The organism is Rhodanobacter soli (assembly GCF_039523495.1).
Classification (GTDB): Bacteria; Pseudomonadota; Gammaproteobacteria; order Xanthomonadales; family Rhodanobacteraceae; genus Rhodanobacter; species Rhodanobacter soli.
Genome location: NZ_BAAAFK010000001.1, coordinates 514764 through 569050 on the forward strand (window position 1 = coordinate 514764; position 54287 = coordinate 569050).

Annotated in this window: 41 protein-coding genes (1 of these 41 only partly in view); 17 read left to right on the plus strand and 24 right to left on the minus strand. The window is 68.1% G+C overall.

Features of this window, described 5'->3' with window-relative positions; all coding sequences use genetic code 11:
• Together ABD024_RS02215 and ABD024_RS02220 are read left to right on the plus strand one after the other, a co-directional pair.
• Nucleotides 1–673, plus strand: the 3' portion of a protein-coding gene (locus ABD024_RS02215; RefSeq protein ID WP_343849168.1) for an NAD(P)H-dependent glycerol-3-phosphate dehydrogenase. Its footprint begins 353 nt before the window's first position; 673 of the gene's 1026 nt are visible here — the last part of the coding sequence; the start codon falls outside the window, past its left edge; the stop codon is at nucleotides 671–673.
• Nucleotides 674–785: 112 nt separating this feature from the next.
• Nucleotides 786–3803, plus strand: coding sequence for a DEAD/DEAH box helicase (locus ABD024_RS02220; protein ID WP_343854430.1), 3018 nt, complete (start codon nucleotides 786–788; stop codon nucleotides 3801–3803).
• Nucleotides 3804–3865: 62 nt separating this feature from the next.
• On the opposite strand, the gene ABD024_RS02225 is transcribed toward ABD024_RS02220, so the two are convergent.
• From ABD024_RS02225 to glk, 6 genes are all read right to left on the minus strand, one after another.
• Nucleotides 3866–5260 carry a DUF3999 family protein gene (locus ABD024_RS02225; protein WP_343849170.1) on the minus strand — a complete coding sequence of 465 codons (1395 nt, stop codon included), beginning with the start codon at nucleotides 5258–5260 and terminating at the stop codon, nucleotides 3866–3868.
• Nucleotides 5250–7988, minus strand: a complete 2739-nt coding sequence (locus tag ABD024_RS02230) for a DUF2339 domain-containing protein (protein ID WP_343849172.1) — start codon at nucleotides 7986–7988, stop codon at nucleotides 5250–5252. The genes ABD024_RS02225 and ABD024_RS02230 overlap by 11 nt, the downstream gene beginning before the upstream one ends.
• Before the next feature lie 119 nt (nucleotides 7989–8107).
• Nucleotides 8108–8425: a hypothetical protein gene (locus ABD024_RS02235; protein WP_343849174.1), complete on the minus strand. Its 318-nt coding sequence runs from the start codon at nucleotides 8423–8425 to the stop codon at nucleotides 8108–8110.
• A 106-nt stretch (nucleotides 8426–8531) separates the two neighbouring features.
• The gene (locus ABD024_RS02240) at nucleotides 8532–9215 is read right to left on the minus strand and encodes an HAD family hydrolase (RefSeq protein WP_343849176.1); all 684 of its coding nucleotides are present in this window, start codon (nucleotides 9213–9215) and stop codon (nucleotides 8532–8534) included.
• A 22-nt stretch (nucleotides 9216–9237) separates the two neighbouring features.
• Nucleotides 9238–10476, minus strand: coding sequence for a hypothetical protein (locus tag ABD024_RS02245; protein ID WP_343849178.1), 1239 nt, complete (start codon nucleotides 10474–10476; stop codon nucleotides 9238–9240).
• Nucleotides 10477–10533: 57 nt separating this feature from the next.
• On the minus strand, nucleotides 10534–11550 hold the full coding sequence (gene glk, locus ABD024_RS02250) for a glucokinase (RefSeq protein ID WP_343849180.1): 1017 nt from the start codon (nucleotides 11548–11550) through the stop codon (nucleotides 10534–10536).
• Between the two features lie 114 nt (nucleotides 11551–11664).
• On the opposite strand from glk, the gene hemB reads away from it, so the two are divergent.
• From hemB to pyrC, 3 genes are all read left to right on the plus strand, one after another.
• Nucleotides 11665–12657 carry a porphobilinogen synthase gene (gene hemB, locus ABD024_RS02255; RefSeq protein ID WP_343849183.1) on the plus strand — a complete coding sequence of 331 codons (993 nt, stop codon included), beginning with the start codon at nucleotides 11665–11667 and terminating at the stop codon, nucleotides 12655–12657.
• Between the two features lie 67 nt (nucleotides 12658–12724).
• Nucleotides 12725–13141 (plus strand): DUF4279 domain-containing protein, encoded by a 417-nt coding sequence (locus ABD024_RS02260; protein ID WP_343849185.1) that lies wholly within the window; start codon nucleotides 12725–12727, stop codon nucleotides 13139–13141.
• A 267-nt stretch (nucleotides 13142–13408) separates the two neighbouring features.
• A complete protein-coding gene (gene pyrC / locus ABD024_RS02265) occupies nucleotides 13409–14461 on the plus strand; it encodes a dihydroorotase (RefSeq protein WP_343849187.1) in 1053 nt (350 codons plus the stop codon).
• A 6-nt stretch (nucleotides 14462–14467) separates the two neighbouring features.
• Here pyrC and ABD024_RS02270 read toward each other — a convergent pair whose 3' ends face one another.
• The 5 genes from ABD024_RS02270 to trxA form a co-directional block, all read right to left on the minus strand.
• Nucleotides 14468–15835, minus strand: coding sequence for a glutamate--cysteine ligase (locus ABD024_RS02270; RefSeq protein ID WP_343849189.1), 1368 nt, complete (start codon nucleotides 15833–15835; stop codon nucleotides 14468–14470).
• Between the two features lie 148 nt (nucleotides 15836–15983).
• Complete coding sequence (locus ABD024_RS02275) at nucleotides 15984–16922, minus strand: ankyrin repeat domain-containing protein (protein WP_343849191.1); 939 nt, start codon at nucleotides 16920–16922, stop codon at nucleotides 15984–15986.
• Between the two features lie 408 nt (nucleotides 16923–17330).
• Nucleotides 17331–18386: an acyltransferase family protein gene (locus tag ABD024_RS02280; protein ID WP_343849193.1), complete on the minus strand. Its 1056-nt coding sequence runs from the start codon at nucleotides 18384–18386 to the stop codon at nucleotides 17331–17333.
• 126 nt (nucleotides 18387–18512) lie between these two features.
• The gene (rho, locus tag ABD024_RS02285) at nucleotides 18513–20378 is read right to left on the minus strand and encodes a transcription termination factor Rho (protein WP_425543113.1); all 1866 of its coding nucleotides are present in this window, start codon (nucleotides 20376–20378) and stop codon (nucleotides 18513–18515) included.
• 187 nt (nucleotides 20379–20565) lie between these two features.
• Complete coding sequence (trxA, locus tag ABD024_RS02290; RefSeq protein WP_343849195.1) at nucleotides 20566–20892, minus strand: thioredoxin TrxA; 327 nt, start codon at nucleotides 20890–20892, stop codon at nucleotides 20566–20568.
• Nucleotides 20893–21273: 381 nt separating this feature from the next.
• On the opposite strand from trxA, the gene ABD024_RS02295 reads away from it, so the two are divergent.
• The 6 genes from ABD024_RS02295 to rpoH all read left to right on the plus strand — a co-directional run bounded on the left by ABD024_RS02295 (nucleotide 21274) and on the right by rpoH (nucleotide 27513).
• The gene (locus ABD024_RS02295; protein WP_343849197.1) at nucleotides 21274–23019 is read left to right on the plus strand and encodes a DEAD/DEAH box helicase; all 1746 of its coding nucleotides are present in this window, start codon (nucleotides 21274–21276) and stop codon (nucleotides 23017–23019) included.
• A gap of 111 nt (nucleotides 23020–23130) precedes the next feature.
• The gene (ftsE, locus tag ABD024_RS02300) at nucleotides 23131–23808 is read left to right on the plus strand and encodes a cell division ATP-binding protein FtsE (RefSeq protein WP_056388132.1); all 678 of its coding nucleotides are present in this window, start codon (nucleotides 23131–23133) and stop codon (nucleotides 23806–23808) included.
• Nucleotides 23805–24785, plus strand: coding sequence for a permease-like cell division protein FtsX (ftsX, locus tag ABD024_RS02305; RefSeq protein WP_343849200.1), 981 nt, complete (start codon nucleotides 23805–23807; stop codon nucleotides 24783–24785). The genes ftsE and ftsX overlap by 4 nt, the downstream gene beginning before the upstream one ends.
• 140 nt (nucleotides 24786–24925) lie before the next feature.
• A complete protein-coding gene (locus ABD024_RS02310; protein ID WP_343849202.1) occupies nucleotides 24926–25768 on the plus strand; it encodes a response regulator in 843 nt (280 codons plus the stop codon).
• Nucleotides 25765–26487, plus strand: coding sequence for a uracil-DNA glycosylase (ung, locus tag ABD024_RS02315; protein ID WP_343849204.1), 723 nt, complete (start codon nucleotides 25765–25767; stop codon nucleotides 26485–26487). Before ABD024_RS02310 ends, ung begins: the two co-directional genes overlap by 4 nt.
• A 159-nt stretch (nucleotides 26488–26646) precedes the next feature.
• Complete coding sequence (gene rpoH, locus ABD024_RS02320; RefSeq protein ID WP_343849206.1) at nucleotides 26647–27513, plus strand: RNA polymerase sigma factor RpoH; 867 nt, start codon at nucleotides 26647–26649, stop codon at nucleotides 27511–27513.
• 84 nt (nucleotides 27514–27597) lie between these two features.
• Here rpoH and ABD024_RS02325 read toward each other — a convergent pair whose 3' ends face one another.
• Nucleotides 27598–29001, minus strand: coding sequence for a S41 family peptidase (locus ABD024_RS02325; RefSeq protein ID WP_343849208.1), 1404 nt, complete (start codon nucleotides 28999–29001; stop codon nucleotides 27598–27600).
• A gap of 132 nt (nucleotides 29002–29133) precedes the next feature.
• Nucleotides 29134–30351, minus strand: coding sequence for a murein hydrolase activator EnvC family protein (locus ABD024_RS02330; RefSeq protein WP_343849210.1), 1218 nt, complete (start codon nucleotides 30349–30351; stop codon nucleotides 29134–29136).
• Nucleotides 30352–30657: 306 nt separating this feature from the next.
• On the opposite strand from ABD024_RS02330, the gene ABD024_RS02335 reads away from it, so the two are divergent.
• The 5 genes from ABD024_RS02335 (at nucleotide 30658) to ligB (ending at nucleotide 42167) form a co-directional block, all read left to right on the plus strand.
• Entirely contained in the window at nucleotides 30658–33456 is a 2799-nt protein-coding gene (locus tag ABD024_RS02335) for a TonB-dependent receptor (RefSeq protein WP_343849212.1), read from the plus strand.
• Between the two features lie 249 nt (nucleotides 33457–33705).
• Nucleotides 33706–38160, plus strand: coding sequence for a glutamate synthase large subunit (gene gltB / locus ABD024_RS02340; RefSeq protein WP_343849214.1), 4455 nt, complete (start codon nucleotides 33706–33708; stop codon nucleotides 38158–38160).
• Nucleotides 38157–39596 carry a glutamate synthase subunit beta gene (locus ABD024_RS02345; protein WP_343849216.1) on the plus strand — a complete coding sequence of 480 codons (1440 nt, stop codon included), beginning with the start codon at nucleotides 38157–38159 and terminating at the stop codon, nucleotides 39594–39596. Before gltB ends, ABD024_RS02345 begins: the two co-directional genes overlap by 4 nt.
• A gap of 9 nt (nucleotides 39597–39605) precedes the next feature.
• Nucleotides 39606–40382 carry an NRDE family protein gene (locus ABD024_RS02350; RefSeq protein ID WP_343849218.1) on the plus strand — a complete coding sequence of 259 codons (777 nt, stop codon included), beginning with the start codon at nucleotides 39606–39608 and terminating at the stop codon, nucleotides 40380–40382.
• A gap of 93 nt (nucleotides 40383–40475) precedes the next feature.
• Complete coding sequence (ligB, locus tag ABD024_RS02355) at nucleotides 40476–42167, plus strand: NAD-dependent DNA ligase LigB (RefSeq protein WP_343849220.1); 1692 nt, start codon at nucleotides 40476–40478, stop codon at nucleotides 42165–42167.
• Between the two features lie 3 nt (nucleotides 42168–42170).
• On the opposite strand, the gene ABD024_RS02360 is transcribed toward ligB, so the two are convergent.
• The 6 genes from ABD024_RS02360 to dinG all read right to left on the minus strand — a co-directional run bounded on the left by ABD024_RS02360 (nucleotide 42171) and on the right by dinG (nucleotide 46810).
• Nucleotides 42171–42572 carry a YchJ family protein gene (locus tag ABD024_RS02360; protein WP_343849222.1) on the minus strand — a complete coding sequence of 134 codons (402 nt, stop codon included), beginning with the start codon at nucleotides 42570–42572 and terminating at the stop codon, nucleotides 42171–42173.
• A gap of 56 nt (nucleotides 42573–42628) precedes the next feature.
• The gene (locus ABD024_RS02365; protein ID WP_343849224.1) at nucleotides 42629–43225 is read right to left on the minus strand and encodes a DUF938 domain-containing protein; all 597 of its coding nucleotides are present in this window, start codon (nucleotides 43223–43225) and stop codon (nucleotides 42629–42631) included.
• A 13-nt stretch (nucleotides 43226–43238) separates the two neighbouring features.
• The gene (locus ABD024_RS02370; protein ID WP_056388106.1) at nucleotides 43239–43436 is read right to left on the minus strand and encodes a hypothetical protein; all 198 of its coding nucleotides are present in this window, start codon (nucleotides 43434–43436) and stop codon (nucleotides 43239–43241) included.
• A 78-nt stretch (nucleotides 43437–43514) separates the two neighbouring features.
• The gene (locus tag ABD024_RS02375; protein WP_343849226.1) at nucleotides 43515–44093 is read right to left on the minus strand and encodes an NnrU family protein; all 579 of its coding nucleotides are present in this window, start codon (nucleotides 44091–44093) and stop codon (nucleotides 43515–43517) included.
• Between the two features lie 54 nt (nucleotides 44094–44147).
• Nucleotides 44148–44708 (minus strand): HutD/Ves family protein, encoded by a 561-nt coding sequence (locus ABD024_RS02380; protein WP_343849228.1) that lies wholly within the window; start codon nucleotides 44706–44708, stop codon nucleotides 44148–44150.
• Nucleotides 44705–46810 (minus strand): ATP-dependent DNA helicase DinG, encoded by a 2106-nt coding sequence (gene dinG / locus ABD024_RS02385; protein WP_343849230.1) that lies wholly within the window; start codon nucleotides 46808–46810, stop codon nucleotides 44705–44707. Before dinG ends, ABD024_RS02380 begins: the two co-directional genes overlap by 4 nt.
• 227 nt (nucleotides 46811–47037) lie before the next feature.
• Here dinG and ABD024_RS02390 point away from each other — a divergent pair, with 227 nt between their 5' ends.
• On the plus strand, nucleotides 47038–49992 hold the full coding sequence (locus ABD024_RS02390; protein WP_343849232.1) for an EAL domain-containing protein: 2955 nt from the start codon (nucleotides 47038–47040) through the stop codon (nucleotides 49990–49992).
• 7 nt (nucleotides 49993–49999) lie between these two features.
• Here ABD024_RS02390 and ABD024_RS02395 read toward each other — a convergent pair whose 3' ends face one another.
• The 5 genes from ABD024_RS02395 to ABD024_RS02415 form a co-directional block, all read right to left on the minus strand.
• The gene (locus ABD024_RS02395) at nucleotides 50000–50662 is read right to left on the minus strand and encodes a DsbA family oxidoreductase (protein WP_343849234.1); all 663 of its coding nucleotides are present in this window, start codon (nucleotides 50660–50662) and stop codon (nucleotides 50000–50002) included.
• 92 nt (nucleotides 50663–50754) lie between these two features.
• Complete coding sequence (locus ABD024_RS02400) at nucleotides 50755–52386, minus strand: NAD(P)/FAD-dependent oxidoreductase (protein ID WP_343849236.1); 1632 nt, start codon at nucleotides 52384–52386, stop codon at nucleotides 50755–50757.
• A gap of 168 nt (nucleotides 52387–52554) precedes the next feature.
• Nucleotides 52555–52776, minus strand: a complete 222-nt coding sequence (locus ABD024_RS02405) for a hypothetical protein (protein WP_343849238.1) — start codon at nucleotides 52774–52776, stop codon at nucleotides 52555–52557.
• A 142-nt stretch (nucleotides 52777–52918) separates the two neighbouring features.
• Nucleotides 52919–53425: a DUF1993 domain-containing protein gene (locus tag ABD024_RS02410; RefSeq protein WP_343849240.1), complete on the minus strand. Its 507-nt coding sequence runs from the start codon at nucleotides 53423–53425 to the stop codon at nucleotides 52919–52921.
• Nucleotides 53422–54287 (minus strand): MFS transporter (locus ABD024_RS02415; protein ID WP_343849242.1); only part of this gene is annotated, 866 nt, incomplete at its 5' end. The genes ABD024_RS02415 and ABD024_RS02410, both read right to left, overlap by 4 nt.

Below are 54287 nucleotides of genomic sequence, written 5' to 3' on the forward strand. Positions count from 1 at the left end.
CCTGCACGAACTGGTGGCCGAACGGCTGCCCGGTCGTCCCGCGGCAGTGGTCACCGGCCCGTCGTTCGCCAGGGAGGTCGCCGCCGGCCTGCCCAGCGCGGTCACCGTACACTCGGACGACGCGGCATTCGCGCAGCAGCTGGCCACGCTGCTGCACGCGCCGAACCTGCGCGCGTATTCCGGCGGCGACGTGCTCGGCGCCGAACTCGGTGGCGCGATGAAGAACGTGCTGGCGGTCGCCACCGGCATCGCCGACGGCATGCAGCTGGGCCTGAACGCCCGCGCCGGCCTGATCACCCGCGGCATGAACGAGATGCTGCGCCTGGGCGTGGCGCTGGGCGCGCGGCCGGAAACGCTGATCGGCCTGTCCGGCCTCGGCGACCTGGTGCTCACCTGCACCGGCGATCTCTCGCGCAACCGTCGGCTTGGCCTCGCGCTGGGCCAGGGTGTGGCGATCGACGAGGCGGTGCGCCGGATCGGCCAGGTGGTGGAAAGCATCCTCACCGCCGATGAGGTGGCACGGCTGGCCGACAAGCATGGCTTGGACCTGCCGATCAGCGCCGGCGTGCGCGCCGTGCTGCACGGCGAGGTCACCCCCGCGGAAGGGCTCAAGGCACTGATGGCGCGCGAGCAGCGGCCGGAATACCCGCAAGGCCTGTTCGGTACCGCCTGAGCCATTCGTTGCGCCGCCGGGTCGTTGCGGCCCGGCGGCGCTTTCGACGGTCGCATCCTGCCCCTGCGCTGCTAAGCTCAATGTTTTGGTCGCCGCAACGGACCGCATGCGCATGCAGCAACCGGACGAAAAGCAGCAAGCCGCCACCGCGCCCTCCGGCGAGGATGAAGCCCTGCCGCAGGCATGGCGGCGGCTGCTGGCTGCGCCGAAGCCGGTCGTGGCCGACGACCACGGCGTGCTCGGTTTCTTTCTGGAAGTGATGCCGGAAGAAGGCGCTGCGTTCGCCCGGCTGGATGTGGCGCCGGTATTGCTGGCGGTGGCCGAGCATGGCCGCTACGCGCGGCCGGTGCCGCTGGACAGCCGGCATCTGGCGCAGTCGCCGCTGCAGCCGCACGAACAGCGCTTGGCCGCGACCATGCTGGGATTGCCGCAGAGCGTGCGCAAGGGCCGCAGCTATGCGCGTCTCGGTGGCCACGTCGGCGATACCCTGTTGGCCGAGATCCTGGACACCGCGCCGTGCTTCCTCGGTGGCCTGGCCGGCCTGCGGCTGTCGCGCGGCAAGTCGCACCAGCTCAACTGGCACTGGCAGATGGAGCCGGACGGCAGCCAGCGCCTGCTGCCGGTGCTGCCGAACAACCAGCGCCTGCTGCGCATCGACGGGCTGTGGTATCTCGATGCCGAGCGCGCCACCGTGGGCCGTTTCGACGCCGCGACCGAGGAAACCCGCTGGCTGGAACTGCCGCCGCTGAAACACGAACACGGCCGCCGCCTGCGCAACCGCCTGGCCGGCAGCCGGCTGGCCACGCGGGTGCCGTTACCGATGGTGTTCGGCGAGGTGCGCCGCTCGGAACTGGCGCCGAAGCCGGTGCTGACCCTGCACGCGCTGACCCGACACGCCCGGCTGGCCGCCGGCACGCCGCCGCTCGGCTACGCCCGGCTGGCCTTCGACTACGCCGGCGAACGCCTGCCCGGCCGTGGCGGCGAGCCGCTGGTGCGCCGCGTGCGCAACGGCCAGCTGGTCGAGATCATCCGCCGCCGCGCCGAGGAACTCAGCGCGATGGAGCAGCTCGAACGCGCCGGACTCACCCCCGGCGTGGATACCGAAGGCCTGCCGTGGGACGTGGCTGAAACCCTGCCCGACGATGCCTGGCTGTTCCCGGGCACCGGCTACGCCGGTGCGCTGGAGGTCAACACGCCGGCGCGCTGGCTGGCGTTGCGGCCCAAGCTCGAGGTGGAAAATTTCCAGGTCGAGTACGCGCCGAGCTTCCCGTTCGAAGTGCTGGAAGGCCCGGTGCGCTGGTACGGCCAGGCGGTGGAGGACTCCGACGATCACGCCTTCGATCTGGAAATCGGCATCGAGCTGGATGGCCAGCGGCACAACCTGCTGCCCGCCGTGGCGCAGGCGCTGGCCGAGCATCAGTTGAACCTCAGCCCGGCGCCGAACGAGCCGGAAGACGCAGTGTGGTACGCGCCGGTCGACGCGCGCCGGCGCGTGCCGGTGCGGTTGAAGGAACTGCGCGGGCTGCTGGCGCCGCTGGCCGAGTATCTGGAGAAGCCCCGCCAGAAGCTGCATCTGCCGCGGGTACAGGCCGGCCGTCTGGAGGAGTTGGTTGCGGCCATGCCCGGCGGCAGCAGGTTGGAAGCGGCCGAGCCGCTGCTCGGTTTTGCCGCACGCCTGCGCGATGCCGCCGCGCGCGCCAGCGATGCCGTGCCCGACGGACTCACGGTGGAACTGCGGCCGTACCAGCGCGAGGGTCTGCGCTGGTTGAACGCGCTGGCCGAAGCCGGTGTCGGCGGCGTGCTCGCCGACGACATGGGCCTGGGCAAGACGCTGCAACTGATCACTCACCTGATGTCGCTGAAACAGGGTGGCGCGCTGACCCAGCCGGCGCTGATCGTGGTGCCGACCAGCCTGATTCCGAACTGGCAGTCCGAGATCGCGCGCTTCGCGCCGATGCTGCACGTACTGACCCTGCACGGGCCGCAGCGCGCCGAGGAATTCGCCCAGCTCGGCGCGCAGGACATCGTGCTGACCAGCTACGCGCTGCTGCCGCGCGACGTGGTCGCGCTGCGCAAGCAGCCGTTCGCGCTGATCGTGCTGGACGAGGCGCAGCAGGTGAAGAACCCGCGCACGCAGGCACGCCGTGCGCTGCTCAGCCTGCGCACGCCGCGCTACGTCTGCCTCACCGGCACGCCGCTGGAAAACCACTTGGGTGAACTGTGGTCGCAGATCGACCTGGCGGTGCCCGGCCTGCTCGGCGACGAGGGCGCGTTCCGCCGCTACTACCGCGTGCCGATCGAGAAACAGCACGACGAGGAATGCCAGCAGCGGCTGAACCTGCGCCTGGCGCCGTTCATCCTGCGCCGGACCAAGGCGCAGGTGGCGAAGGAATTGCCGCCGAAGACCGAGATCACCCGTCGGGTGGTGCTGGAAGGCCGTCAACGCGAACTCTACGAAGGCCTGCGCCTATCGCTGACCGAGGAGCTGCGCGAAGTGATCGCCGAGCGCGGCATCGCGCATTCCGGCATCGTGGTGCTGGACGCCTTGCTGAAATTGCGCCAAGTCTGCTGCGACCCGCGGCTGGTGAAACTCGAAGCCGCGCGCGGCGTGCACGAGTCGGCCAAGTTCGAGTTGCTGATGGACATGCTGCCGGCGTTGCTCGACGAGGGGCGCAAGGTGCTGCTGTTCTCGCAGTTCACCGGCATGCTGAAACTGATCGCGGCCGAGCTGGATCGCCGGCGCATCCGCTATGTCACCCTGACCGGCGACACGCGCGACCGCGCCGAGCCGGTGCAGCGTTTCCAGAACGGCGAGGTGCCGCTGTTCCTGCTCTCGCTGAAAGCCGGCGGCGTGGGCCTGAACCTCACCGCGGCCGACACCGTGATTCACTACGACCCGTGGTGGAACCCCGCCGCCGAGGCGCAGGCTTCCGACCGCGCGCACCGCATCGGCCAGGACAAGCCGGTGTTCGTGTTCCGCCTGATCACCTCGGGCACGGTGGAAGAGCGCATCGAGGAGCTGAAGGAGCGCAAGGCCGAACTGGCCGCCGCCGTGCTCGAAGGCGGCGGCAGCCGCGAGAAGCTCAGCTTCGATCAGGTCGATCTCGACTCGCTGCTGGCGCCGGCCTGATTTCCCCGGGCTGATTCATGGCGGAGGGATCGCGCGCGGATGCGCGCCGTCGCGGTCGGTGATCAGTGCGTATCGTCCTCGCGCCGTGACTGTCGCAGCAAGCTCCAGGCCATGCCGGCCACAGCCAGCGCGCCGCCGATCAACACCAGCCACAGCAGCAGGCGGGTCCAGTCGAACGGTGTCTTTGGCGCGAGCAGGGCCGCCGCACCACCGGCGTCGCTGACCACGCCCAGCGTGGCCAGCGGCGGTTGCCAGTCGGCGCCGGCATCGCGCGGACGCAGTCGCTCCAGCGCGGCCTCCAGTGGATAGTCGCCGCGCCGTGCGGCATGGCTGCCGACGAGCAGGCTGTACGGGCCGCTGCCTTCGGCCAGGAACACGAACACATCCGGTCGCCATGCCACCTGCAGCGACGGCGGCTGCGACAACGGCGTGTCGGTGTGCAGGCGCAGATGCTGCACACGCGTCGTCGCGAATGCGGTGGCCGGGTCTTCACCCGCGCCGGTGCCGATGCGCACCGCGGTGATCGTGGCCAGCATCCGCCCGTTGCCCTCGTCGTGGTCGCGCAGGCTGAATTGCGCCACCGTGTTGTCGCCGCCGAGCACGACCCGCACCGCCTCCACCGGCAAGGCCGCGGGCAGGGCGTAGTCGTAATCGACGCCGCTGCTGGTGACGGGCGCCACCGGCGCGGCCGCCAAGGTCAGCCAGTGGCGTGTGGCCATGCGTTCGGCGAGCGGGTCGGCATAGCTGCCGCGAAGTTCCACCTGCGGCGTCTGCGCGCTGTCCCATGGCGCGACATCGTGCTGGCGAAGGCTCAGCCGGTAGTAGCGCGCCGGGGTGTCGCCGCGCAGCGCGATCGTGTGCTGTTCCACCGCGTCGCCGCCGCGTTTCACGCTGACGGTTTCGGTGTCCTGACTGCGCTCGCTCCATGCCTGCAGATCGTTGCTGGCCTGTACCGAGAGATGGAAGCGCGAGTCGACCGGCAGGGCGGCCGGGTCGATCTCGATGCGATCCAGGCTCACCCGGCGCTGGGCGTCGACCAGCCATTGGCCTGGCCGGGTCGGTGCCGCTGGCATGTCCGGCTGCTCGATCACGATGTCGCCGTTGCTGTTGCGTTGCACGCGCACGCCGGTGCCGTTATCTGCACTGCCGGGCGGCAGCGGCAGCAGGGTTGCGCGCAGCGCAAACGGATGCGACCGCGGCGGCGCGACGGGCAGGGGTGCAAACGGCACCTCCTGCCCCTGCGCGTTGACCACCACCAGGTCGCGCAGATTGGCTGTGGGCGTGGACGCGGCGTACACCGCCGGCGTCAGCTCGATCCGCCAGGCCGCGCTGCTGCCCGCGGTATCCAGCGTGTAGCGATAGGCGTAGTCGGTTGGCGTGCCGGCGCCGGCGGTGAGCGGCAGCAGCAGGCACAGCAGCCATGCGCGCCGCTTCGGCAACAAGGCATCAAGGCGCATCGGCGGCCTCCCCGGTCGACATCAATGGCCGGCGCGGTGGCGCCGGTGCCAGATAGCCGATGACCGTGCACAGCAGGCCGTAGGCAATGAACGAGGCAATCCCGAACAGGTTGCCCAGATGACTGCGATCGACCAGCAGCAACTTGGCCAGCACCACGCCCATGGTCACCGCGCCGGCCAGCCAGACCAGCCGCTGGCCGCGCCGCGAACCCCATACCCAGGCCAGCAGGCCGAACACGCTCCAGACCACGGTGAGCGACATCTGCGCCAGGCTCGAATCGAACAGGGCATCGTTCCACGGCACGTGACCGAGCTGGTGCACGGCGCGCAACGTGGCACTGGTGACCACGGCCATGCCGAGAACGCCCAGCACCATCGGCCGGCCCCGGCGCAGTGCTGCCGCCATCGTGCCGTCGCCCAGCCAGCGGGCGACCAGCAAGGTGATGAGGATCAGCAGCAACTCCAGTGGATTGAGCAGCGGCAGGTACGTCATCGGCGCGCTGTCACCGGCCATGAACAACCCGGCCAGCCAGTACAGGCCCAGCAGGAACAGCACCGAGCCGAGCAAGGGCGGGCGCAGCTTCGGCAGCAGTTCGAGCAGCGGTGGCGCGAGCCAGTGCGGCCGGGCCAACGCCAGCACCGCCAGCGCGCATAGCGGCAGCAGGACCAGCAGCAGCATCCAGGCGCCAGATATCCCCGGTGTGCCCTGCAGCAGCACCTTGATCGTGGCGCTGGCTACCAGGGTCCAGCGCCACAGCCAGCCGAGCTGGGTCAGCATGGCCGGCCGCGGCCAGCCGCGCAGGCACTGCAGCGTGCGCCAGCCCAGCGCTGCCGCGGCCAGGGTCGCCAGCAGGTTCCAGCCCCACAACGGTGGCTGCCCATCCAGCAGCTGCCGCAGCACCAGCGGCAGGATCGCGGCGAGCAGGAGCGGCGCCGTCCACGCCACCACGGTACCCAGCTCGAAGCGCGGTCGTCGCCGTGCCGCTTCGGCGGCGGCCCAACCGGTAAGCGCGAGCAGGCCCATCGCCGCCGCGGCTTCGCCCGACGTGCCGACGTGGCGGTCGATTTCGCTCCAGCTGGCGCCGAGCCACCAGCACAGTCCCCACCCGTACAGCAGCACCGCGGTCCAGCGCTGCAGCATCGCGTCCGTGCCCAGCCGCGCGTAGAACGACGCGCTGGCGAACGCCGCGGCCACCAGGATCAGGGCGCCGATGAAGTCACGATCGAGCCACGCCGTGGCGAGCATCGGCGCGCTGTCGCTGCGTCCGATCACCAACGCCAGCGCCGCTGCCAGTTGCAAGGCCACGCCGCTCCAGCGCGCCAGCCGGCGCTGCTGGCGCAAGCCGAGCCAGATCAGGCCGGCGCCTTCCAGCGCAAAGACGCTGCCGGTCAGGCTGGCGCTCAGTGCCAGCGGCACCGCCAGGGTGGCGAACGCGATCGCCAGCACGGCCCAGGCATCACGCAGGATCCCGAAGTTGTTGCGCCCGCGAATGCTCCACGCCACCGCCACGTAAATGACTGCCGCCGCCAGCGCGGAAAACGCCAGCGGCTGGCCACGCCATTGCAGCAGGGCCGCCTGCAGCAACAGGCTGATCAGCGGATTGCCGAACAGCAGGCAACCGTCGACCAGCTTGCGTTGATCCGGCGCGGCGCGGTGCAGGTACAGCAGCGGGATCGCCAGGTAGAACAGGAAATTCAGGATCAGAAACGGTTCGGTGCTGGCGAACAGTTCGGGCCGGTACTGCAGCACGCCCCAGGCGCTGCCGATGCCGAACGTGGCCACGAAACCGAGCAGGTTGAGCACCCGCCACGAACGCTTCCACGCGATGCCGAGAATGGCCAAGTTGAGCACGGCGTAATAACTGAACAGCGCGACGTGGCTGCCATGGCCGGTCGAGGTGAGGATCGGTGCGAGGAAACCGGCGAGCAGGCCGAGCACCGCCAGCGCGAGCGCTTCCTGCAACACCGCCAGCAAGCCGACGCCGGCCACCAGCACCACCAGCAGCACGAACGCCGCCGCTGGCGGCAGCAACGCGTACAGGCGGAACGCGGCAAACACGGTGATCAGCAACACGCCGATCGCGCCGCCCTGCAGCGACAGCGCAAACACCCGCCGCTCCTCACGCTGACGCCAGCCCACCAGCAGCGCGATGATCGCCGCCAGCGCCACCAGGCTCAGGCGCAGGCCGATCGGCACGCGCAGCATCCCGGCGTCCGAGGCGTATTTCAACAAGGCCGCCACGCCGGCGAACAACACCAGCATGCCGATCTTCACCGGCACGTTGCCCTCGGTGAACCAGCTCTTGATACGCGCTATCGCCACCGTCGCCAAGTCCGGCTGCGCGGGTTTGTCCGGACGCGCTGGCGTGGCGGCGCGTGGCCGCGGTGCGGCGCTGGGGATGGGCTGCGTCAGTGGTGGCGGTACGGCTGGCGCCGGCGCGTCGGAATACGCGGCGTCGTAGCGGGTTTCCTGCAGCGTCGCTACCGGCGCGGTGGCCGGTGGTGGTTCGGAAGGCCGCGCCGGCGTCGCGACGCGTTGCGCCAGCACCCGATCGAGCCGCACGCGGGTCTTGTCCAGTTCGCTGCGCAGATTTTTCTGGCGCGCCCAGAGCAGGCCCAGCAGCACGCCGGTCAGCATGCCGTACAGGTGGCTGCCGGAACCCGAGCCGTCGATCATGCCGACGACCATGAACAACACCAGTCCCGCCAGTGCCCAACCGATGTACATGAGCTCCCCCCGAGCCACGCCGCCTCACATCGGGGCCGGCCCGAACAGTCTGGCATGGAACGTCAATCGGTCGGTAGGCGGGGCGCCCGCCGCAGGTGGGCGATTATTTTCACGGGCGCTCAGGTCGACGGCGGCAGGCGCGTGCGCAGCAGCGCGTCCACCGACTGCTGCCATTCCGGCGAACCGGGTTTCGACTGCGGCGCTTCCTGGCCCAGCTTGTTCTGCACCGCGCGGTTCCATGCGTCCGAGCCATGGTCCGGGCCGTGGCCGTCGTCGCTGATGCTCAACGATCGGTCGACCCACGCATACCATTCGGGGGAGCCGAGCGCGGCGTTTGCCGGCGCGGACTGGCTGGCGCCGGATTGCGGCGGTGCCGGCGAGGGCGAGCACGCGGCGAGCAGCAGGGCGAGCGGCAGGCTGGCGACGAGGCGGCGCATGGATGGCTCCGTGGATGGTTGATCGGGAGCCTACTGCGCGCGCGTGCACGGGTGATTAATTTTTCATGATGCGTGGCGACGCGGTTCAGCGGGGCCGGCCGGTGGCTCAGTCGCGCGCCGCTATCTCGTCGATATGCCGCAGCAGGTCGGCCGGATCGTCGTACACGCGGAACGCGCCGGACTGTTGCAGCTCGGCGCGGCCGTAGCCACCGCAAAGCAGGCCCACGCCGAGCGCGCGCGCACGCTGCGCGGCGAGCATGTCCCACACGCTGTCGCCGATCACCAATGACTGCTGGATGTCCACGCCCAGCCGTGCGGCGGCGGCGAGGAACAGGTCCGGGTCGGGCTTGGCGTGGCGCACCTGATCGCGCGTCACCACGGGCACCTTCGACGGGTCGACGCCGAGCGCCTCCAGGTTGTGCGCGGCGGTTTCCATTCGCCCGCTGGTGGCGATCGCCCACGGGATCTTCTGCTCGTCGAGAAAGGCCAGCAACTCGCGTGCACCGGGCAGCGGCCGCACCGAGCCCTGCGTGTGCTGCCGGTTGAACGCTTCGGCATGCCATTGGCGCAGGCGGTCGAGGCGGTCCGCGGTGATTTCCAGCCCGGTTTCGCGCAGCAGGATGTTGGTGAACAGCCCGCCGCTCATGCCGATCTTGCGATGGATGCGCCACACCGACAATTCCACGCCTTCGCGATCCAGCGCTTCTTTCCACGCCAGAACGTGCTGGTAGACGCTGTCGATCAGGGTGCCGTCGAGGTCGAACAGGAAGGCGGTGTCGTGGCGGGGCATGGGCTTCTCCGTGGAGGCTGCGTCAACGCAGCAGATCGATCTTGCGCAGGCCACGCCGGATCGCGTCGAGATTACCGCCGGGCGGCCAGCCGACGACGCTGTCGACGACGGTGCCGTGGTCGAGGAAGTAGAACACCGGGGTCTCGAAGCGCTCGACCATCGGCAGCGCGGCGTTGTCGTAGGCGATGCCAAGCCGCAGTGCGGGATGTGCCTCGTTCCATTCGCGCACGGCATCGAAGGCGGTGACCTCGCTGGGCGGCGCCACCCATTGCCCGTACTCGCGGAACAGGTCGCGCAGCAGCGGATCGGCCTCGATGTCGCGCGCGGCGTTCGCGGAGAAATGGCAGCCGGTCGAGGCCAGCACGATCACCTGCGCCGGCGCGCGGACGTTGAAGCGGAAACGCACCAGCTCGCGTTTGCGCGCGCCCGGTGTAGCGATCCACAGGCTGGGCTGGCCGTTGCGGATGCGGCCGAACGAGCGCATCGACGGCGGCGGGCTGCGTTCGATCGCGGGATGGACGGCGAGCAGCGCGCGGGCCTCGTCGCGGTGGTGGGCGGCGAGCAGCGCATCGTAGAGGTCGCTGGCGTGCGGGCGACTGGCGCGATGACGGCGCTCCAGTTCGGCAAAGTCGCGGCGCATGTCGATGAGGTAGTCCGGCTGGCTGGTGGTGTTGAACACCAGCGTCGCCGCGCGGAACAGGAACTCCGCGTCGCGGTCGCCGAGCGCATGTCGTCGTGCGTCGGTTTGTGCAGGCGCGAATTCGGCAGCGTAGCTGCGCGAGATGGCTTGTCCCTGTGCGTCACCCTCGGTGTGTTCGGCAGCGGCCAGCAGGCGATCGTAGGCGGCTTCCAGCGTACCGGCCGCGTCGTTGCCGGTGGCCGGGCGCGGCGTGGTGAGCGCATCCAGGTCGACGGCGTAGTCTTGCGCACCGAACAGGCGCAGCAAGGTATACGCCTGCTTGCGGGTGAGTTCGTAGCGCAGGTCGCCGAGGTTCATGCCGCCCAGGCCGTGCTCGCGGTACACCAGGCTGTCGAGAAAGCGGCGCCGGGCGCCGGGCGTGAGCCAGTTCAGCGGCGAATTTGCCGGCGGCGTGTCGCGCAGGTAGGCATCCAGCTCCGCGCGCGAGGTGATCGGCTTGGTCGGACTGGCCAGCGCTACGTTGCGGGTGACGCCGTCATCTGGCGATGGCGCCGCCAGTGCGGCGAACGGCGGCGCCATCGCCAGCAGGAACAGCAGGCGGCCAATGGTGGTGTACGGCATACGCGTTCCTCGCCTTCCATCGAAAGGATCCGCGCGGGCCCGTTGCGTCGCAGCGGGTTAGCGCGATGGCAACAACGACCGCCCCGACTCCACGACCGCCAGTGCCGCCGCCCCCAGCAGGCCCGGCTCGGGATTCATGATCGCCTGGGTTGGCACCTTTTCCATGATGTCGCGGAAGCGGCCCTTGGCTTCGAAGCGTTCGCGGAAACGGCCGCGTTCCAGCCACGGCAGCAGGATCGGGATCAGGCCACCGGTGAGGTAGACGCCGTTCCAGGCGCCGAGCGTGAGCACGAGGTCGCCGGCGACGCTGCCGAAGATGCCGGCGAAGGTTTCCACCGTGCGGATGCACAGCGGGCAACTGTCGTCCTTGGCGCGGGCGGTGATGTCTTCGGGCTTGAGGCTCTCAGGTTGGGCGCCAACCATGTGGCAGATCGCGTCGTACAGGTTCACCAGGCCCTGGCCGCAGATCAGCCGTTCGTTGGAGACGCGGCCGTACTTGTGGTTGAGGTAGTCGAGGATGGCGATGTCTTCCGGCGTGTGCGCGGCGAAGCCGGCGTGGCCGCCTTCGGTCTGCAGCACGCTGCAGTGGCCACCGCGCACGAGCAGGCCGCCGACGCCCAGGCCGGTGCCCGGCCCGACAATGGCAAAGGTCTGCTCGGCCTCGGCGCCGATGACCGGCCGTGCCGGCTTGCCCACGGTGACCAGGTCGTCGCCCTGCAGCAGGGTCACCGCCATGCTCTGCGCCGCGAAGTCGTTGACCAGGTGCACGTATTCCAGGCCGAGCGCAGTGGCCGTCTGGTGCGCCGAGATCGCCCACGGATTGTTGGTGACCTTGACCGTCTCGCCATCGACGATGCGCCCGGCGGCAGCCACGATGGCGCGGCGCACTTCCAGGCCGGTGTCGGCGAGATACTGCTTCGCGGTGACGACCAGCGAGTCGTGCTCGGCCACGCGGTAGCGCCGGATGCTGTCGTCGAGCAACGGTTTGTCGCGTGCAGGATCGGCCACCCCGAAACGGACGTTGGTGCCACCGAGATCGACAAGCAAGGTGGGGGCGCTGCTGGACTGGCTCATGTAACTTCCTGACGACGTGAAGCGCCAAGCCTGCCGACGTAACGGCGGTTAGTCCAGTGTTTTGCCGGCCTTACGGCGTAAAATCCCCCGGATACCGTCCCACGAGACCCTGCCATGAGCTTTCCCGCCACCCGCATGCGCCGCATGCGCCGCGACGCCTTCTCCCGCGCCCTGATGCGCGAGCACACCTTGCTGCCGAGCGACCTGATCATGGTCGCGTTCGTGATCGAGGGCGAAGGCCAGCGCGAAGCGGTGCCGTCGATGCCGGGCGTGGACCGGCTGTCGATCGACGAGCTGCTGAAGCTGGCCGGCGAATGCGTGCGCCTGGGCATCCCGGCGCTGGCGCTGTTCCCGTCGCCCGGTGCCGAGGTGAAATCGCTCGATGCCGGCGAAGCCTGGAACCCCGACAACCTGATGCACCGCGCCACCCGCGCGCTGAAGGCGAAGTACCCCGAACTGGGCCTGATCGGCGACGTGGCACTGGACCCGTACACCACCCACGGCCAGGACGGCCTGATCGACGACGACGGCTACGTGATGAACGAGCCCACCGTCGAGGCGCTGATAAAAATGTCGCTGGCGCAGGCCGCAGCCGGCATGGATTTCGTGGCGCCGTCGGACATGATGGACGGCCGCATCGGCGCCATCCGCGACGCACTGGAAGAAGCCGGCCACATCCACACGCGCATCCTCGCCTACTCGGCGAAATACGCTTCCGCGTTCTACGGCCCGTTCCGCGATGCGGTGGGTTCGTCGGCGAACCTCGGCAAAGGCAACAAGCACACCTACCAGATGGACGTGGGCAACAGCGACGAGGCGCTGCGCGAGATCGAACTGGACCTGCTCGAAGGCGCCGACGTGGTGATGGTGAAACCCGGCATGCCGTACCTCGACGTGCTGCGCCGGGTCAAGGACACCTTCGGCGCACCGACCTTCGTCTACCAGGTCAGCGGCGAGTACGCGATGCTGAAAGCCGCCTCGCAGAACGGCTGGCTGGACGAGAAGTCGGTGGTGCTGGAATCGCTCACCGCGATGAAGCGGGCGGGGGCGGATGCGATTCTTACTTACTATGCGATTGATGCGGCGCGGTGGTTGCGCGGAGCGTAGACGGCTTGGGGCGCGGTTGGCGTCTTTCAAAGGTCTTTTCAGAGTCCCTTTTCTTTTCGAGTGATGCATGTCGGAAATCCAACATTCAATCGCGACATTGCGTATTTGGGGGGATGCATTGCTGCCCGAAGAGATTTCGCGAATGCTTGGTTGCGAGCCAACCGACGCAGAGACAAAGGGCCAGACGCTGACCGGCAAAGTTTCAGGCATGAAACGCATCGCTCGTACTGGAACGTGGAGGCTTCGCGCCACAGACCGCGAGCCCGAGGATCTTGAAGCTCAGATTGATGAGCTTCTTGAACAACTTACGGATGATCTCGCTGTGTGGTCAGAGATTTCGCGGCGGTTCAAGATGGATTTGTTTTGCGGGCTCTTCATGAAATCCACCAACGATGGATTGTGCATATCGTCAAAGCAGCTGGCCGCTTTGGGCTTGCGAGGTATTGAGCTGGAGCTTGATATTTACGATCCAACCAGGCCTTAGTATCAGCGCCGAAAGGATGCTATCGGGGTCAAGTCAATTCTGCGATAACGCAGCGCGCGTCACGGAGGCAAGAGCTTTCGTGCGCCTGCGGCGCCCGAGTCACTTTCTCTTTGGGTACTTCTCTTTTGGACAAGCAAAAGAGAAGTACCTCGCCCTCCGCAGGAGGACGAAAGCTCTGCTCTTGACCTTGATCCATCAAAGCCGGCAACTGAAATGCGTCCGCGCGGTACCATAGTCATCTCCGACCGCAAGCCGAGTTCGCCACCCATGTCCCCCGCGCGCCTAGGAATCACCCGTCCCGACGACTGGCACCTGCACCTGCGCGACGGCGATGCGCTGGCCTCAGTGATCGGCCACACCGCGCAGCGCTTCGCGCGTGCCATCGTGATGCCGAACCTGAAGCCGCCGGTGACGACGGTGGCGCAGGCCGAAGACTATCGTCGACGGATTCTGGCGAGCTTGCCGGCAGGTTCGCGCTTCCAGCCGCTGATGACGCTGTACCTCACCGAGAACACGCCGGTCGAGGAAATCGTCCGCGCCAAGGCAAGCGACAGCGTGTTTGCCGTGAAGTACTACCCGGCCGGGGCCACCACCAATTCCGATTCGGGTGTGCGCGAGCTGTCGCGCGTGTATGCCGTGATCGAAGCGATGCAGAAGCACGAGCTGCCCTTGCTGCTGCATGGCGAGGTCACCGATCCGGACATCGACATCTTCGACCGCGAACGCATTTTCATCGAACGCCATCTGCTGCCGCTGCAGGCCCGGTTTCCGGCACTGCGCATGGTGCTGGAGCACATCACCACCCGTGATGCGGTCGACTTCATCCGCAGCGCCCCGGCCAACGTGGCGGCCACCATCACCGCGCATCATCTGCTGCTCAACCGCAACGCGCTGTTTGCCGGCGGCATCCGCCCGCACCACTACTGCGCGCCGATCCTCAAGCGCGAGACGCACCGCGCTGCGTTGCTGCAGGCGGCCATCAGCGGCGACGCGCATTTCTTCCTCGGCACGGACAGCGCGCCGCATCCGCGCGAAGCGAAGGAAACGGCGTGTGGCTGCGCGGGGCTGTATACCGCGCATGCGGCGCTCGAGTTGTATGCCGAGGCGTTCGAGCAGGCGGGCCGACTGGATCGGCTGGAAGCGTTCGCCAGCTTCCATGGCGCCGATTTCTACCGGCTGCCACGGAACCGGGATCGCATCGCACTCGAGCGCACGCCATGGATCGTGCCGGACGAATACCCGCTGGCCGGGTCCACCTGCACGCCGATGCGCGCGGGCGAGTCGGTAGCGTGGTCGTTGGTGGAAACGACCACGCCCTGACTGTCCTCAGTAGGCGAACTCGCGGAACACCGGATCGACGCTGCCGTTCCACGCGTCGTGGAACAGTTCCAGCTTGCGCTCGGCCGGGGTCTGGTTGGCCTGCACGATCTCGATCATCGGTTCGAGGAAGATGCTTTCGTCGGCCCCGTTACGGTTGAGGCGGGCGCGCCGCTTGAGGCCGTGGCCGGCGATCTTCAGTGCCTCCTCGGCGAGGTCGCGCACGCTGCCGCCACGGAACGGCAGCTTCAGCGCGTGCTTCGGCACGCCGTCGCGCAGCGCGTGGCGTTCCTCGCGGGTGAAGTCCTTGACCAGGTCCCACGCGGCGTCCAGCGCCTGCTGGTCGTACAGCAGGCCGACCCAGAACGCGGGCAGCGCGCACAGCCGGTTCCACGGGCCGCCGTCGGCGCCGCGCATCTCCAGGTACTGCTTCAGGCGCACCTCGGGGAAGGCGGTGGTGAGGTGGTCGGCGAAGTCCTTCATGGTGGCGTGGGTGCCCGGCAGCATCGGCAGTTCGCCGGCCAGGAAGCGTTTGAAATCCTGCCCGGCCAGGTCGATGTAGCGGCCGTCCTGGTAGCTGAAGTACATCGGCACGTCGAGGATGTAGTCGACGTAGCGCTCATAGCCGAAGTCATCGGCGAACACGAAGTCGAGCATGCCGGTGCGATCCGGATCGGTGTCGGTCCAGATGTGCGAACGGTACGACAGATAGCCGTTTGGACGTCCTTCGGTGAACGGCGAGTCGGCGAACAGCGCGGTGGCGACCGGCTGCAGCGCCAGGCCGACGCGGAACTTCCTGATCATGTCCGCTTCGGACGAGAAATCCAGGTTCACTTGTACGGTGCAGGTGCGCGTCATCATGTCCAGGCCGAGCGAGCCGACCTTGGGCATGTACTCGCGCATGATCTTGTAGCGGCCCTTGGGCATCCACGGCATCTCGTCGCGGCGCCACTTCGGCTGGAAGCCCATGCCGAGGAAGCCCATGCCCATGCCGTCGGCGACCGAGCGCACTTCCTCCAGGTGCGAGTTCACCTCGCAGCAGGTCTGGTGGATGGTTTCCAGTGGTGCGCCGGACAACTCCAGCTGGCCGGCCGGCTCCAGCGTGATCGAGGCAGCATCCCGCGAAAGTGCCACCGGATTCGCGCCCTCGCGGGCCACGTCCCAGCCGTAGCGGGTGGCGATGGTTTCCAGCAGCAGCTTGATGCCGCGGTCGCCCTCGAACGTGGGCGGGCGCAGCGTGTCGGTGAGAAAGCCGAACTTCTCGTGCTCGGTGCCGATACGCCACGCCTCGCGCGGCTTCTCGCCGGCAGCGAGGTAGTCGGCAAGCTGCTGGCGGCCCTGGATCGGGGTGCTCTTGACGGCACTGGGTATGGACACGGGCGAAGCCTCGCTGGGTGAGGCTCTGACTATGGAGGCGCCACGGAGCCACGAAAAGGGGTTGACGAGAAATAATTGTACGTGGCGGTACAGATGGCGGCGTGGCGCCTGTTAGTTGAATCGCCGAACGGGTGTCCGGGAGCCGTTGTCAACGGCTAGAAGCGCTGGCCTTGTCAAGTTCAGGGCAGCTCAGTCGGGCGACCAGATCATCGGGCAGCTTCTGGCGGCGACCTATCTCGGCATCGCTGGGCAATGTCCTCTTCGGCCTGTGATGTTTGGCCTGGTAGGCATCAAGCCGTTGCTGGCGGCTTCGATATTCGGCGCAAGGATCGGCGCCATGGTCGAGCAAGAGCTTCACCATGGCCGCATTGCCTTGGACGATGGCCGTAGTCAGTCCATCGGCGGATTCGCCCACTGTGCTCGAGGGGGCGGCGCCGTTATCGAGCAGACGTTTGACGATGACCGGGTCATCAGCGGTCACCGCCATTGCCATGACATCGTTGCTATTCGGTATCCGTGCCTTCAGGTTGGCGTGGTGATCCAGCGCGACGTCGAGTGTCGCCAGGTCGCCGCACTGCGCGGCGATGGTTGCCGCGGGGCCGTCGAGTCGGCCGTCGAACAGGAAAACAGCATCCAGTTCACGTGCTGTCTTCGGAGCTGGGTCGACGGTAGCCCACTTGGGATCCTTCTTCACTTCCGCCATGAGCTCATCCCGAACCTCGCGCTTGAGGTCGGGCAGCGCTCCCTGATCATCGACCAAGGCACCGCCGTCCAGCAGGCCGGCCACCATTGCGGGATTTCTGGCGTAAGTCGCGATGACCAGGGCGGATTGCCGCCAACGGGCAGCGTCCGCGGTATCCATAGCATCCAGTTGTTGGCGCACCTGCGCCAACTTGCCGTCGATCACATTGACGATAAGCGCGTTGACGGCGGGTGGCGCATCGAAGGCATCGTGAACGGCGAGCGTGCGCGCCAAGGCGGTCTGAGCTGGGCAAATGAGGGTCAGCGGGGGGTGAGGTTTTTCAACGCCCTTGGCGGTGCCCGCTAGCAGAAATCCAGCGACCAGCAGAGCTATGCGAGGCAGCATGTGGATGTTCTCTCTGAGCCAACCATCATTGCAGGCTAGCAGGGATCGGGGTGCTCTTGACGGCACTGGATATGGACACGGGCAAAGCCTCGCTGGGGGAGCCGACACTGTGGGGGCGGCGCAAGGCGACGAAAGGGGGCGTCGTGGGATGCGGGATCGGAACCTCATTGGAGCAGCATCGCCCGGATGGCGCCTTGAGCTGGATCAGGCATGTGACCCCGCAGGGCGTTAACCGTTGACTGTCATTCTGCGGTCGCGGGAAGCATCGGAGCCGCCCCCATCCCGCCTTTCCGGCGTTTCATCGGAGGAAGGAATCGTCGCCGGGCCTGCCCGCCGTGTCGGGTTGCGAGCGGTGCATCCGTCGGATGCGGCAGCCCGCTCGGCGATAGGGCATCGTGCCCGGCTTCGTCAGTGGGCGAAGTCCGGAAACCAGCCGCGAAGCCGTCGCTTCAGTGACAGCGCCGGCGCCTCCACCGCATGCCATGAGCACCAGGCGAGCAGGAGGGTGGCGATGCCCGCGACGCTTGCGGTCGCCAGATAGGATGGCGTCGCCGGCCACAGCCGAACCGTCAACTGCTGCACGAAGTATGCGTATAGATAGGTGCTGTAGGACAGGTCGCCGAAGCGGGCCGCGGAACGCAGCCCCGGAGTGCTTTGCCGTCCGAACCACAGGGTCAATGGCACCATCACGGCCCACTGCGCCAGTCGCGCGTGTTGCAGCAGTGCGGCGGCAAGCAGGCAGGCCGCTACGGCACCGGCCATGAGCAGGCGCCGACCACTGATTTCGGCGGCGAACTGGCGCGAGCAGACGCCGGCCAGGAAGAAGGCCGTGTAGAAGTAGCAGAGGTTGTCGAAAGCGTCGTCCCGGGAATGTCCGGGCAGCGTCTTGGCGTACATCACGGCGACCACGGCCAGTGCAAGCAGGGTGAACACCCGCCGCCGCAGGCCGATGGCGCCGAGCACGGCCACGTACGCGTAGCACTTTGCCTCGAGCGGAATCGTCCACCAGCTGCCGTTGACCGCCGACAGGCTGGCGTTGGCCGGTATCGTGCCGAACACGCCGGGCAGCGTGTAGTACGGGCGCAGCTGGGCATTGAAGCTGATGAAGCGGCGCGTCTCGCGGCCGAGGTATTCATGCAGCGGCAGTGAAGTGACCGCCGCACCGGCGATCGCTATCGCGATAGTGGCGACGACCAGCGCCGGCCAGATGCGCAGGAACCGGCGCATGGCAAAGCGCATGACGTGCGGGTCGTGATACCAGCTCTCGGCCACCAGGTAACCGCTCATGATGAAAAACATCGCCACCGCGATGGAGCCGAGCGTCATGCCGTCCGCCAGCGTGGATTCGTGCATGCCCAGAAGCACGAACTGGTGGGAAACCAGCACCATCAGCGAAGCGACGAGTCGCAGCCCGTCGAAGTTGTTGGCGTGGTCGCCGGACGGCGAAGGACGAGAAGTGCCCATGACGAATATCCTTTTCGCTCGCGAATACCTGATGGTTGCCCCGATGCCGGATCGGGTGCGACCGGATTCGTGGCACCCGGAAACGGCAGGCAGAAAGAAACAGGGCCGGCGTGACCGGCCCTGTTCTCAGCGCTTCATCGAGTTGAAGAACTCGTCGTTGGACTTGGTGTTCTTCATCTTGTCGAGCATGAACTCCATCGCGGAGAGCTCGTCCATCGGATGCAGCAGTTTGCGCAGAATCCAGATCTTGGCCAGCATGTCCGGCTCGATCAGCAGATCCTCGCGGCGGGTGCCGGAGCGGTTGATGTCGATCGCCGGGTAGACGCGCTTCTCGGAGATGCGCCGGCTCAAATGGACTTCCATGTTGCCGGTGCCCTTGAACTCCTCGTAGATCACCTCGTCCATCTTGCTGCCGGTTTCGGTCAGCGCGGTGGCGATGATGGTCAGGCTGCCGCCTTCCTCGACGTTGCGCGCGGCGCCGAAGAAACGCTTCGGACGCTGCAGCGCGTTCGCGTCGACACCGCCGGTGAGTACCTTGCCGGAGCTGGGCACCACGGTGTTGTAGGCGCGGGCGAGGCGGGTGATCGAATCGAGCAGGATCACCACGTCCTTCTTGTGCTCGACCAGACGCTTGGCGCGCTCGATCACCATCTCGGCGACCTGCACGTGGCGCACGGCCGGCTCGTCGAACGTCGAGGAAATCACCTCGGCACGCACGGTGCGGGCGATCTCGGTCACTTCTTCCGGGCGCTCGTCGATCAACAGCATGATCAGATGCGCTTCGGGGTGGTTGTAGGTGATCGCCTGGGCCACGTTCTGCAGCATCATCGTCTTGCCGGACTTCGGCTGGGAGACGATCAGGCCGCGCTGGCCCTTGCCGATCGGTGCGATCAGGTCGAGGATGCGCCCGGTGATGTCCTCGCTCGACCCGTTGCCGCGCTCCAGCTTGAAGGCCTTGCGCGGGAACAGCGGAGTGAGGTTCTCGAACAGCATCTTGTTCTTCGACGCTTCCGGCGGATCGCCGTTGATGTCGTCGACGCGCAGCATTGCGAAGTAACGCTCGCCTTCCTTCGGGTGGCGCACGCGGCCGGTGATGTAGTCGCCCGTACGCAGGTTGAAGCGGCGAATCTGGCTCGGCGACACGTAGATGTCGTCCGGGCCGGCCAGGTACGACTCGTCGGCCGAGCGCAGGAAGCCGAAGCCGTCCTGCAGGATTTCCAGCACGCCCTCGGCCCAGATGCCGCCGCCGGAGCGGGCGTGCGCCTTGAGCACGTTGAAGATCACGTCCTGCTTGCGCGCGCGGGCGACGCCTTCGTGCACGCCCAGCGACTCGGCGAATTCCAGCAGCTGCGGCGCCTTCATGCGCTTGAGCTCGGTGAGGTTGATCACCCGGTCATTGCTGCCCGGGTCGGCGTTGTCGTCATCCACCGGCAGGCCGTTCGGATTGGGCCGCGGATGGTTGCCCTGCGGGCGTGGCTGCTGCGGATTGGGATTGCCGCCGCGCTCGTTGCGCCGGCGTCGGCCGCGTCCCTCGCGGGCTTCGCGACCGGCATTGTTGGGGTTGTTCTGGCCCTGGTTCTGGCCTTGATTCGGGTTCTGGCCCTGGGGTTGACCCTGAACTTGAGCCTGGTTCGGATTCTGGCCTTGACCTTGACCCTGACCCTGACCCTGCGCCTGGTCCTGGCCTTGCGACGGATTCGACTCGCGGGGTTCCTGCGTTGCCCGCGACGGGGGCGTCTCACCGTATGACGCTGGCGTCATCGACGGAGCAGCCGACGTGGCGGAAGGCGCGGATGGCGCAGGCGCCGGGCGTTCGACCGGCGCAGCAGCAGCCGGCCTGTCGACGGCCCCCACCTTCTCCGCATTAGCCGCAGCGATCGCTGCAGCCGTGCGACGCGGCGCGCGGGGGCGTGGCTCGGGCTTGCCTTCGGCAACCGGCTTGGTATCGGCGCCCTTGGCGGCGTTCGGAATGATGTTATCGGTATCGGACACGGGCAATCCTCGCGGGGCGCCGTTGAATTACAGGAGGGAGGGTGTGCGTCGCGCGGAAGGCGCAAGGGGACAGGACTGTCCCGACGGACGCGTTGAATCTAGCACCCGCTGCGCATCGGCGTAAAGCCTCGTGAGCCGGCCGTGCTCAGCCGAGCCGGCTCCGTGCAGCGGATTTGCAACGGCTGGATCAGAGGGCCTTGTCGATCATCTGGGTCAGCTGGCCCTTGCTGACGGCACCGATCTGGGTCGCCTCGACCTTGCCGTTCTTGAACACCATCAGGGTCGGGATGCCGCGCACGCCATAGGCTCGCGGGGTCTGCTGGTTCTGGTCGATGTTGACCTTGACGATGCGCAACTTGCCTTCGTATTGCTGGGCAATCTCGTCCAGCATCGGCGCGATCGCCTTGCACGGGCCGCACCATTCCGCCCAGAAATCCAGCAGCACCGGGGTTTCGGATTTGAGCACCTGCTCGTCGAAGGCGTCGTCGTTCACATGGGTAATCAGGTCGCTCACCGGGGATCTCCGTGGCTGGGGGCGCAAAATGGCAGGTGCAGAACAATGGGGTGACGGGGGCGGAAAAACAAGGAGTGACGACGGGCGGGGCCGTCATCGGCTACACTCAGGCGCCCACGAAGCGTGGGTTGGGCAGGAGGAGAGCGGCAAGTTCTCATTCCAGCGCAACTCCGGGCACGATTCAAGGGCGGCTTGCACAGCCGCCCGTCAGATCGCCGGCAAATACGGCGTCGCCAGCCGCGGCGCGACCTTGTTGACCCTGACATTGAGCCGCTTCGCCGCGCATCGCGCACCCGTCCTGCACCGCCCTCCGCCGATGTCTGGCGTCTGAGGCAGGTGCAGCGCATCACGCCGCCGTCAGGCAAGGTCAACCATCCCCATATGTCACAAACCGTACTCACCGATACCTTCTTCACCAACTTCGATCTTCATCCGCTGCTGCAGCAGGGCCTGGACGACAGCGGCTTCACCCGCTGCACGCCGATCCAGGAAATGAGCCTGCCGCTGGCGCTGGCCGGGCGTGACGTCGCCGGCCAGGCACAGACCGGCACCGGCAAGACCTGTGCGTTCCTGGTCGCGTTGATGAATCGCCTGCTGACCACGCCGGCCGTGGCCGAGCGCAAGGACAGCGACCCGCGCGCACTGGTGATCGCGCCCACCCGCGAACTGGCGATCCAGATCGAAAAGGACGCCAAGGCGATCGGCCGCCACACCGGCCTGCGCAGCGCGCTGATCTACGGTGGCGTCGACTACGACAAGCAGCGTCAGCAATTGAAGGACGGCTGCGACATCATCATCGCCACCCCCGGCCGCCTGCTCGACTACCACAAGCAGGGCGTGTTCAGTCTCAACAGCGTCGAGGTGATGGTGATCGACGAGGCCGACCGCATGTTCGACCTCGGCTTCATCAAGGACGTGCGCTTCATCTTCCGCAAGCTGCCGCCGCGCGAGCAGCGCCAGGTGCTGCTGTTCTCCGCCACCTTGAGCCACCGCGTGCTGGAACTGGCCTACGAGCACATGCACGAGGCCGAGAAGCTGGTGGTGGAAAGCGACAACGTCACCGCCGATCACGTGCATCAGCTGGTCTACTTCCCCGCGAAGGAAGAGAAGATGCCGCTGCTGCTGAATCTGCTCGACCGTTGCAAGCCGAGCCGCAGCATCATCTTCGTCAACACCAAGGCCGCCGCCGAGCGCATCACCGAACGGGTCAAGCGCCACGGCTGCCGCGTCGGCGCGATCTCCGGCGACGTGCCGCAACTGAAGCGGCAGAAGCTGCTGCAGCGTTTCAAGGACGGCCAGCTGGACATCCTGGTGGCCACCGACGTGGCCGCGCGCGGCCTGCACATTCCGGCGGTCAGCCACGTCTTCAACTACGACCTGCCGCACGAGGCCGAGGACTACGTGCATCGCATCGGCCGTACCGCGCGGCTTGGCGCCGAGGGCGACGCGATCAGCTTCGCCTGCGATCTGTACGCGATGTCGCTGCCCGACATCGAGACCTATATCGGGCAGAGCATTCCGGTCGCGCAGATGGATCCGGAATTGCTGGTGATGCCGAAGCCGCGCGCGGTCGACCCCGAGTTCGCCGCGAACGCCGCCGCCGACAGCGCCGCGTTCGGCGACGTGGTACCGCCGCGTCCGGGCGAGAAGCCGCGCCATGGTGGTGGCCGCAGTGGCGAGCACGGTGGCAGCAGCCGCGGCGCCACGCGTCCGCCGCGCGAGCGCCGGCCGGCCGCGGCCGACGGCAGTGTCGCCGCTGCGGCCGAACAGCCGGTCGCCGTGGCCGTGCACAAGACCGACGCGGCCCCGGCGGCGGACGCCGGCGCGGCTACCGAAGGCACGCACAAGCCGCGGCGCCGTCGTGGCGGGCGCAATCGCCGGCGCGAAGGTGCGCCCACCAATGGCGTCGAGACGACCGGCCACCAGGCCGCGGTGGCCGAGGGCAATCGCGCGCCGCGCGGCGAGCGTCGCCCGTCGCGCGAACGCAATGCGGCCGAGTCCGCCGGCACGGTGCACAGCCGGCCGTCGCGGCAGGTCGCGGTAACCTCGGGCAAGGCCGTCGAACACGCCCATCCGAAAAAGCCGGGCCTGTTCCGCCGTTTGACCCGCCTGTTCACCGGCCGCTGAACGTCATGATCGCCGCGGGCTGAACCGCGGCGATCAGGGAAGTCCGCATCTTGCAGCCGGCTTCCCTTATCCTTGCATCGATACGACGACACGCAGGCTCGGGGACGCTCGGTGATCCATTTCGATCAAGTCAGCAAGCGCTACGAGGGTGGCCATGAGGCGCTCTCGCAGCTTTCGTTCGAGGTGCCGACGGGCGAGATGGCCTTCGTCACCGGGCATTCCGGTGCCGGCAAGAGCACCTTGCTCAAGCTGCTGGGACTGATCGAGCGGCCCTCGCACGGCGTGATCAGCGTGGACGGCAAGAGCCTGGCGAAGATCCGCCACAGCGGCATCCCGAAGTGGCGCCGGCATATCGGCATGGTGTTCCAGGACCATCGCCTGCTGCTGGATCGTACGGTGTTCGCCAACGTCGAGTTGCCGCTGGCGATCGGTGGCATCGCCCGCGCCGAACGCGCGCGGCGGGTGCGCGCGGCGCTGGAGAAGGTCGGCCTGCTCGCTTACGAACGGCAGCTGCCGGCGACGCTGTCCACCGGCGAACAGCAACGCGTGGGCATCGCCCGCGCGATCGTGGCGCGACCCAGCCTGCTGATTGCCGACGAGCCCACCGGCAACCTCGACCCGCAATTGGCGGTGGAGATCATGGGCCTGTTCGGCGAGTTCCAGCAGGTCGGCACCACCGTGCTGGTCGCCAGCCATGACCTGCCGCTGATCAAGCGCATGAAGAAGCGCGTTATCGTGCTCGACCACGGCCGCCTGGTGGCCGACCTGGCCGCCGAGGAGGTGCTGTGAGCACGTCGCCGGAAACCCTGCCTGTGTCGGCGGACGCGCCGCCGCGCAACGGCCACAGCCGTGGCAACCGCTTCGTCAGCTGGCAGGAGCATCACCGCTGGAGCGCGGCGTCCAGCCTGCGCCGGCTCGCCTCGCGCCCGTTCGGCAGTCTGCTCACGATCGCGGTGATGGGCCTGGCGCTGGCCTTGCCGCTGGCGTTTTACCTGCTGCTGGGCAATGTGCAGCAGCTCGGCCATGCGCTGGGCCAGAGCCAGGCGATCAGCGTGTTCCTGCAGCCGGGCCAGAGCGCCCAGCAGGTACAACTGCTCGCCCAGCAGCTGGGCGACCGCCCCGAGGTGGCCGCGGTGGTGGTGAAGACGCCGCAGCAGGGCATGGACGAACTGGCGAAGATGCAGGGCTTCTCCGGTGCCCTGCAGACACTGGACGACAATCCGCTGCCGTACGTGCTGCAGTTGCAGCCGCGTGCGGGGGTGAGTGCGCACGCGCTGGAGCAACTGGTGGCCGACGTGCGCACCCTGCGCAGCGTCGAGCTGGTGCAGGACAGTGGCAGCTGGCGGCAGCGGCTGGATGCCTTGCTCGATGTGGGCAATCGCGTGGTGCTGGTGCTGGCTTCGCTGCTGGCGCTGGCGGCGCTGCTGGTGGTCGGCAATACGATTCGGGTGGACATCGCCAGCCGCAGCGAGGAGATCGGCGTGCTGCTGCTGGTCGGCGCCAGCGGCGCGTTCGTGCGCCGGCCCTACCTGTATGCCGGGATCTGGTATGGCCTGTTCAGCGGCATCCTGGCCGCGTTGCTGGCGGTGCTGATCGAGCTGGCGCTGGCCACGCCGGTGGCGCAGTTGAGCCAGGCTTATGACGGCAAGCTGCAGGTCGGCGGCTTGCCGCCGTGGCTGTTGCTGGCGGTGCCGCTGGTCGCCGCGGCGCTGGGTTGGCTCGGCGCGCGACTGGTCAGCGCGTGGCAATTGCGCAAGGCGGCGTGACGGTCTTGCGCCGGGGTGACGTGAATCGCAGCCGCCGACACCGGATCCGGTGCACTATCCCCAGTTGCGGCGGGCGCAGGGGGTGCGCCCGCAGGTTCATCGGCGAAGGACGGCCACGGGTCGGGTGGGTGAGCTAGGGAATGAGTACGAATATCAGCAGCCGTCTGCTGACCGACGCACCACGGGTGCTGGTGGTCGATGGTTCACGTGTGGTGCGCCAGCTGATCACCCGCGTGCTGCAGGCCGAGTTGCCCGGCGTCGAGGTGGTGGGTTGCGGCGGCGGCACCGAGGCGCAGCAGGTGCTCGGTGAGGGCGTGTTCGATTTCATCACCATCGCGCTGCGCCTGCCCGACATGGACGGGCTGGAGCTGGCGCGCTTCGTGCGCGAGTCGGCGCCGCAGGCCTACGTGCCGATCGTGGTGGTCTCCGGCGACGTCGATGACCGGCTGCACCGCCGTTCGCTGGGCGAGCACGTCACCGACTACTTCGACAAGGCGCTGGGCTTCCAGGCACTGGCCGAGTTCATCCGCGGCTATGTGCGGCCCGAGAACACCGCCGAAGGCGTCGTGCTGTATGTCGAGGACAGTCGCGTTGTGGCGCTGGCGACCCGCCGCATGCTGGAGAAGATCGGCCTCACCGTGCGCCACGTGGTCAGTGTGGAGGACGCGCTCGCCTTGCTGGAAACCGCGAAGGCGCAAGGCGAGGTGGGCGCCGACGTGGTGCTCACCGATGTCAGCCTGAAGGGCGAGCTCACCGGTGGCGACCTGCTCAAGCACATCCGTGGCGAGTTCGGCTACGGCAAGGGCCGGCTGCCGGTGCTGGTGATGACCGGCGACGAGAACCCGGCCAACCAGGCCGCGCTGATCAAGGCCGGTGCCAACGACCTGGTCGAGAAACCGGTCGAGGAAAGACTGCTGGTCACCAAGCTGTTGTTCCAGCTGCGCGTGGCGAAGCACCTGCGCGGGCACGCGGCCGAGGCATGAACGACGCGGCGCGGGTCAGGCTGGAAGCCTCGTGGAAGGCGCGCATCGGCGACTACCTGCTGCGCCCCGAGATGCAGGCGCTGGCGGCGTTCCTGCGCGCGGAGAAGCAGGCCGGCAAACGGATCTACCCGCCCGGCCCCGAGATCTTCGCGGCGTTCGAGCACACCCCGTTCGACGCGGTGCGGGTGGTGATCCTGGGCCAGGACCCGTACCACGGCCCCGGCCAGGCGCACGGCCTGTGCTTCTCGGTGCGCCCCGGCGTGCGGGTGCCGCCGTCGCTGGAGAACATCTTCAAGGAGATCCAGCGCGACCTCGGCATCCCGCGGCCCGACCACGGCTGCCTCACGCCCTGGGCCGATCGCGGCGTGCTGCTGCTCAACAGCGTGCTGACGGTGGAAGAAGGTCGCGCCGGCTCGCACCAGGGCAAGGGCTGGGAGGGCTTTACCGATGCGGCGATCGACGCGCTGAACCGCGAGCGCGAAGGCCTGGTGTTCCTGCTGTGGGGCGCGTACGCCCAGCGCAAAGGCCAGCTGATCGACACCGGCCGGCACTGTGTGCTGAGCTCGGTGCACCCGTCGCCGTTGTCGGCCCACCGCGGCTTCATCGGCTGCGGCCATTTCTCCGCCGCCAACCGCTACGTGGAGGCTCACGGGCAGCCGCCGATCGACTGGTCGTTGCCGCCGAAAGCGGCACTGCAGGGCGATTTCACGCCCGCTTGAATGCGGTTTTGCCAGCCTCATATCGGGCTGGATGAGACGCTGGACAAGGGCAGTCAATATCTATACGATTTAGTTCATTAAAGCGCGGAACCAACACCGCGCTTTAGCACTCCAACTAGTCGAGTGCTAAACTTTGATGTCGTTCAGGAGGTTCCACCCATGTCTCAAGCCTTGGTGACCGCCAACTTCCCGCTGCCGAGTGTCGTCGGCAGTCTGGATGCCTATATTTCCGCGGTCCATCGGATCCCGGTGCTGAGCTCGGAAGAAGAGCAGGCGCTGTCACGCGACTACCTCGAAGAGGCCAACCTGGCCGCGGCGAAGAAGCTGGTCATGTCGCACCTGCGTTTCGTGGTGCATGTGGCGCGTGGCTACTCAGGCTATGGCCTGCAGTTGGCCGACCTGATCCAGGAAGGCAACATCGGGCTGATGAAGGCGGTCAAGCGTTTCGACCCGGATCAGGGCGTGCGCCTGGTCAGCTTCGCGGTGCACTGGATCCGTGCCGAGATGCACGAGTTCATCCTGAAGAACTGGCGCATCGTGAAGGTCGCCACCACCAAGGCGCAGCGCAAGCTGTTCTTCAACCTGCGCAAGAGCAAGAAGCGCCTGGGCTGGATGAACGCGGCCGAGGTGAGCACCGTAGCCAAGGATCTGGGCGTGCCCGAGGCGACCGTGCGCGAGATGGAATCGCGCCTGTCCGGCCGCGACATCGGCTTCGAGGCCCCGGTCGATGCCGACGATGACGCCAAGCCGGCACCGGCGGCGTTCCTGATCGACGACGGCGCCGACCCGTATGAGAACGTGTCCGACGAAGATTACGCCGACAACCAGATGCAGACGCTGACCGATGCGCTGGGCCATCTGGACCCGCGTTCGCGCGACATCATCCAGCGTCGCTGGCTGGACGACAGCAACAAGGCCACGCTGCAGGACCTGGCCGACGAGTACGGCGTATCCGCCGAACGCATCCGCCAGGTCGAGGCGAATGCGATGAAGAAGATGCGCAGCCTGTTCGCGACGGCGGCCTGAGCCACCGCGCCGCGACCAAGCGAGTTGCCCATGCAAACGGCCCCGCGAGGGGCCGTTTGTGTTTGTGCCGTCGTGGTGTACCGGTCAGCGCCGGATGGCGGCGGGCTGGCGCAGCGCCATGCCCTTGAGCACGTTCAGGGCCTGTGACAGCGCGTAGTCGCTGGTGGCCAGCTTGGCGTCGTCGGCGCTGCCGTCGTCGTTGATGTCGGTGGCGGCCTTGGCGTTCTCGTTGGCCAGGTGGTTCGGCAGGTCGGCCTCCGAGCTGATCAGCACCGGCCCGCGGTCGGATGGGTTCACGGTGAGGTCGGCCAGCGCGATGTCGGGCTTGATGCCCTCGGCCTGGATCGAGGTACCGCTCGGCGTGTAGTAGCGTGCGGTGGTGATCTTGACCGCATGCTCGGCGTCCAGCGGCAACACGGTCTGCACCACGCCCTTGCCGAACGTGCGCTGGCCCATGATCAGCGCGCGGTGGTTGTCCTTCAGCGCGCCGGAGACGATCTCGGCGGCCGAGGCGGTGCCGTTGTTGGTCAGCACGATCATCGGCGCGCCGCCGAGCTGGTCGCCCGGGTGCGCGTTGAAGCTCATGTTCGCGTCCTGCAGCCGGCCGCGCGTGGTGACGATGGTGCCGGCGTCGAGAAAGTCGTCGCTGACGCCCACGGCTGCGGTGAGCAGGCCGCCCGGGTTGTTGCGCAGGTCCAGCACGGCGCCTTTCGGCGGGCCGTTCTTCGCGATCAGCTGGCCCAGTTTCTGTTCCAGGTCGCCGGCGGTGTCGTCCTGGAACTGGCTGATCCGCACGTAGGCGTAGCCCGGCTCCAGCTCGCGCACCTTGACGCTGCTGATCGAGATGTTCTGGCGCACCAGATGCAGGTCGATCAGCTTGTCGTTGTTCTGGTGCACGATGGTCAGGTCGATCGCGCTGCCCGGCTTGCCGCGCAGCTGCTTGAACATGGTGTCCACGTTCTGCGCATCGATCAGGGTGCCGTTGATCTTGACGATGCTGTCGCCCGGCTTGATGCCGGCGCGTGCCGCCGGGGTGTCGTCGATCGGCGAGACGATGCGCAGGCCGCCGTCGACCTGCAGCACTTCGATGCCGAGGCCGCTGTACTCGCCGGTGGTGTCCTCGCTGAGCTGGGTCAGGCCGTCCTTGTCCAGGTATTCGCTGTGCGGGTCGAGGCCGCTGAGCATGCCGGTGATGGCGGCCTTCATCAGGGTCTTGTTGTCGACCTTTTCCACGTATGCCTGGCGCACCACTTCGTAGACGCGGCTGAAGTTGCGGATGTCGTCCAGATCCACCTGGCCGGTGGAGCTGGCATTGGCCGGCGCGTCGGCGCTGCTGTTGGTGGCTGGCAGGTCGACCGGCGGCGCCGCCACGCTGGCGGCGGCAGCCGGTGCGCTCTGCGCGCGGGTATCCGGCGTGGCCAGCAGGAACGGAACAGCCAGCAACAGGACCGCCAGGCCGATCGTCGGGCTAGAAGGGGAAGGACGCATGCGTGTGACTCCGTACAGCAGACAGCGCCGCGCCGGAGCGCGACGGGAAAATGTGGTCAGGCATGAGACAACCAGATGTCGGGGTAATTCAGCGTGAACTCGTTGCTAGCCTGCGATGCGGCCGCGTTCGCGTCAACGGCGCTGGCTCAGCCAGCTGCGCGGATCGACCGGCTGGTTGTTCCGGCGCAGCTCGAAGTAGACGCCGGTATTGGCGCCGGTGGGCGGGCTGGCGGTACCGAGCACCTGACCGGCCTCGACTTGGTCGCCGACGTCGTGCAGCAGGGTCTCGTTGTTGCCGTACATGCTCATCCAGCCGTTGCCGTGGTTGACGATCAGCAGCATGCCATAGCCGCGCAGGAAGCCGGCGTAGATCACCCGGCCGCGCGCCACCGCATGGATCTCGCTGCCACCGCTGGCCTTGATCAGCACACCGTTGCCGTAGCTGTTGACCACGCCGCTGGCCGGCCATGGCAGGTTGCCGCGGATGTTGGCGCCGGCGCCGCTGACCTCGATCGGCGGTGGCGGCTTGCGCCCGGGGTGCTTCCTGACCGCTGCGGCACGTTCGGCGGCGGCGCGGGCGGCGGCTTCGTCGATTGCCTTCTGCAGCTTGTCGAGCAGGTTGTTGAGCGACTGCGCGTTCTGCTTCAGCGCGGTCAGCCGCTGCGCCTGGTCCTTGTACTGGGCGTCGGTCTCGGCCGCCAGCTTCTGCTGCGCGGCGCGCTGTTTGGCCAGCACGGCCGCTTGCTGCTCGCGCTGGGTCCGGGTCGCCTGCAGTGCCTGTTGTTCGGCGGTGATCGCGTCCTCCAGTTCCTGCAGTTTGGCGAGGTCGGCCATCAATCGCTGCACGCGTTGCACGCGGTCCTGCTGGAAGTATTTCGAGTACACCAGCGCGCGCGCGATGCGCGCTACGTCCTCGTCGCCCAGCAGCAGGCGCAGGTCCGAGCCGTGGCCGAGCGCATAGGTGGCACGCAGCAGGTCGGCGATCGCGGCGCGCTGGCTGTCCAGCGTCTGCTTCAGCGCGGTGCGCTGTTGCTGCAGTTGATCCAGCTGCTGCTGCTTGGCAGCCAGTTCGGCGTCGGTCTGGCGTACCGCGCGCGCCGCCCCGGCCAGCGCGTTGGCCTGTTTGGCCAGTTCGGCATTGACGTTGTCGCGCCGGGCCGCGGTGTCGGCCTGCTCTTTTGCGAGCGTCTCCATCTTGTGGCGCAGCTCGGCCAGTTTCTGCTTCGCCTCGGCCTGTTCGCTCTTGCTGTCCTGGCGTGCCTGCAGCGGAGTGATGGCCAGACAGCCCAGCAGTGCGGCGAGTATCAGGCAGCGGAAGGGGCGGGCGGCGAAGCGGGCGGGTTTGGGCATGCGGCCGATTATCCCCGAGCGGAGCGGGCGGAGCGAGGCGGCCGTCATCGGCAGCTTTGCCGGGTGTCCGAGGCGTACGGCGCGCCGCTGGCGAAGCGGCCTGCGTGGTCCGGAATATGCATGAAATACACTGTGAAATTAGGTACTTGAGTATGGGATGGCAAGGTGTTAGACCGCGTTTGCGAAGAGGCCTTCCCCCGCTCGTGGCCTTTCGCTGGCTGCTGAAGCTGGCTTCCCCCACCCCAACTGCCTGCTTCTCCATTGTCCGAGCGCCTCGTGATTGCTCCGCAAGTGGAGGGTATTTTCATGAAACGCACCCTTGTCATTTCGCTGGCGGGTCTGGCCTTGTCGCCGATAGCCGCCGCCCTCGCGCAAAGCGCACAGCCCGCCAACACCCCGCAGACGCAAACCGCTCCGCAGACCCCGCCCAGTACGCAGAACCCACCTGCGCCGACCGGTCAGAACGTGCAGGAATTGCAGGCCATCACGGTGACCGGCTCCGCGATCCCGCGCATCGATCTGGAGACGCCCTCGCCGGTGACCACGATCACCGCCGCGCAGATCCAGCGCAGCGGCCTCACCACGGTGTCCGACGTGGTGCGCGCCATCTCGGCCGACAACAGCGGCTCGATCCCGAATGCGTTCGCGAATGGTTTTGCGGCCGGTGCGTCGGGCGTCGCCCTGCGCGGCCTTACCGTGAACTCCACCCTGGTGCTGATCGACGGTCACCGCGTCACCAACTATCCGGTGGCCGATGACGGCCAACGTACCTTCGCCGACCTGAACACCATTCCGCTCGCCGCGGTCGAGCGTATCGAGGTGCTGAAGGACGGCGCCTCGTCGCTGTACGGCGCCGACGCGATCGCCGGCGTGGTCAACATCATCATGCGGCCGAGCTTCAAGGGCGTCGAAGCCACCGCCACCGTGGGCACCTCGCAGCACGGCGGCGGCTTCACCCGCAAGGCCACGTTGCTGGCCGGCGGCGGCGATCTGGACAAGGATCGCTACAACGGCTACCTGAGCGTGCAGTACCAGAAAGACAACGTGATCCGGACCAACCAGCGCGGCTTCCCGTTCAACACGGCCGACCTGACCTCGCTGGGTGGCCCGGGGCTGGGTGGTCCGGCGGCCCGCGCGGGCGGCATCAATGGCGCCATCAAGCCGAACGATGGCAGTGGTCTTTGGCAGCCGCTGAGTGCCTGCACCTCGGGCCCGTTGATCACCGACGCCACCGGCAGCTACTGCCGTTTTGACCCCGTCAATCTGTATGGCCAACTGCAGCCGGCGATGGAGCAGGGCGGCGTGTCCGGCCGTTTCACCATCAAGCTGGGCGACACCACCACCGCCTACATGGACGCCAGCTACATGGAGGCAAAGACCCGGGCACCCGGTGGGCCGCGTACGATCCAGAACAGCACGCCGCACAACCTGAGCGGTATCACCCTGCCGGTGGGCAATCCGTCCAATCCGTTCGCGGTGCCGGCGCTGATCAGTTACACCTTCGGCGACATTCCATCCGGCTTCAACTTCAACAACCACAACGCCCGCATCGTGGGCAATGTCAGCGGCACGTTCGCCGAGTGGAACTGGAATGCCGCCCTGGTGCTCAACCATGCCTGGCTGAGTACCACGCAGTACGGCTTCCTCAGTTATCAGCCCCTGCTCGATGCGGTGGCCAACGGCACCTACAACTTCGTCAACCCGTCGGCCAACTCCGCTGCCGTGCGTGCCTCCCTGGCGCCGGGCTACAACAAGACCTCGACCACCGACATGGACTCGCTGGATCTGAGCGCCAGCCGCTCGCTGTGGGATCTGCCGGGCGGTTCGCTGGGCCTGGCTGTCGGCGCCCAATTCCGCCATGAGGCGCAGAACGATCCCACGCTGAATCCGAACTTCCAGTTCCAGGGTTTGGGCAATGCGCAGACCAAGGGCAGCCGCGACGTGAGCGGCGCGTTCGCCGAGTTCTACCTGCCGCTGCTGCAGTCGCTGGAGGTCGATGCCTCGGGTCGCTACGACCACTACACCGACGCCGGCAACAACTTCTCGCCGAAGATCGGCATCAAGTACAAGCCGTTCGACTGGATCGCGTTGCGCGGTACTTGGTCCAGGGGCTTCCGCGCGCCGTCCTTCGCCGAGAACGGTTCGAGTTCCGCGCAGGGCTTCATCACCTACACGCCGCCATCGGCGTTCCAGGCGCTGCACGGCGGCAGTCCGTACGTGACCATTCCGTACGGTCTGTCGGAGTTCACTCTGGCCAACAAGAACATCAAGCCGGAGAAGTCCAAGAGCTTCACGTTGGGCGTGGTGCTGCAGCCGACCAGTTGGCTGAACGTGTCGGTCGACTACTACAACATCAAGAAGTCCAACCTCATCGTGCAGGCCGATACCTCGGCGGCGCTGGCGAACTACTATGCCGGCACGCCGCAGGCGCCGGGGGTGACGGTGATTCCCGATCTGCCTGATCCTGACCATCCGGGCCTCCAGCCGCGTCCGTCCGAGCTGATCGGCTCGTACCTCAACGCGCAATCGCTGAAGACCACCGGCGTCGACGTGGATGTGCAGGCCCACTTCGACTTCAGCGACAACCTGCACTACATCAGCGAGCTGACCGGCACCCAGATCTTCCAGTGGAAAGTCCGGTTCCCCGACGGCACGGACCAGAGCTACGTGGGCACCCAGGGCCCGTACAACCTGTCGTCGGGTGCCGGTACGCCGCGCAGCCGCGCGGCGTGGGCGAATACGCTGATGTACGGGCCGCTGACGGTCACCGGCACGCTGTACTTCACCAGCGGCTACAAGAACATCGCGGCGGACGTGGGCGTGCTGGGCCTGTTCGATGGCGACTGCCTGTCGACCCGGCCGGATAACGGTTTGAACTTCCCGTCGAGTTGCCGCGTGGGCCCGACCTACGACTTCGATCTGACTGGCAGTTACGCGATCAACGATCACATCAGCATCACCGGTTCGATCATGAACGCGTTCGACAGGAAGCCGCCGTTCGACCCGTCGAACTACGCCGGGGCGGGTTCCAACTACAACCCGACTTGGTCGCAGTCCAATGTGGTGGGGCGTTTCTACAATCTGGGCGTGAAAGTGAAGTTGTAGCCGGTTGCCGACCCGGTTGTTCCAACGGCAAGGCCTGGTTCGAGGCGGCATCCCGGGAGACCGGGGTGCCGCCTTTATTTGCGCCGCCAGGCAAGCCGTTGCTTGGCGGTACCTGGCGGATGGAAGTTTAGCCGTCCAAACAAATATTTTGACGCACCGCAACAATTGTGTTCTAGTCGGAGCCGCTCCTGCGCAAAACGATCGGTGCCCCCTGGCATCGCGGCAGTCTGCGCAGCCCGGAGAGGTGAGATGGCGACAAGCGGCGTGGAGACGTTGTACGACCCGGCTTTCGAGCACGACAGCTGCGGCTTCGGCCTGGTGGCGCAGATCGACGGGCGCGCCAGCGCTGCGCTGGTCGACACCGCGTTTGCCGCACTGGCGAAACTCTCCCATCGCGGCGGCGTGAATGCCGACGGCATCAGCGGCGACGGTTGCGGCGTGCTGATCCATCGCCCGGCAGACTGGCTGCGCGCACTCGCGGCTGCGGACGGCATCGTGCCGGGTGAACGCTTCGCGGCAGGGCTGGTGTTTCTTGACCCGGCCGGCGGCGAGGCTGCGGCGATCGGGTTCGAGCGGCATCTGGCCGAGGCCGGACTTACCCTGGCCGGCTGGCGCGACGTGGCGATCGATACCGAGGCTTGCGGCCCGCTCGCCAGCGCCACCTGTCCGCGCGTGCGCCAGGTGTTCGTCGATGCCGCGGCCGGCATGGACGACGGCGCATTCGAGCGCGCACTGTTCCGTGCACGTCGGCGCGCCGAGACGGCGCTGGTGCACGATCCGTCGTTCTACGTCGTGAGTCTGTCCGCCCACGTCATCGGCTACAAGGCGATGGCCGCGCCGGGCCGCCTGCGCGAGGTGTTTGCGGACCTGCAGCATCCCGCCTTGGCCAGCGACGCGGTGGTGTTCCACCAGCGCTTCTCCACCAACACCACGCCGCAGTGGCGGCTGGCCCAGCCGTTCCGCCTGCTCGCGCACAACGGCGAGATCAACACCATCCGCGGCAACCGGCGCTGGATGCAGGCGCGCGAGGCGGTGCTGCGTTCGCCGCAGGTCGACCTCACCGACATCGGCCCGCTGGTGCGCCAGGACGGTTCCGATTCGGAAAGCCTCGACAACGCGCTGGAAGTGCTGCTGGCCGGCGGCCTCGACATGCTCACCGCGATGCGCGTGCTGGTGCCGCCGGCGTACGCCGCACGCGAGGACCTGGACGAGGACCTCGCCGGCTTCTACGAATACTACGCATTGCACAGCGAGCCGTGGGACGGCCCGGCCGGACTGGTGATGTGCGACGGCCAGTACGCGGTGTGCACGCTGGACCGCAATGGCCTGCGTCCGGCGCGCTGGGCGCTGTCCGACGACAACCACCTGATCGTCGCCTCCGAGGCCGGCCTGTGGGACGTGCCGCCATCGCGCGTGGTGGCGAAGGGCCGGCTCGGACCCGGCCAGATGCTGGCGGTGGATTTCGCCGGCAAGCGCCTGTTGCACGACGCCGACATCGACGCGATCAACAAAAGCCGCGCACCGTTCCGCGACTGGCTGCGCGAGGGCGTCAGCTACCTCGAATCGGACCTGATCGATCCCAGCCTCGCCGCCGAGCCGCTGCCGGTATCGGTGCTGCGGCGTTATCAGAAGCTCTACGGGCTCAGCCGCGAGGAACGCGAGAGCGTGCTGAAGGTACTCGCCGAAACCGAGGCCGAAGCCACCGGCGCGATGGGCGACGACACCCCGATGGCGGCGATGTCGCGCCAGGTGCGGCCGCTGTTCGACCGCTTCCGCGAAGGCTTCGCCCAGGTCACCAACCCGCCGATCGATCCGCTGCGCGAGCGGCTGGTGATGTCGCTGGTCACCCAGTTCGGCCGCGAAGGCAACCTGTTCGAACTGTCGGCGGACAACGCGAAACAGATCCTGCTGAACTCGCCGATCTGCTCGCAGCGCAAGTTGCGCCAACTGCTGGCGTTGCCGCAGTTCGTCCACGCCACTGTGCAGATCGACCTGTGCTACCGGCCCGAGGAAGGGCTGGAAGCGGCGCTGCACCGGTTCTGCCGCGAGGCGGAGCGGGGCGTGCGCAACGGCGCCGGCATGGTCTTCATCACCGACCGCTATCCGAACCGGGACACGCTGCCGGCGCACGCATTGCTCGCGGTGGGCGCGATCCACGCGCACCTGATCGAGACCGGCCTGCGCTGCCAGTGCAACCTGCTGGTGGAGACCGCCACCGCGCGCGACGCGCACCAGTTCGCCTGCCTGATCGGCTTCGGCGCCACCGCGGTCTATCCGTGGCTGGCCTACCAGAGCCTGTTCGAGCTGGGCCGCGACGGTCACATCAAGCGCGGCGACGGCACGGCGCGCGAGATCGGTCGCAGTTATCGCCGCGGCATCCGCAAGGGCCTGCTGAAGATCCTGTCGAAGATGGGTATCTCCACCGTCGCCGGCTATCGCGGCGCGCAGTTGTTCGAGATCGTCGGCCTGGCACCGGAAGTGGTGGCGTTGTGCTTCGCGGGCACGCCGTCGCGCATCGGCGGTGCCGGCTTCGCCGATCTCGAGCACGATGCGCGCCTGCTCGCCGCCGAGGCGTGGAACGAGGCGCAGCCGCTGCGCGCCGGCGGCATCTACAAATTCGTGCACGGCGGCGAATACCACATGTACAACCCGGACGTGATCGACACGCTGCAGCTTGCCGTGCGCAGCGGCGCGATGGCCGACTATCGCCGCTATGCGCAGCAAGTGGATGCGCGGCCGCCGTCCGCGCTGCGCGACCTGCTGTTGCCACAGGCGGCCGGTGCCGCGATTGCGCTGGACGAGGTCGAGCCGGTCGAGGCGATCCTGAAGCGCTTCGATTCGGCCGGCATGTCGCTGGGCGCACTGTCGCCGGAAGCGCACGAGGCACTGGCGATCGCGATGAACCGGCTCGGCGGCCGCAGCAACTCCGGCGAAGGCGGCGAGGACCCGGCGCGCTACCGCACCGAGAAGAGCTCGAAGATCAAGCAGGTGTCGTCCGGCCGCTTCGGCGTCACCGCCGAATACCTGATCAACGCCGAGGTGCTGCAGATCAAGATCGCGCAGGGCGCCAAGCCCGGCGAGGGTGGCCAGCTGCCCGGCCACAAGGTCGACGCCACCATCGCGCGCCTGCGTTACGCCAAGCCCGGCATCGGCTTGATCTCGCCGCCGCCGCACCACGACATCTACTCGATCGAGGATCTGGCGCAGCTGATCCACGACCTCAAGGAAGTGAACCCGACCGCGCTGATCTCGGTGAAGCTGGTCTCGCACGCCGGTGTGGGCACGGTCGCCGCCGGCGTGGTCAAGGCCGGCGCGGACCTGATCACCATCTCTGGCCACGACGGCGGCACCGGCGCCAGCCCGCTCACCTCGATCAAGTACGCCGGCACGCCGTGGGAACTCGGCGTGGCCGAAGCGCAGCAGACCCTGCGTCGCAACGGCCTGCGCGGCCGCGTGCGGCTGCAGACCGACGGTGGCCTGAAGACCGGCCTCGACGTGATCAAGGCGGCGATGCTCGGTGCCGAGAGTTTCGGTTTCGGCACCGGCCCGATGGTGGCGCTGGGTTGCAAGTATCTGCGCATCTGCCACCTCAACAACTGCGCCACCGGCATCGCCACGCAGAACGAGACGCTGCGCAAGGACCACTTCATCGGCCTGCCCGAGATGGTGATGAACTACTTCCGCTTCGTCGCCGAGGACGTGCGCGGCCATCTGGCCCAGCTTGGCGTGCGCAGCCTCGGTGAGCTGGTCGGTCGCAGCGACCTGCTGCGCCAGGCCGAAGGCAGCACGCCGGTGCAGAGGCAGCTCGACCTGTCGCGGCTGTTCGCTCGCGACGGTCTGGGCGTCGACGTGGACAGCGCCTGCACCCTGCCGCGCAACCCGATGCGCGACGAGGCGGCGTTGGCTACGCGCATCGCCCGCGAGGCCGCGCCGCTGGTCGAGCTGGGCAGCGGCGGCACGTTCCGCTACGCGATCGCGAATACCGACCGCGCGATCGGCGCGCGACTGTCCGGCGACGTGGCGCGGCGCTGGGGCGACCACGGCATGCCCGAACCGATCACTCTGCAACTGGAAGGCAGCGCCGGGCAAAGCCTTGGCGCGTGGAACGCCGGCGGCGTGCGGATCGAACTCACCGGCGAAGCGAACGATGGCGTCGGCAAGGGCATGGCCGGCGGGCGCATCCTGGTGCGGCCGTCGCCGGAATCGCCGTTCGCCAGCCAGGACGCGGCGATCCTCGGCAACACCTGCCTGTACGGCGCCACCGGCGGCGAGCTGTTTGCCGCCGGGCGCGCCGGCGAGCGCTTCGGCGTGCGCAACTCCGGCGCGCTGGCGGTGATCGAGGGTGCCGGCGACCACTGCTGCGAATACATGACCGGCGGCGTGGTCGCCGTGCTCGGCGCGTGCGGGCTGAACTTCGGCGCCGGCATGACCGGCGGCTTCGCCTACGTGCTCGACCTCGAACGCAACTTCGTCGATTGCTACAACCACGAGCTGGTCGACATCGTGCGCATCACGCCCGAAGGCATGGAGCACCACATGCAGCATCTGCGCGGATTGATCGCGCGCCACGCCGAACTCACCGGCAGCGCCTGGGCGCGCCACCTGCTCGGCGACTTCCGTGGCCTGCTGCAGCGCTTCTGGCTGGTCAAGCCGAAGGCCGCCAGCCTCGCCGCGCTGGCCGACGAATTGCGGAGGGCGGCATGAGCGACAAGCTGTTCCAGTTCCTCAACCTCCCCCGCCAGCCGCCCAAGGCGGTGCCGGTGGCGATCCGCGTGCTCGGCTACGGCGAGATCAGCGGCGACTTCGCGCCACCCGCGGCGGTGGGCCAGGCCGAGCGTTGCCTCGACTGCGGCAATCCGTATTGCGAGCACGCCTGTCCAGTGCACAACTACATCCCGGACTGGTTGAAGCTGGTGCAGGATGGACGTCTGTTCGAGGCGGCCACGCTGATGCACGAGACCAACCCGCTGCCGGAAATCTGCGGCCGCGTATGCCCGCAGGATCGCCTGTGCGAAGGCGCCTGCACGTTGGAGCAGACCGACTTCGGCGCGGTGACGATCGGCAGCATCGAGCGTTCGATCACCGACGAGGCGTTCCGCCAGGGCTGGCGGCCGGATCTGTCCGGCGTGGTGGAAACCGGTCGCCGCGTGGCGGTGGTCGGCGCCGGTCCGGCTGGGCTGTCGTGCGCGGACCGGCTGCGCCGCGCCGGCATCGCGGTGGACGTATTCGATCGCCAGCGCGAGATCGGCGGCCTGCTCACCTTCGGCATTCCGCCGTTCAAGCTGGACAAGACGGTGATCCACACCCGCCGCGAAGTACTCGAAGGCATGGGCGTGCGCTTCCACCTCAACGTGGAGATCGGCCGCGACATCGCGTTCGAACAACTGCTCGCTGACTACGATGCCGTGTTCCTCGGCACCGGCGCCTACACCTTCGTCGACGGCGAACTGCCCGGGCGCGAGCTCGACGGCGTGCACGACGCGCTGCCGTTCCTGGTCGCCAACGCGAACCGCCTGCTCGACGACCAGCCGGTGCCGCCCGCGCTCGACCTCAACGGCAAGCACGTGGTGGTGCTCGGCGGCGGCGACACCGGCATGGACTGCAACCGCACCTCGGTGCGCCTCGGCGCCGCCTCGGTCACCTGCGTCTACCGCCGCGACGAAGCCAGCATGCCCGGCTCGCGCCGCGAGGTCGGTTATAGCCGCGAGGAAGGCGTGAACTTCCTGTTTCATCGCCAGCCAATCGCCTTGCTCGGCACGCAGGGCAAGGTGCGCGGCGTGCGCCTGATCAACACCGAGGTGGGTCTCGACACGCATGGCCGCGCACGGCTGCAGCACGTCGAGGGCAGCGAAACCGAATTACGTGCCGACGTGGTGATCCAGGCGTTCGGCTTCCGCCCCAGTCCGCCGGCGTGGTGCGCCGAGCACGGCATCGAACTGGATGCTGACGGCCGCATCCGCGGCGGCGGCGCAAACCGGCTGCCGTTCCAGACCAGCCACCCGAAGATTTTCGCCGGCGGCGACAACATGCGCGGCGCCGACCTCGTCGTGCGCGCGGTGCACGATGGACGCGAAGCGGCCGGATCGATCGCGCGGATGCTCAGCGAGCTTCCCTTGGCAGCGATGGCCTGTGTGGCGTAAGTTTCGCGCATGTGCCTGATCGCGTTCGCCTGGGATACGCATCCACGCTGGCGCCTGCTGCTGGCGGGCAACCGCGACGAGTTCCACGCGCGGCCCAGTGCGGCGCTGGCGCGCTGGGACGACGCGCCGATCGTCGGCGGGCGTGACCTCGAGGCTGGCGGCACCTGGCTGGGCGTCGCCGACGGCGGGCGCTGCTGCGTGGTGACGAACGTGCGCGACCCGCGCGACCCACAACTCGGTACCTCGCGCGGCCTGCTGGCCACCGACTATCTCCGTGGCGACGTCGATGCCGCCACGCACGCGCAACAACTGCTGCGCACGGCCGCCGACTACCGCCCGTTCAACCTGCTTACCTTCGATGCGCGTGCGGCGTTCTACCTGGGCAACCGCCCGGAGCCGCGCGCGCAAACGGTGAGCCCCGGCGTGCACGGCCTGTCGAACGCCGACTTCAACACGCCGTGGCCGAAGACCCGCGCGCTGATGCAGCGGCTGCAGCAGTGGATCGACGCCGGGGGCGACGCGGATTTCGCGCCGCTGTTCGAGGCGCTCGCCGACGAGCGGCAGGCGCCTGAGGCGCAGCTGCCGGATACCAACGTGGGGCTGGAGCGCGAGCGCTGGTTGTCGTCGGCGTTCATCCGCGGCGAACAATATGGCACCCGCGCCAGCACCGTGGTGGCGATCGACTACGACGGTCGTGGCGTGATCGCGGAGCGGCGCTTCGGGCCAAACGGCCGCTTCCACGGCGAGACGATGCTGCGCTTCGGCGAACTGGCGCTGCAGCGCTAGCCCGACGCCTACGCAGGCGATCGGCATCGGCGGCTGCCTGCGCCGGCGGCCGCTGGCTAGCCTGTCGCCAGGTCCACGGAACGGAGCGGGCACATGCACAGGGGATGGTTTTCGCTGGTCGTCGGCATCGCGCTGTCCATCGCCGGTGCGGCGCATGCGGCCGCTTGCCCGGACTGGTCGCCGGCGCGGGCACGGCAGGAGCTCGCCGCGCTGCATGACCGGCTGGATGGCTGGAACCATGCCTACCGCGTCGAGGGCCAGTCACCGGTGAGCGATGCGGTCTACGACCAGGCCATGCAGCGTCTCGCCGCATGGCGGCGCTGTTTCCCCGCACAGGCGCCGGCGCTGCTGGCGCATCTCGCCGACGCCGGCGGCCGGATACGTTCGCCGGTGGCGCAGACCGGCCTGGCCAAGTTGCCGGATGCCGCCGCGATCGGTGCCTGGATGCACGCGCATGGCGACCGCGACCTGTGGGTGCAGCCGAAGGCCGACGGCGTGGCGGTCACCTTGCTGTATGTGGACGGCCGATTGCGTCAGGCGAACAGCCGCGGCGACGGCCTGCACGGCTCGGACTGGACGCGGCTGGCGCAGGCGATCGACGCGATACCGAAGCGCCTGCCGCACGCACCGGCCCGCGTGGTGCTGCAGGGCGAGCTGTACTGGCGCCTGCCCGGGCACGTGCAGGCCGACGACGGCGGCGCCAACGCGCGCTCGGCGGTGGCCGGCGCGCTGGCGCGCGATGCGCTGGATGCCGACAGCGCCGCGCAGATCGGCCTGTTCGTGTGGGACTGGCCCAGCGGCCCGGCCGACATGCCGTCGCGGCTGGCTGGCCTGGCGGCCATGGGGCTGGTCGACAGCGTGACGTACACCCACCCGGCCGACTCGCTGGATGAAGTAAAGCGTTGGCGCGAGCAGTGGTATCGCCAGGCGATGCCGTTCGCCGCCGACGGCACGGTGCTGCGCCAGGGTCATCGGCCACCGGCCGCGAGCTGGCAGGCGGCACCGCCGGACTGGGCGGTGGCGTGGAAGTATCCGGCCGCGTCGGCGCTGGTCGAGGTGCGCGCGGTGAACTTCACCGTGGGCCGCAGCGGCCGCATCACGCCCGTGCTGGAACTGGCGCCGGTCCAGCTGGACGACCACCGCGTGCAGCGGGTCAGCGTGGGTTCGCTCAAGCGCTGGCAACAGCTCGACATCCGCCCCGGCGACCAGGTCGAGGTGGTGCTCGCCGGGCTGACCATTCCGCGCCTGCAATCGGTGGCGTGGCGCGCGCAGCAGCGCGCGCCGGTGACGCCGCCCGATCCGCAGGCGCACGGCCCGTTGAGTTGCTGGCAGGCCACGCCCGGCTGCGAGCAGCAGTTCCGCGCGCGGCTGGTGTGGCTGGGCGGCCGGCAGGGGCTGCAGCTGGAGGGCCTCGGTGCGGATACCTGGCAGGCCTTGATCGATGCCGGACTGGTCCATCACCTGCTCGACTGGATGAGCCTCACGCCAGAACAACTGGCGACCGTGCCCGGCCTGGGTGCTGGCCGCGCGGCGGCGCTGGCGCGCGGCTTTGCCGGTGCGCGCGAGCGTCCGTTCGCGCGCTGGCTGCAGGCGCTCGGCGCGCCGGCCAGCGTTGCCACCGGACTGCCCGACTGGGCTGCACTGAGCGCGCGCGGAGCGAGCGACTGGCAGGCGCTCGCCGGCATCGGCGCCGGTCGCGCGAACCAGCTGGCCGCGTTCTTCGGCTGTCCGGAGGTGCGCGCGCAAGCCGCGCGCCTGCATGCGGCCGGCGTGCAGGGTTTCTGAGCGTCAGCTCTTCAGTTCGCCGTCGAGGTAATACCAGCGGTCGTCCACACGCACGAAGCGGCTGGTCTCGTGCTGACGCTGTGCCCGGCCGCCACCGAGGCGATAGCGGGCGACGAACTCCACGACGGCGTGATTGTCGTCGACAGTTTGCTGGCGCCGTACTTCCAGCCCCAGCCAGGTCGGCGGCGGCTGCTGCGCGGCTAGCCGCAGCGAGGCTGGCCGGCTGTCGGCATGCCAGCTGGCCAGCAGGTAATCCTCGCGCTTGAGCACGTAGGCGCTGTAGCGCGAGCGCATCAGTTGTTCGGCCGTGGCGGCGATGGCGCCGTCGTGCAGCGGCCCGCAGCATTGGCTGTAACCGGCCGGGTTGCCGCAGGGGCAGGGGGTCAGCGTGTCGATCGACTTCATGCTGCCTTTGTACCCGGTTCGGCACGATCGTGCAGGCCTGCCGTGCAGGCGGGTACTCAGCCGTGCATGCGCCGCCACACGCGGCAGCGATTGTTGGCCGGCATCGCAATGTCGGCGAGCAGGCGAAAGCCGGCGGCATCGGCCAAGGCGTCGACGGCTTCGGCATCGCGGATCGCCATGTGCGCGCCGCGTGCCTTGAGCCATTGGTCGAACGCGGCATTGCTGTCGCTGCTGTAGCGACCCCGGTCGTTGAACGGGCCGTAGATGATCAGGACTGCGTCGTCGGTGGTGACCGCGGGCAATTGCGCGAACAGCCGCTGCACCTCGGGCCAGGCCATGATGTGCAGGGTGTTGGCGCTGAACACGGCGTCGAACGGGCCCGCCGGCCACGTGCCGTTGACGTCGAACTCCAGTGGTGCCGGGGTGTTCGGCCAGGCCGCCTCGTCCAGCCAGGCGCGGATGCCGGGCAGGTTCTCCGCGCGATCGGAGCTTTGCCAGGTCAGCCGTGGCAGTGCCGCGGCGAAGTGAACCGCGTGCTGGCCGGTCCCGCTGCCGATCTCCAGCACCTGCCGCCGATCGGAAAAATACTCGCGCAGCACGCCGAGGATCGGTTCGCGATTGCGCTCGCACGAAGGCGAGTGCGGCTTCTCCACGCCGCGATCCGGCTCAGACCGGGTGGCCGCGCAGCACGCGCGCCGGCAGCATCAGCAGGGCGCCGAGGAAGGCGAACACGGCGCTCACGGTGATGCCGACCAGGCGCAGCGGCAGCAACAGCAGCCACACGATCGGGTACAGCACCAGCGCCAGCAGCGCGAGCGGCCAGCAGAACACCAGCAGCAACAGCCAGAGCAGGAAACCGGTCATGCGTCGTTCCTCGCAGGTGGGGACACCGCAGACTCTAGCGCAGGTCGAGGCCCGCGCGCAGGTGACTCCCGACACCCCTTACATCATCGGGCTTACGCCGATCAGCCGCAGGTGCAGCCACAGCGTGAACACGGCCCAGGCCGCGATGCCGGCCACCGCGGCCAGCACGTCGCCCTGCAGCGTACCGGCCGGATAGACGGTGCCCGCCGCGCGGTCGCGCCGGCGCGACGCGATGAACAGCACCACCGCCCACAGCAGGAAGGCGCCGAACACCAGCACGTCGTGCAGCATGCCGGTGGCCAGCAGGTGACCGAATGCCCACACCTTTACGCCGAGCAGCATCGGGTGGCCGAATTTCGCCTTGAGATGGTTGCGCGGGACGTAGGCGGCAGCCACCAGCACGAACGCGACCAGGGTGAATAGCGCGTTGGCGTGGCGCAGGGCCAGCGGCGGCACGTACAGCAGCACCGCGTGCTGGCGCGCCAGGCCGAAGCCCCAGCAGATCAGCGCAAAGCCGATCAGCGATACCAGCATGTACAGGCCTTTCCAGCGCGACTCACCCAGCCGCGCCAGCTGCCGGTTGCGCCAGCCGTCGGCAAACAGGCGCAGCGAGTGCACGCCGAGAAAGATCAGCAGGCCGAGGATCAGGATGGACATGAAGTTCGCCTTGCTCAGGTGGGTGGCTCGAGTATAGGCGAGCGCGGCGGCCGATCAGCGGGCGTGGGACTCGATCCGGACGACCAGCGCCAGCGCACCCTCACGCAGCGTCAGCGGATCGACCGTGCGCGGCGGCGGTCGCCACGCGTCGCCGACGTGCAGGCGACCGCCGGCGGTGTCGATCGAGCCACGGGCACAGAAGACCAGCACGGTCGTCGGGTCGGGCCTGCGCGTTGCCGGCTCGTGCCACAGCAGCACCTCGCCGCGCGCCTGCGCGCGCCGCACCATCAGGTTGAAGTCGCGGGTGGGGCCGCCGGCGAGCACCACGTCCACTTTCGCCTCGCCGGCAAACGCGAACGGTGCGAACGGCGTGGTCAACGCGTGCACGCGACCGTCGTCCAGCGTCATCGTGAAACCGGCGCCGTCGAGCAGCGCGATCTGTCGGTCGATGCCGGGGAACGAGGAAAACGGCGCGGCGCTGTCGACCTCGGCCACGCTCACCCGCCACAGGAAATCATCGCCGCCGGATGCGGGCGGCTGGACGGCTATTTCGCGGGTGCGACCCAGACCGTTTTTCCACGGCCGTGAGGGGCAGTCGGTCAGGCGGATGATCATGCGGTCCTCTCGATGACGCGCTGGAACGGCGGCAGCGCCTTCAGCATGCCACTGCCGTAGCGCTTGGTGACCACGCGGCGGTCCAGCAGCACGATGCGGCCGTGATCGGTTTCGTTGCGGATCAGGCGGCCGCAGTACTGAGTGAGCAGGCGCGTGGCCTCGGGAATGCTGACCTCGATGAACGGGTTGCGTCCGCGCGATTCCAGCCACTCGGCATAGGTGGCGCCGACCGGGTCGGTCGGCACCGCGAACGGCAGCTGGGTGATCACCACCGTCTCGCACAATTTGCCCGGCAGGTCCAGGCCTTCGCCGAACGAGGCCAGCCCGAACAGCGTGCTGCCCTTGCCCGCCTCGATGTCGGCGCAGTGTTCGGCGACCAGCTGCGACTTGCCCAGCGAGCCCTGTGCGCGCACCTTGCGTACCCGCGCAATCGGCAGTTTCTGCAGGACGCGGTCGAGCTTCACGCGCGAGGTGAACAGCACCAGGTTGCCGGCGTCCCAGTCGAGGTTGTCGGCCAGCCATTCACTGATCTCCTCGGCGTGCGCTTCGCGCGCGTCGGGCAGGGTGCGCATCGCCGGGACTTCCAGCCGTGCCTGCGCAGCAAGGTCGAACGGCGAAGGCAAACTCACGGTCACCGCGTCGTCGGGCAGGCCCACGGCGTCGGCGAAGCCGCGGAAGTTGCCGCCCGCGCTCAGCGTGGCCGAGGTCATCAGCACGCCGCTGGCGTTGCCCCACAGTACGCTGCGCAGCAGCTCGGCGGCGGATACCGCCGAGGCGTGGCAGACCAGTTGCTGGTCGGCGCCCAGGGTGACCCAGCGCGCCATTGGCGGCACATCCTCCGGATCGTCGCTGGACCACGCGCGCCAGCAGGCGGCCTGCTTGCCGATGCGCTCCAGCGCGATGCCAAGTTCGCGCGACAGCGCTTCCTGGGTTGGCCCGCCGTCGGTCATCTCGACCACGGCGCGGCGCACCGCGCCGAGCCAGCGTTGCACCTCGCCGGCGAGCAGGCTGAGCATGCGCGCGTGCTCCACCCACGGCTCGGGCAACTGGCCGAGCGAGCCGCGATACATCGGTTCGGTTTGCGCCGGATCGGGCAGCCAGCCGAGGCGGATCTCCTTCTCCAGCTCCTCCAGCGTATTGCTCAACTCCTGCAGTTTTTCGTCGCCCCGGTCGAGGCTGAGCTTGCCCAGGGTTTCCTTGTCGGTGAGCGAATACGCCGCGTGCACCTGCCGGCCAAGCCGGCTCAGCTGGCGCACGGTGGCGGTCATGTAGACCTCGGCCGCGCCGCGGTCGATCGCCTTGCCCGGCACGTGGTGGCCTTCGTCGAAGATGTACAGCGTCTCGTCCGGCCGCGGCAGGATCACCCCGCCCCAACCTTCTTCCTCACCCGGCATGGTGAGGTCGGCCAGCACCAGATCCTGGTTCGCCACGATGATTTCGGCGTCGTCCACCGCGCGGCGCGCGGCGAAGAACGGGCAGATCATGAACTGGCCGCACTTGCGGTTGGTGCAGCCGCCGGCGCTGGTGGTGATCATCGGCCGCAGCAGGTCGCTGACCGGCTCCGGCGCGGTATCCATGTCGCCGTTCCATGCCTGCTGGTCGAACGCAACGCGCAGTTTCGCCAGCGCCTGCTTGTCACGCGCCTGCGGCGGTTTGGTCCACAGCACCAGGTCGGCGTCGAAGCCGGCCAGGCCCATCTGCGCGGTGTCGTGGATGCTGTTCGCCGCCATCAGCAGGTTGCGCGGGCACAGGTAGCGGCCGCGGCCCTTGGCCAATGCCACCTTCGCCTCGATGCCGTTGAGCTGCAGGTACAGCGGGATGTCGCGCCGCACCAACTGCTCCTGCAACGCCACGGTAGCGGTGGCGATCAGCAGCTTCTTCTTCTGGAAGCGCGCAACCGCGACACCGGCGATCAGGTAGGCCATCGACTTGCCGGTGCCGGTGGGCGCCTCGATCACCGCCACCCCGCCGCTGCGGCCGAACGCCTTGGCCACCTCGGCGATCATCCGCCCCTGCGAGGCGCGCGCGCGGAAGCCCGGCAAGCCATCCTTCAGGCGTGCATAGGCGGCGCGGATGGCGTCTTTGGTGGTGTCGGCAAGCATGCGGAGTCGGAAACCTGTGCGGCGGGTGGCGCGTGAAGCATGGGCGGCCAGGCGCATGGTGGCGGAGAACGCAGCTGGCCGGGTGCAGTGAGGCAGTTTATCGGTATTGCGCGCTCGGCCGCATGCGGGCAGGCTGATGCGAACCCGGCGCCAGCGCACTGCACGGCTTTGCAGGGGTATGCTGACCAACCGGCGTTGACGAGCCCGGGCAGGGGGGATCTCGATCGATGAAGCATGCGGATGCTGTTGGGTCGACGCCGCGCGACGGTTCGTTGCAGCTGAGCTGGCTGGCCCGGCTGATCGTCGCGCACACGCCGGAGGAGATGGCCGAGGCGATCGCCGCACTGGCGCGGGCCCGGCCGGGCTGCACCGCAGCTTGCGTGCTGTGGGGGCTGGACGACCGCGCGAGCCGGCGTTGCGTGCCGCCAGACCTGCCGATGGCGACAGACGAGGCGTGGCTGCTCGACGCCGGCCGCACGGCCGGTCCGCACTGGCGCGCGGATCGGCAAGGCGTTGCGATCCGCCTGTGCGAGCAGCCCGAGCCGGCGTTGCTGCTGCTGCAATTGCAGCCCGCCGCCGCTGCCGGCTTCTTCGAGGAACTGGAAGCACCGCTGCAGCTTGCCGGCCAGCATCTGCGGCGGGCGCTGGAATGGGCCGAGCTGCAGGATTCGCACGAGCAGCTCGAGCGTTCGGAGAACCTGCAACGCGCGTTGTTCGCGATCTCCGACCTGGCCGGCTCCGAGCGTGACATGCCGGACATGTTGCGCGGCATCCACGCGATCGTCAGCACGCTGATGTACGCCGAAAATTTCTTCATCGTGCTGCACGACGCGGCGCGCAGCACGATCTGCTTCCTGTATTTCGTCGATGTCGAATCGCCGCCCCCGTTCGAGGTTGGCCGTGACCTGCCGTTGAACGTGATCGAGCACTCGCTGACTTGGTATGTAATCAGCGACGGCAAGGCACGCATGGGCAATGCCGAGGAACTGCGCGGGCAGGTGACCGGGCCGGTGACGCTGATCGGCCCGGACAGCTTCGACTGGCTGGGCGTGCCGATGCTGCGCGACGCTCAGCCGTATGGCGCGCTGGTGGTGCAGAGCTATCGGCCGGACATCGGTTTCAGCGAAGAGGATCTGACCCTGCTGGAATTCGTCGGCAGCCACATCCTCACCGCACTGGAGCGCAAGCAGGGCAAGGAGGACCTGGAGCGCCGGGTGCAGTTGCGCACGCGGCAACTGGCCGAGGCGAATCGCGGCCTGCAGTTGGAGATCCTGGAACGCCAGCGCGCGGAATACCTGCAGGCCGCGCTGTTCCAGATCGCCGAGCTGGCCACGGCGGACATCGACCAGGACGCGTTCTACCGACGCGTGCACGCGGTGGTCGGCGAGTTGCTGAATGCGGAAAACTTCTTCATCGCCTTGCTTTCCGACGATCGCCTCCGGCTGACCTTTCCCTACTCGGTGGACGCGGTGCTGGCGCCGCCGGCCGAGCGTCCACTGGGCCGCGGCCTGAGCGAGTATGTGCTGCGCCTGGGGCAGGCGCTGCGCGTCGACAACGCCGACATCGAGGAACTCGACCGGCGCGGCGAGATCGCGCCGGGGCGCATGGGTTCCCCCGCGATGTGCTGGCTGGGCGTGCCGCTGATCGTGGCCGACGAAGTGATCGGCCTGGTCACCGTGCAGAGCTACCGGCCCGAGGTGGTATACGGTCCGGCCGACCAGGAACTGCTCAGCTTCGTCGCCTCGCAGATCGCCAACAGCCTGACCCGGCGCCGTTCCGCCGAGTCGTTGAAGCGCGCCTACGAGCAGCTCGAACACCGGGTGGAAGAACGCACGCTGGCCTTGCGCAAGGAGATCACCGAGCGCGAACGCATGCAGGACCAGCTGCGCCACCAGGTCATGCACGACGCGCTGACCGGCCTGCCGAACCGCAGCTACCTGCGCGACCGCATCGACCGTGTGCTGGCCGCCATCCGGCGTGCGCCGCAGCAGCGTTGTGCGCTGCTGTACCTGGACGTGGACCGCTTCAAGATCATCAACGACAGCCTCGGCCACCTGGCCGGCGACGAGGTGCTGAAGGAGGTGGCGACGCGCCTGGCCGGCTGCGTGCGCCATCCCGACCTGGTGGCGCGCTTGTCCGGCGACGAGTTCGCGATCCTGCTGGAACAGGAGGACCTGCCGCCGGCCGCCACCGCCGTGGCGCAGCGCGTGCTGGACGCACTGGGTGCGCCGATGCTGGTCGCCGGCAAGGAATTGCAGGTGACCGCCAGCGTGGGCATCGCGATCGGCGACGATCACTACGCGGCAGCCGACGAGGTGCTGCGCGACGCCGACATCGCGCTGTACCGGGCCAAGGAACTGGGGCGCAAGCGCTTCGAGCTGTTCGACGAGACGCTGGCGAAGAACGTGGTCGACGTGCTGGCGATGGAGGGCGAACTGCGCCAGGCGCTGCTGCACGACCAGTTCGAGCCGTATTTCCAGCCGATCTGCGGGCTTGATGGCGGTGACCGGGTGGTCGGCTACGAGGCGCTGATCCGCTGGAACCATCCGCAGCGTGGCGTGCTAAGGCCCGGCGATTTCCTGAAGATCGCCGAGGACAGCGGGCTGATCGAGTCGATCGACTGGCGCATGTTCGAACTCAGCTGCCGGCTGCTGCTGCGGCACGGCGGCGGCGACACTTTCATGACGGTGAATGTCTCGGCGCTGCATCTGCGCCATGCGGATTTCGACCGGCGCCTGATCCAGCTGCTGGAACGCACCGGCCTGCCGCCGTCGCGGTTGGTGGTCGAGGTCACCGAAGGCGCGTTGCTGGACAATCCCGAGCGCGTGCGCGCCACGCTGGAGCGCCTGCGCGCGATGGGCGTCGGCGCGGCGCTGGATGATTTCGGCACCGGCTACTCCTCGCTCAGCTACCTGCACTCGCTGCCGCTGCGCATCCTGAAGATCGACCGCGCGTTCGTGCAGGAGCTCGACAAGGGCGCCAACACCTCCAGCACCACGGTGGTGGCGGCGATCCTGGCGCTGGCGCGCGCGCTGAACATCCAGGTGATCGCCGAAGGCATCGAGACCGCGATCCAGCACGGCGCGCTGATAGCGATGGGCTGCGAGATGGGCCAAGGCTACCTGCTCGGCCATCCGGCGCCGATCGCGCATTGGCTGGAGCCACGCGGCATCGGCGCGTGAACGGGACCTACGCGGTGGCGGCGATCTGCCGCAAGGCCTGCTCGAACGCCTCTGGCGGCTGCCCGCCGGAAATCAGGTGCTGGCCGTTGACGATGGTTGCCGGTACCGAGTGGATGCCGCGACTCTGGAAGAACTGCTCCTGCGCGCGCACTTCGTTTGCATATTCGTCGCTGGCCAGGAGCTGCCGCGCGCGCTCGACATCCAGGCCCGCTTCGGCGGCCAGCCGCAGCAGCGTGGCGTGTGCGCTGACATCTTCGCCGTCGGTAAAGTAGGCGCGCAGCAGCGCCTGCTTCAGCGGGAGGTGGCGCCCTTCCAGTTCGGCCCAGTGCAGCAGCCGGTGCGCGTCGAAGGTGTTGTAGACGCGGCTGCGCCGATCCATGTTGAAGGTGAAACCCAGCGCCGCGCCGCGCGCACGGATCGCCTCGCGATTCGCGTCGATCTGCTCGGCCGAACTGCCGTACTTGCGCACCAGGTGCCCGGTGGAATCCTCGCCTTCGGGCGCCATCTGCGGGTTCAGCTCGAACGGCTGGAAGTGGATTTCCGCGCTGACCTCGCCCTCCAGCTTCGCCAGCGCCTGCTGCAGCGAGGCCAGGCCGATCGCGCACCACGGGCAGGAGACGTCGGAGACGAAGTCGATACGGAGCGGAACGGGCGTGGCTGGCGTGGACATCGGGATACCCTCATCAGGAGCGGGCAGCGCGGGCGCTGCGGACCCGCTTGAAATATGGCCGCAACGCGGCGAATCAATTGTCGGCCGGAGTCTCAGCTTCCAGCGATGCTCAGCGCCACCGCCTCGGCCACCTCGATGCCGTCGACCGCGGCCGAGAGGATGCCGCCGGCGTAACCGGCGCCTTCGCCGGCGGGGTACAGGCCGCGGGTGTTGAGGCTTTGCAGGCTGTCGTCGCGCTTGATGCGCACCGGCGAGGAGGTGCGCGTCTCCACGCCGGTAAGGATGGCATCGTGCATCGCGTAGCCCCTGATTTGCCGCTCGAACGCGGGCAGCGCCTCGCGGATCGCGGCGATCGCGTAGTCGGGCAGGGTGCTGTCGAGGCTGCCCAGCGTGACACCGGGCTTGTAGGAAGGCTGCACGTCGCCGAATTCGCGCGAGGCGCGGCCGGCCAGGAAATCGCCGACCAGTTGCGCCGGGGCGCTGTAGTTTTCGCCGCCGAGCACATAGGCGTGGCTTTCCAGTGCGCGCTGCAAGGCGATGCCGGCGAGCGGGCTGCCGCTGGGATCGAACGCGGCAAAGTCCGACGGCTCGATGCCGACCACTACCGCCGCGTTCGCGTTGCGCTCGTTGCGCGAGTACTGGCTCATGCCGTTGGTCACCACGCGGCCGGGCTCGCTGGCGGCGGCGACCACGGTGCCGCCGGGGCACATGCAGAAGCTGTACACCGAGCGCCCGCCTTTGCCGTGATGCACCAGCTTGTAGTCGGCCGCGCCGAGAAGCGGGTGGCCGGCCTGCGGGCCGAAGCGGGCGAGGTCGATCACCGACTGCGGATGCTCGATGCGAAAGCCGATCGAGAACGGTTTGGCTTCCAGGTACACGCCGCGTGCGTGCAGCATCTCGAAGGTGTCGCGCGCGCTGTGGCCGAGCGCCAACACCACGTGATCGGCACGCAGCTGTTCGCCGCTGGCCAGGGTGACGCCGCGGATCTGCCGCTGGCCATCCGCGCACGGTTCCAGCAACAGGTCGTCGACGCGCTGGCTGAAGCGGATCTCGCCGCCCAGCGATTCGATCGTGGCGCGCATGTTCTCCACCATCGTCACCAGCCGGAACGTGCCGATGTGCGGCTTGCTGACGTAGAGGATTTCCTCCGGCGCGCCGGCCTTGACGAACTCGGTCAGCACCTTGCGGCCATGATGAAGCGGGTCGCGGATCTGGCTGTGCAGCTTGCCGTCGGAAAACGTGCCGGCGCCGCCCTCGCCGAACTGCACGTTCGACTCGGGATGCAGCTGGCGCTTGCGCCACAGGTCCCAGGTGTCCTTCGTACGCTCGCGCACTTCCTTGCCACGGTCGAGGATGATCGGGCGAAAACCCATCTGCGCCAGGATCAATCCGGCGAACAGGCCGCACGGGCCGAAGCCGACCACCAGCGGGCGGTGCGGCAGCGATGCCGGCGCCTTGGCCACGAAGTGGTAGTCGGTGTCCGGCGTGGGTTGCACGTGCGGATCGTCGGCGAAGCGCCGCAGCAGTTCGGCTTCGCGCGGGGTGTCGATGTCCAGTGCGTAGATCAGCATGATCGCGCCGCGCTTGCGCGCGTCGTAGCCGCGGCGGGCGATGCTGTAGCCGGTGAGCGCGGCGGCGTCGATGTCCAGCCGCTTGAGGATCGCGGCGGTCAGCGCGGCCTCGCCGTGATCGAGCGGCAGCTTGAGATCGGTCAGTCGCAGCATGGGGGCCCGGAACGGTCGGTCGACTAGGGTGGGCGATGGCCCGGTCGGCTATTGTCGATGCGATGGCGCGCACCCGACAAGCGCGGCACGGCCTGCGACATCGTGTCCTGCCCCGGCAGAGGGCCCTCGCTCGTGCGGTAGACCTTCAATGTGACCCGATAGGTCAGTTCAGGCTGCCAGCATGGTCAGGATCTGTTCGCCCGTGGCACGTGGATGCAGCAGCAGATAGCGCGTGCCCATGCCTTGGTCATGCCGTCGGAGGGCGGCAACGCACGACTCGCCGTCAGCGGCGGTTACGCGCAGCTGGGCCGGGCGGCGCCGGTCCCATGGGCGTCGGAGGACCAGGCCATGCTGCGGGCCGCCGACGATGATGCATTTGATCTGTTCCATGATGTTTTGCTCGAGAGGCTGGGGAGGAGTCACCTCCATCCAAGCAGGAGCCAGGCCATGGGTCTGTGGTGAAATGAGGCGCGCATCACACTTCGGTCATTTGGCAGGGCGGCCTTTCTCCGGGCCGCCCTGCCATGCCGCTTCAGGCGTTGCCGATGAAGTCGGACTTGCCGATGTCGGTGCCGGCCTCGCGCAGGATGTCGTAGGCGGTGGTGCAGTGGAAGAACAGGTTCGGCAGGGTGAAGTGCAGCAGGTAGGCCTGGCCTTCGAAGTTCATCTCGCCGTTGCGCATCTTCAGGTGGATCGCGCGGGTTTCGCTGCCGTCGATCTGCTCCGGCTTGAAGCTCTTGATGTACTCGATCGAGCGCTCGATGCGGCTGTAGGCCTGCTCCAGCGTGGTCTCGTTGTCCTCGAAGCTCTTGGGTTCCGCGCCGGCGAGGCGGGCGGTGCAGCGGGTGGCCATGTCGCAGGCGATCTGGATCTGCTTGATCAGCGGCAGCATGTCGGGGATCAGCCGGGTCTGCAGCAGCACTTCGTCGCTGACGTTCTTCGACTTTGCATGTTCCTCGCCCTTCTTCAGCACGTGGGCGAGATTGCCGAGTGCGCGGACGAAAACGGGAACGGCGACCTGGTACATCGAAATGGTCATGGGTGATCTTCCTGTGGTGGGTGAGGGTAGACGGATGGGTGGGCGTTGGTGATCGGCGGCAGGTCGTCGGGGCACGCCATCGGGATGGCCGCCTCGATGTTCGGCCTGCCGCCGCCGGGTGTGCGCCGGGTGGCTCGTGCGGCAGTCAGCGCGCCGGCCAGCATCAGGATCGCGGCGAGCACGAAGGCTACACCCGGCAGGTGAATGGACGAAGCCGGGGCGATCGAGAGCGCAAAAACCTGCGCGAACAGATACGGCCCGAAGATCCCGGCGAAGCTGCCCAGACTGGTGATGGCGCCTTGCAGACGGCCCTGTTCGGACGGCTCGACCTGCTGCGTCATGATCGATTGCAGCGGTGGTCCGGACAGCCCCCACAAGGCCAGCAGCGGCACGCCGAGCAGGAATACCCAGCCGGTGCCGGCCACGCCCATCACCACGAAGGCGCCGACGCCGAACAGCATGCCAGCCAGCAGCACGCGGCGCTCGCCGAAACGCGGCGTCAGCCGGCCGGTGAGCGCGGCCTGCACGAAGCCGTCGCAGGCGCCGACCAGCATCAGCACGTAGCCGACCGCCTGCGGCCCCCAGCCGTAGCGGTAATCCGCGTACAGCACGAATACCGTCTGCAGCACGTAGTGGGCGAGATAGACCAGGAACATCACGATCGCCAGTGGAAGCACTTGCGGGTGCTGGCGCAGCAGTTTCAGTGAACCGAACGGATGCGCGCTATGCAGTTCGAAGCGCTTCGTGCGGTGTTCCTTGCGCAGCGACTCGGGCAGCACGAAGTACCCGTACAGGAAGTTGCACAACGCCAGCGCGGCGGCGACCCAGAATGGCAGGCGCAGGTGGATGCCGCCGAGGAATC

What these genes read in the sequence shown, in the direction of transcription:
- ABD024_RS02220 (WP_343854430.1), top strand. Translation starts at nt 786, where the DNA reads ATGCAGCAACCGGACGAAAAGCAGCAAGCCGCCACCGCGCCCTCCGGC.
- ABD024_RS02225 (WP_343849170.1), bottom strand. Translation starts at nt 5,260, where the DNA reads ATGCGCCTTGATGCCTTGTTGCCGAAGCGGCGCGCATGGCTGCTGTGC.
- ABD024_RS02230 (WP_343849172.1), bottom strand. Translation starts at nt 7,988, where the DNA reads ATGTACATCGGTTGGGCACTGGCGGGACTGGTGTTGTTCATGGTCGTC.
- ABD024_RS02235 (WP_343849174.1), bottom strand. Translation starts at nt 8,425, where the DNA reads ATGCGCCGCCTCGTCGCCAGCCTGCCGCTCGCCCTGCTGCTCGCCGCG.
- ABD024_RS02240 (WP_343849176.1), bottom strand. Translation starts at nt 9,215, where the DNA reads ATGCCCCGCCACGACACCGCCTTCCTGTTCGACCTCGACGGCACCCTG.
- ABD024_RS02245 (WP_343849178.1), bottom strand. Translation starts at nt 10,476, where the DNA reads ATGCCGTACACCACCATTGGCCGCCTGCTGTTCCTGCTGGCGATGGCG.
- glk (WP_343849180.1), bottom strand. Translation starts at nt 11,550, where the DNA reads ATGAGCCAGTCCAGCAGCGCCCCCACCTTGCTTGTCGATCTCGGTGGC.
- hemB (WP_343849183.1), top strand. Translation starts at nt 11,665, where the DNA reads ATGAGCTTTCCCGCCACCCGCATGCGCCGCATGCGCCGCGACGCCTTC.
- ABD024_RS02260 (WP_343849185.1), top strand. Translation starts at nt 12,725, where the DNA reads ATGTCGGAAATCCAACATTCAATCGCGACATTGCGTATTTGGGGGGAT.
- pyrC (WP_343849187.1), top strand. Translation starts at nt 13,409, where the DNA reads ATGTCCCCCGCGCGCCTAGGAATCACCCGTCCCGACGACTGGCACCTG.
- ABD024_RS02275 (WP_343849191.1), bottom strand. Translation starts at nt 16,922, where the DNA reads ATGCTGCCTCGCATAGCTCTGCTGGTCGCTGGATTTCTGCTAGCGGGC.
- ABD024_RS02280 (WP_343849193.1), bottom strand. Translation starts at nt 18,386, where the DNA reads ATGGGCACTTCTCGTCCTTCGCCGTCCGGCGACCACGCCAACAACTTC.
- ABD024_RS02295 (WP_343849197.1), top strand. Translation starts at nt 21,274, where the DNA reads ATGTCACAAACCGTACTCACCGATACCTTCTTCACCAACTTCGATCTT.
- ABD024_RS02310 (WP_343849202.1), top strand. Translation starts at nt 24,926, where the DNA reads ATGAGTACGAATATCAGCAGCCGTCTGCTGACCGACGCACCACGGGTG.
- ung (WP_343849204.1), top strand. Translation starts at nt 25,765, where the DNA reads ATGAACGACGCGGCGCGGGTCAGGCTGGAAGCCTCGTGGAAGGCGCGC.
- rpoH (WP_343849206.1), top strand. Translation starts at nt 26,647, where the DNA reads ATGTCTCAAGCCTTGGTGACCGCCAACTTCCCGCTGCCGAGTGTCGTC.
- ABD024_RS02325 (WP_343849208.1), bottom strand. Translation starts at nt 29,001, where the DNA reads ATGCGTCCTTCCCCTTCTAGCCCGACGATCGGCCTGGCGGTCCTGTTG.
- ABD024_RS02330 (WP_343849210.1), bottom strand. Translation starts at nt 30,351, where the DNA reads ATGCCCAAACCCGCCCGCTTCGCCGCCCGCCCCTTCCGCTGCCTGATA.
- ABD024_RS02335 (WP_343849212.1), top strand. Translation starts at nt 30,658, where the DNA reads ATGAAACGCACCCTTGTCATTTCGCTGGCGGGTCTGGCCTTGTCGCCG.
- gltB (WP_343849214.1), top strand. Translation starts at nt 33,706, where the DNA reads ATGGCGACAAGCGGCGTGGAGACGTTGTACGACCCGGCTTTCGAGCAC.
- ABD024_RS02345 (WP_343849216.1), top strand. Translation starts at nt 38,157, where the DNA reads ATGAGCGACAAGCTGTTCCAGTTCCTCAACCTCCCCCGCCAGCCGCCC.
- ABD024_RS02350 (WP_343849218.1), top strand. Translation starts at nt 39,606, where the DNA reads ATGTGCCTGATCGCGTTCGCCTGGGATACGCATCCACGCTGGCGCCTG.
- ligB (WP_343849220.1), top strand. Translation starts at nt 40,476, where the DNA reads ATGCACAGGGGATGGTTTTCGCTGGTCGTCGGCATCGCGCTGTCCATC.
- ABD024_RS02360 (WP_343849222.1), bottom strand. Translation starts at nt 42,572, where the DNA reads ATGAAGTCGATCGACACGCTGACCCCCTGCCCCTGCGGCAACCCGGCC.
- ABD024_RS02370 (WP_056388106.1), bottom strand. Translation starts at nt 43,436, where the DNA reads ATGACCGGTTTCCTGCTCTGGCTGTTGCTGCTGGTGTTCTGCTGGCCG.
- ABD024_RS02375 (WP_343849226.1), bottom strand. Translation starts at nt 44,093, where the DNA reads ATGTCCATCCTGATCCTCGGCCTGCTGATCTTTCTCGGCGTGCACTCG.
- ABD024_RS02380 (WP_343849228.1), bottom strand. Translation starts at nt 44,708, where the DNA reads ATGATCATCCGCCTGACCGACTGCCCCTCACGGCCGTGGAAAAACGGT.
- dinG (WP_343849230.1), bottom strand. Translation starts at nt 46,810, where the DNA reads ATGCTTGCCGACACCACCAAAGACGCCATCCGCGCCGCCTATGCACGC.
- ABD024_RS02390 (WP_343849232.1), top strand. Translation starts at nt 47,038, where the DNA reads ATGAAGCATGCGGATGCTGTTGGGTCGACGCCGCGCGACGGTTCGTTG.
- ABD024_RS02395 (WP_343849234.1), bottom strand. Translation starts at nt 50,662, where the DNA reads ATGTCCACGCCAGCCACGCCCGTTCCGCTCCGTATCGACTTCGTCTCC.
- ABD024_RS02400 (WP_343849236.1), bottom strand. Translation starts at nt 52,386, where the DNA reads ATGCTGCGACTGACCGATCTCAAGCTGCCGCTCGATCACGGCGAGGCC.
- ABD024_RS02405 (WP_343849238.1), bottom strand. Translation starts at nt 52,776, where the DNA reads ATGGAACAGATCAAATGCATCATCGTCGGCGGCCCGCAGCATGGCCTG.
- ABD024_RS02410 (WP_343849240.1), bottom strand. Translation starts at nt 53,425, where the DNA reads ATGACCATTTCGATGTACCAGGTCGCCGTTCCCGTTTTCGTCCGCGCA.